39 protein-coding genes and 3 tRNA genes are annotated in these 46,791 nt (G+C 48.3%); 37 read left to right on the forward strand and 5 right to left on the reverse strand.

What is annotated here, in order from left to right:
* Nucleotides 1–27 precede the first annotated feature (27 nt).
* From WKT05_RS06600 to ppsA, 21 genes are all read left to right on the forward strand, one after another.
* Nucleotides 28–113, forward strand: a tRNA-Tyr gene (locus tag WKT05_RS06600).
* 3 nt (nt 114–116) lie between these two features.
* A tRNA-Gly gene (locus tag WKT05_RS06605) sits at nt 117–191 on the forward strand.
* Nucleotides 192–194: 3 nt separating this feature from the next.
* Nucleotides 195–271 (forward strand) — tRNA-Arg (locus WKT05_RS06610).
* A gap of 123 nt (nt 272–394) precedes the next feature.
* The gene (locus tag WKT05_RS06615) at nt 395–1,351 is read left to right on the forward strand and encodes a tyrosine-type recombinase/integrase (RefSeq protein WP_340413451.1); all 957 of its coding nucleotides are present in this window, start codon (nt 395–397) and stop codon (nt 1,349–1,351) included.
* Nucleotides 1,352–1,492: 141 nt separating this feature from the next.
* Entirely contained in the window at nt 1,493–1,861 is a 369-nt protein-coding gene (locus WKT05_RS06620; protein WP_340413452.1) for a hypothetical protein, read from the forward strand.
* A 591-nt stretch (nt 1,862–2,452) separates the two neighbouring features.
* Nucleotides 2,453–2,800, forward strand: a complete 348-nt coding sequence (locus WKT05_RS06625; RefSeq protein WP_340413453.1) for a hypothetical protein — start codon at nt 2,453–2,455, stop codon at nt 2,798–2,800.
* A 23-nt stretch (nt 2,801–2,823) separates the two neighbouring features.
* Complete coding sequence (locus WKT05_RS06630; protein ID WP_340413454.1) at nt 2,824–3,219, forward strand: hypothetical protein; 396 nt, start codon at nt 2,824–2,826, stop codon at nt 3,217–3,219.
* 85 nt (nt 3,220–3,304) lie between these two features.
* On the forward strand, nt 3,305–5,083 hold the full coding sequence (locus WKT05_RS06635; RefSeq protein ID WP_340413455.1) for a DEAD/DEAH box helicase family protein: 1,779 nt from the start codon (nt 3,305–3,307) through the stop codon (nt 5,081–5,083).
* Nucleotides 5,084–6,826: 1,743 nt separating this feature from the next.
* Nucleotides 6,827–7,489, forward strand: coding sequence for a recombinase family protein (locus WKT05_RS06640; RefSeq protein ID WP_340413457.1), 663 nt, complete (start codon nt 6,827–6,829; stop codon nt 7,487–7,489).
* A gap of 305 nt (nt 7,490–7,794) precedes the next feature.
* Complete coding sequence (locus WKT05_RS06645; RefSeq protein WP_340413458.1) at nt 7,795–8,685, forward strand: hypothetical protein; 891 nt, start codon at nt 7,795–7,797, stop codon at nt 8,683–8,685.
* Between the two features lie 125 nt (nt 8,686–8,810).
* Nucleotides 8,811–9,368 carry a TetR/AcrR family transcriptional regulator gene (locus tag WKT05_RS06650; RefSeq protein WP_215508915.1) on the forward strand — a complete coding sequence of 186 codons (558 nt, stop codon included), beginning with the start codon at nt 8,811–8,813 and terminating at the stop codon, nt 9,366–9,368.
* Nucleotides 9,355–10,380, forward strand: a complete 1,026-nt coding sequence (locus WKT05_RS06655; protein ID WP_340413460.1) for a DUF2871 family protein — start codon at nt 9,355–9,357, stop codon at nt 10,378–10,380. Before WKT05_RS06650 ends, WKT05_RS06655 begins: the two co-directional genes overlap by 14 nt.
* A 190-nt stretch (nt 10,381–10,570) precedes the next feature.
* Nucleotides 10,571–11,044, forward strand: coding sequence for a Cys-tRNA(Pro) deacylase (gene ybaK, locus WKT05_RS06660; RefSeq protein WP_215507291.1), 474 nt, complete (start codon nt 10,571–10,573; stop codon nt 11,042–11,044).
* 1 nt (nt 11,045) lies between these two features.
* Entirely contained in the window at nt 11,046–12,725 is a 1,680-nt protein-coding gene (locus WKT05_RS06665; RefSeq protein ID WP_340413461.1) for a phospho-sugar mutase, read from the forward strand.
* Nucleotides 12,722–13,627: a PfkB family carbohydrate kinase gene (locus WKT05_RS06670; RefSeq protein ID WP_340413462.1), complete on the forward strand. Its 906-nt coding sequence runs from the start codon at nt 12,722–12,724 to the stop codon at nt 13,625–13,627. Before WKT05_RS06665 ends, WKT05_RS06670 begins: the two co-directional genes overlap by 4 nt.
* Before the next feature lie 2 nt (nt 13,628–13,629).
* On the forward strand, nt 13,630–14,178 hold the full coding sequence (locus WKT05_RS06675) for an isochorismatase family protein (RefSeq protein ID WP_340413463.1): 549 nt from the start codon (nt 13,630–13,632) through the stop codon (nt 14,176–14,178).
* Nucleotides 14,178–15,230: a metallophosphoesterase family protein gene (locus WKT05_RS06680; protein ID WP_340413464.1), complete on the forward strand. Its 1,053-nt coding sequence runs from the start codon at nt 14,178–14,180 to the stop codon at nt 15,228–15,230. Before WKT05_RS06675 ends, WKT05_RS06680 begins: the two co-directional genes overlap by 1 nt.
* Nucleotides 15,220–16,986 (forward strand): ATP-binding protein, encoded by a 1,767-nt coding sequence (locus WKT05_RS06685; RefSeq protein ID WP_340413465.1) that lies wholly within the window; start codon nt 15,220–15,222, stop codon nt 16,984–16,986. The genes WKT05_RS06680 and WKT05_RS06685 overlap by 11 nt, the downstream gene beginning before the upstream one ends.
* A complete protein-coding gene (locus WKT05_RS06690; protein ID WP_215507303.1) occupies nt 16,983–17,684 on the forward strand; it encodes a metallophosphoesterase in 702 nt (233 codons plus the stop codon). The genes WKT05_RS06685 and WKT05_RS06690 overlap by 4 nt, the downstream gene beginning before the upstream one ends.
* Nucleotide 17,685: 1 nt before the next feature.
* The gene (locus tag WKT05_RS06695; RefSeq protein ID WP_340413466.1) at nt 17,686–18,219 is read left to right on the forward strand and encodes a class IV adenylate cyclase; all 534 of its coding nucleotides are present in this window, start codon (nt 17,686–17,688) and stop codon (nt 18,217–18,219) included.
* A 49-nt stretch (nt 18,220–18,268) separates the two neighbouring features.
* On the forward strand, nt 18,269–20,662 hold the full coding sequence (gene ppsA, locus WKT05_RS06700; RefSeq protein ID WP_340413467.1) for a phosphoenolpyruvate synthase: 2,394 nt from the start codon (nt 18,269–18,271) through the stop codon (nt 20,660–20,662).
* Between the two features lie 143 nt (nt 20,663–20,805).
* Here ppsA and WKT05_RS06705 read toward each other — a convergent pair whose 3' ends face one another.
* The 4 genes from WKT05_RS06705 to WKT05_RS06720 are packed head-to-tail and all read right to left on the reverse strand — an operon-like array spanning nt 20,806 to nt 24,152.
* Complete coding sequence (locus WKT05_RS06705; protein WP_340413468.1) at nt 20,806–21,150, reverse strand: DUF6483 family protein; 345 nt, start codon at nt 21,148–21,150, stop codon at nt 20,806–20,808.
* A gap of 54 nt (nt 21,151–21,204) precedes the next feature.
* Entirely contained in the window at nt 21,205–22,692 is a 1,488-nt protein-coding gene (gene cobA / locus WKT05_RS06710; RefSeq protein WP_340413469.1) for a uroporphyrinogen-III C-methyltransferase, read from the reverse strand.
* Complete coding sequence (gene hemC, locus WKT05_RS06715) at nt 22,685–23,566, reverse strand: hydroxymethylbilane synthase (RefSeq protein WP_340413470.1); 882 nt, start codon at nt 23,564–23,566, stop codon at nt 22,685–22,687. Before hemC ends, cobA begins: the two co-directional genes overlap by 8 nt.
* Nucleotides 23,490–24,152 carry a precorrin-2 dehydrogenase/sirohydrochlorin ferrochelatase family protein gene (locus WKT05_RS06720; RefSeq protein ID WP_340413471.1) on the reverse strand — a complete coding sequence of 221 codons (663 nt, stop codon included), beginning with the start codon at nt 24,150–24,152 and terminating at the stop codon, nt 23,490–23,492. Before WKT05_RS06720 ends, hemC begins: the two co-directional genes overlap by 77 nt.
* A 154-nt stretch (nt 24,153–24,306) precedes the next feature.
* Here WKT05_RS06720 and WKT05_RS06725 point away from each other — a divergent pair, with 154 nt between their 5' ends.
* The 15 genes from WKT05_RS06725 (at nt 24,307) to WKT05_RS06795 (ending at nt 43,808) form a co-directional block, all read left to right on the forward strand.
* Nucleotides 24,307–26,301, forward strand: coding sequence for an S-layer homology domain-containing protein (locus WKT05_RS06725; protein WP_340413472.1), 1,995 nt, complete (start codon nt 24,307–24,309; stop codon nt 26,299–26,301).
* A 92-nt stretch (nt 26,302–26,393) separates the two neighbouring features.
* Nucleotides 26,394–27,113, forward strand: coding sequence for a tRNA threonylcarbamoyladenosine dehydratase (locus tag WKT05_RS06730; RefSeq protein WP_340413473.1), 720 nt, complete (start codon nt 26,394–26,396; stop codon nt 27,111–27,113).
* On the forward strand, nt 27,097–29,256 hold the full coding sequence (locus tag WKT05_RS06735) for an ATP-dependent helicase (RefSeq protein WP_340413474.1): 2,160 nt from the start codon (nt 27,097–27,099) through the stop codon (nt 29,254–29,256). The genes WKT05_RS06730 and WKT05_RS06735 overlap by 17 nt, the downstream gene beginning before the upstream one ends.
* A 1-nt stretch (nt 29,257) precedes the next feature.
* Entirely contained in the window at nt 29,258–31,201 is a 1,944-nt protein-coding gene (gene ligA / locus WKT05_RS06740; protein WP_340413475.1) for an NAD-dependent DNA ligase LigA, read from the forward strand.
* Complete coding sequence (gene gatC / locus WKT05_RS06745; protein ID WP_215507325.1) at nt 31,198–31,476, forward strand: Asp-tRNA(Asn)/Glu-tRNA(Gln) amidotransferase subunit GatC; 279 nt, start codon at nt 31,198–31,200, stop codon at nt 31,474–31,476. Before ligA ends, gatC begins: the two co-directional genes overlap by 4 nt.
* Before the next feature lie 9 nt (nt 31,477–31,485).
* Nucleotides 31,486–32,916, forward strand: coding sequence for an Asp-tRNA(Asn)/Glu-tRNA(Gln) amidotransferase subunit GatA (gatA, locus tag WKT05_RS06750; RefSeq protein WP_340413476.1), 1,431 nt, complete (start codon nt 31,486–31,488; stop codon nt 32,914–32,916).
* A complete protein-coding gene (gene gatB / locus WKT05_RS06755) occupies nt 32,916–34,343 on the forward strand; it encodes an Asp-tRNA(Asn)/Glu-tRNA(Gln) amidotransferase subunit GatB (RefSeq protein ID WP_340413477.1) in 1,428 nt (475 codons plus the stop codon). Before gatA ends, gatB begins: the two co-directional genes overlap by 1 nt.
* 15 nt (nt 34,344–34,358) lie before the next feature.
* Entirely contained in the window at nt 34,359–34,970 is a 612-nt protein-coding gene (locus tag WKT05_RS06760) for a DedA family protein (protein WP_340413478.1), read from the forward strand.
* Nucleotides 34,967–36,166, forward strand: coding sequence for a DNA/RNA nuclease SfsA (gene sfsA, locus WKT05_RS06765; protein ID WP_340413479.1), 1,200 nt, complete (start codon nt 34,967–34,969; stop codon nt 36,164–36,166). The genes WKT05_RS06760 and sfsA overlap by 4 nt, the downstream gene beginning before the upstream one ends.
* Complete coding sequence (locus WKT05_RS06770) at nt 36,163–37,485, forward strand: cobyrinate a,c-diamide synthase (RefSeq protein ID WP_340413480.1); 1,323 nt, start codon at nt 36,163–36,165, stop codon at nt 37,483–37,485. Before sfsA ends, WKT05_RS06770 begins: the two co-directional genes overlap by 4 nt.
* A complete protein-coding gene (locus tag WKT05_RS06775; RefSeq protein ID WP_340413481.1) occupies nt 37,473–38,945 on the forward strand; it encodes a cobyric acid synthase in 1,473 nt (490 codons plus the stop codon). Before WKT05_RS06770 ends, WKT05_RS06775 begins: the two co-directional genes overlap by 13 nt.
* Before the next feature lie 13 nt (nt 38,946–38,958).
* A complete protein-coding gene (locus WKT05_RS06780) occupies nt 38,959–39,621 on the forward strand; it encodes a response regulator transcription factor (protein WP_340413482.1) in 663 nt (220 codons plus the stop codon).
* Complete coding sequence (locus tag WKT05_RS06785; protein ID WP_340413483.1) at nt 39,614–40,579, forward strand: sensor histidine kinase; 966 nt, start codon at nt 39,614–39,616, stop codon at nt 40,577–40,579. Before WKT05_RS06780 ends, WKT05_RS06785 begins: the two co-directional genes overlap by 8 nt.
* A gap of 73 nt (nt 40,580–40,652) precedes the next feature.
* Nucleotides 40,653–41,324: an ABC transporter ATP-binding protein gene (locus WKT05_RS06790; protein ID WP_340413484.1), complete on the forward strand. Its 672-nt coding sequence runs from the start codon at nt 40,653–40,655 to the stop codon at nt 41,322–41,324.
* Nucleotides 41,325–41,327: 3 nt separating this feature from the next.
* Nucleotides 41,328–43,808, forward strand: a complete 2,481-nt coding sequence (locus WKT05_RS06795; protein ID WP_340413485.1) for an ABC transporter permease — start codon at nt 41,328–41,330, stop codon at nt 43,806–43,808.
* An 88-nt stretch (nt 43,809–43,896) separates the two neighbouring features.
* Here WKT05_RS06795 and glmS read toward each other — a convergent pair whose 3' ends face one another.
* On the reverse strand, nt 43,897–45,717 hold the full coding sequence (gene glmS / locus WKT05_RS06800) for a glutamine--fructose-6-phosphate transaminase (isomerizing) (protein WP_340413486.1): 1,821 nt from the start codon (nt 45,715–45,717) through the stop codon (nt 43,897–43,899).
* A gap of 304 nt (nt 45,718–46,021) precedes the next feature.
* Here glmS and WKT05_RS06805 point away from each other — a divergent pair, with 304 nt between their 5' ends.
* A complete protein-coding gene (locus tag WKT05_RS06805; RefSeq protein WP_340413487.1) occupies nt 46,022–46,771 on the forward strand; it encodes a peptidylprolyl isomerase in 750 nt (249 codons plus the stop codon).
* Nucleotides 46,772–46,791 lie beyond the last annotated feature (20 nt).

Raw genomic sequence — 46,791 nt, forward strand, 5'->3', positions numbered from 1 at the left:
TTTTCTAAAATGGATGCAATTACATATGGAGGAGTTCCCGAGTTGGCCAAAGGGGACGGACTGTAAATCCGTTAGCTCAGCTTTCAGTGGTTCGAATCCACTCTCCTCCACCATATGCGGAAGTGGCTCAGTGGTAGAGCATCGCCTTGCCAAGGCGAGGGTCGCGAGTTCGAATCTCGTCTTCCGCTCCATTTGTACCGCTAGCTCAGCTGGATAGAGCGTCTGGCTACGGACCAGAAGGTCGAGGGTTCGAATCCTTTGCGGTACGCCAAGCAAGTTTACTTAGGTAAGCTTAGCAGAAATACGCATTTGTTGCGTGTTTAGATTTTAAATAACTTACTTTATATCCGAATTCTTTTAACCTCTAACTATTGGAGTATGAAAAGAGGGTGATATGAAGAAAAGTCAATTTAAACTAGACACGTTGCAAATGCGTTTTTTGTTGTCTAAAAAAGTGAATGGCATTAAAGAAATTACCTTAGAAAGCTATCGCAAAATATTCATGAACTTTGAACACCAAACTGAAAAGCCGATGGATTATGACAATCTCCTAGAGCAAACAGCGGACTTCTTCTACAAGATCAATTGGTATTCTGATATGGCGTTCAATAATCAACGGGCACATTTGAATTGCTATTTTAATTTTCTTATTGAAGAAGAGATACTGAAAGCAAATCCAATCAAGGAACTAAAGATCACAAGGCGAAAAGAAGATGACCAGCCGAAGCCTACCTGTATTGAAGAACTGGAAGCCTTGTTGGCGGTTATACCTTCATACAGTTATGTGGGTAAGCGAGATAGAACAATGATTCTGCTAATGGCAGATACCGGCATAAGACCAGCGGAAGTGGTACGCCTTAAGGTGAGTCATGTAGACTTGCAGAAGGGATATATCTTCCTCACAAAAGACATTACAAAAACGAAAAAAGATCGTATTACGCCTATATCTAATGAAGTGAAGAACAGCCTTGTCGATCTTCGGGAAATCGTCTTAAGTCAATGGGAGAACAAGGACCATCTATTCTTAACGGAAGACGGCGAAGAAATGGAAACACACGTCCTAAGAAATAACATGAAGCGTTATTCAAAGTTAGCAGGCGTAAAGGTAACACCTTATCAACTACGCCACTTCTTCGGAACAGAATACCTTCGCCATGAAGGGAATCTTCTTTATCTTCAAAAGGTCATGGGGCATAGCAATCTGAACACGACAAAAAAATATATTCAGATCGATGAAAATGACCTGTTACGTTCGCACAAGACCGCTTCGCCTATAAAAGGGCTTATACGGAAGAAGAACAGAGATAATCAACGCTTTAGAATTAGAAACAAGGATAATATCACCATATAAGGCTACACAATCAAATATAAGACATTATAGATAAATAGGAATATAATTCCATCTATAAAAGATTAAAACGCCTTAAAATGGACGTGAGAGCCTCAAATAAGAAGAAGTAACAAAAAAGAAGCATGAAAGGTAGGAATTGGAATGAATTATAGAGAATTTGAAGAGTGTATGGAATTTTGCGGCTGTGAAACAACCTTCGAAGAGGACACCATTACCGTTAGCGAAGGTGGAGATGTAAGTATTTTAGCAGAGATTGATACGTCGTCGGGTTCACCGGCACAAGTACAATTCAACATTGATAACCTTCGGGATTATTACTGTTCACAAGTCAATACAGTTGGCGAGCGGAAACAAGATTGGCATATACCCGTTCACCAATTCGCAAATTTAGTATTTACCTTTGTTCTTACGAATCAAGAAGCTAAATACGATCCGCCAATTGATTGTGAAGAAGAACCGTTCTTTGATTATGAAGATATTGATTTAGAAGATTTCCTAACGGACTATTAAGAAAGAAGCCCTAACGCTTATGTTAGGGCTTTTAATTTAGATCATGATAGCGAGCGGGAAAAATGGGAAAACAAGCATAAAAAACGAATCAATGTTCTTATATTACGATTCAATTACAAATATAAACGGCTTAACCATGCGGGTTATAGAAGATAAAAAATTTGAAGAAAGGTTGTTAACGCTTGCCTAAATGGGTATAATATAAGTGAAAAGAGAATAAGAGATAGTGATGTTCACAAAAATAGATCAAATTAGGAAGGTGATGTTACTAAAGTTACTTAGAAAATCGTGCGAGCCATAAGCAACCCAACTGATTCATAAAGGCGAAGCCTACATATTGTTCCACTACAAGGCAAGCCAATAGACGAAACATAAAGCAGAAAAGAAACTGCTAAGGCGATGAGCATCATTCGATACTCAACTTCTCTTTTCGATGAACCATAACAAATTCATAAGGCTATTGTGCTAAACAGCAATAGCCTTTTTCTATTTTCAGGCAAGTGTAAGTATCAAGATAAAATTAAAACGCTTTAAATTAGAACCTAGAGCCTTGAAATAGAAGCTAAAATAATCTGATAAGGAGAAAAATAATTGGAAATTCAAAATGTTACAAGCTATAAAGCACTAATGGAAAACATGAACCGTATAGGACTTCGAAGCAAGGTAGAAGATAGAGGAAGAAAAGTCGTTATTTACTACTTCGATAAGGAAATGAACGAAAGTAAAGTTGTTGTTCTTATCTATTTAGCAAGTGAAAAATACTATCCGATGTGTTTTAACATTGATTCCTATGTGGCGTATAGAAAACGATATGCCGAAGCGAAGCCGAAGAAATTTAAAAACAGAACAGTACAAGATGATGTGGAAACACTTTATAGAAGCATAGCCACTTATTACCTTAACGCTAAAAAGCTTGTAGATAATCAAAAGGAGCAATAAAAATAGATAAGGAACAAAAGAAAATGAATAGCGGAATTGATTTTGAATATGTGAATGTATTCGTGGATCAGTACTTAAAACTATACGATCAGATGAACCGAATCGGACTGGACATAAAGACAGAAAATAACGGAAATCGTGTAGTGATCTATCAGAAAAGCAAGAGCAAGAAAACAGATATAGCCATAGCTACCATTTACTTAGATGATACGGAACGAGACATAGAATTTCATTTCACGCCTTGCCTTCATCGTATGGGCAAGAAACCGAACCATAAGCGAAACACAAAAAAAGATTGGCGATTCAATATTCAAACCTTAGTAGATAGTGCCTATTATTTTTATGCCAGTATTAAGGATATGAACCGGCGAAAAGAATTAGGTTCGAATCCAATTGTGAGACGATACGAAAGTAAGTAAACTATAAGAGAGAAGCAGAAAATTATACGAACGGGGGAAGGGAACTTCCCCTTAGTAGTATGACATATAGAAGAAAAGGGAAGTTATGACTGATCAAGAAATCTACGTCAATTCAAAAGAACTATATCAGGACATCTTAAAACTTGAAGAACAGGGCAAAAAGAACATATTGATTTCATCACCTGTAGAAACAGGCAAGACAAATTTTTTATTTGAATATCTTGTAAAGCAGAAACCAAAAAGCAAGATAGCCATTTTTTCGAATCGTGCATTACTAAAGGGACAAACGAGGGATAAAATCTATAGAAACCAATTCATGAAGATTTCAAACATTCAGATTCCAAGCTATTGTTATCAGATCATAGATAAAGCCTTAGATGATTCAAAATCTGCCAAAGAAAAAGCATTGGTATTCATAGAAGAATTAAATACCAAAGATAAAAACAGGATGTTAGACGAAGAGGAAGAGGAAACAATCATTGAAGCATTTGAAAAAACAGAGCGTTTCATCAGGGAAGAGATCCAGGATTTGGATTATCTTATTTTAGATGAAGCCCACTACTTCACAACGGATAGCACATTCAACAATAAAACCGCCGAACACTTTAGTTATATTTTTAACAAGAATAAAGTTACCAAACTGTATTTGACGGCAACACCTGAAACTCTGATAGAAGCAATTAGGGAATTTGAGGTGTTGAATGATGTAGAAGAGAATCAAAAGATCGTGATATTGAAACCATTGCCTCAAGATATAACAGTGGAACTCGAGTACGCAGGGAAGGATGAAAGTCCAATACTCAATTACTGGCAAACAGATATACTGGAACACACTGCAAGCAGCTACACATTTGAATTTATTCATGAGCGAAACAAAGAAAAGCGACTGGAACAAGAACTAAGTAAATCTAACCCAAAAGATAAGCTAATTTATTTCACAAACAACAAAATGAAGGGGTTTCATCTCTTTGGAAAAGCAGAAGGACGAAAAATGATAGACAAATCCTTGAAAGGTGGTTTGTTTATATGTAGTCGTTACGACTCGAATGGATTTAACGAATTTATTAACGATAGAGAAAGAGAAAACATTATCAAGAACGAGCGATTCAACGCCGATGTTTTAGTAACAACGAAAGCGTTAGATAACGGGGTGAATATTAAGGATGCGAACGTTAAGCGAATATTCATAGAAGAAGTTAGCTACGATGAAGCAATCCAAATGCTGGGTAGAATCAGAACGAAAGATAGGCGTACAAACAACCCGATTCATGTTATGATTGCCGTGCCGGACTATTCAAGCATACAAAACAACATAACATCACTAAAAAGAAATAGAAGCTTAACGGATAACATTTTTAAGAGAGCGCAACTGACGGCGCAAATACAAGCATACGAAGATCTGAAAGAATTTCGAATTGGCGTTTATAAGAAACTTACCTTTAGTTACTTTGAATGCTTATATTCCTATTTCACACAAAGTGATGAACAATTAGTGATTAGCGAAGTTTATGGTATAGAAGAACTGTATCAGGAATTTGAAAAAGACAAAGCAGAGATTGAACGCATAAAACAAAAAAAGCAGAAACGAAAAATAAAAGAAGAGAAAAAGCAAAAGGCACAAGCAATAGAACGTACGTTCTCGAAGTATGGGAATAGGGAATTGTTAAAAGATGAATTTGATATATTGGCGAAAGAATTGAATTTTAAGAATAAGAATAGGAAGCCGTTAAAAAGTTATATGAAAATCAATGAACAGTTGATTGAATATGGTTACGAGATAGAATCATTCAAGCCTACAAAAGGAGAATCACGAAACAAGACAATTTATAAATTTATCGAAAGAACTGGATATGGTAGAGAATGAATGTTCTTAAATTGACGCAAATTTACTACTATATATAGAAAGTGCGTCAATCTTAGAACAACACATATTTGAAACGCATTCTTAAATTAAATTAGATTAAAGATTAAGGCGATAGGGGGCAGAAAAGCCTCTATTCGCCGTCTTGATTTTAAAAAAGCATACAAAGATTGAGGTTTTCGCTTCTCTTGACGAGTAGCAAGATTCCATAACAGGATAACTTTCATTCTCTGAATTGGGCGAATACCTGGCGAGGAACGACGAAGGTATCTGAAAGTCCACACTCTTGACGTAGGGTGACAAGATGACGAGTAACAACAATCCTCCATGAGAAAATTAGAAAAAATTTTCGAATGATTAAATTGTCTTTATTAAGTTTAGTCTATTTCCAAAGTATGTAGGTTCATCATAGAGTTGATAAGACAAGAAGAATGATGGATTCGTTCTTATATTCTGACGGGTTCTTCCGGCTTGGGACTTCCTAAGTTGTGATGGTTCATCTTGTTAAGTTTCTTTTTTTAGAATTTATTTTTACAAGAATAGCAGATTAAGAGAGGTTATCCTTAGCCATATATAGAGAACCTATTTACTTGATAAGTTATTAACAATCATTCAGTGCTAAACTTTAAAAGATCAAGTCAAACAAATGGCATGAAGTAGGCGTATAGGTTAGGTAATACAGAAAAAGAAATAGAGAAAATACTTGACAAAAATATAACATAGGAAAAGTGAATGTTTAAAAGATCAGTCCATGATTGATAGGCATTGAATATGAAGTGAACAATTAGAACACATGTTCTTAAGGCGTTTATTTTTTCTTAACCATAACCCTTTTATGATTGCTTAACTTAGAAGATTCATGTTCATTTGTGCTAAACGTAGAAGTTAGGTCATAGATGATGGAACCATATTTAGTGAAGTACCGGCGAAGGGTAGTAGCGTTGAATCAGTATATTTAATAGCATACACCGAAACGGTGTAGGATTTTCATCGTAAATTCATAATGGGAACGAATAACACGACAGTATGAGCATTGAAATTTCTAGGTTCACCAAAGGGGGATCAAAATGATCCTACTTATTCAAACGTTGAAAGCAAGCCATTATATAGCAACTGAAATAGAATAGTACGTTACAGAGCCGTCTCTCCATGTCAAAGTTTCGGAAAACGGGCATAAAAAAAGTTAGTGTATAGGCGACTGTGGCGGAGATGAGGAGACAACCCTATTCTTTTTTCTTCGCCAATTTTATGGAAGGGGTTAGGGGGCATATTATCAACCGATAAAACTTTTTAAAGATTAGTTAACTACCCCCCTTCTAATTCGTTTAGGTGCTAATGGTATGAATCAGATATGAAAGTAGGGGATAATATACTACGACAAATCATAGAGCGTATGAATAGAGAGTGTATAGCCTTCCCCGCCTATTATTTTCTTGTTGCTGATGATTTAAAGCGAATAGAATGATTCATGAATCATAGATTCAAAACAGAATGGAAATATGATCCATCTTTTTTTGTTGCTAAAGGTTTATCGACCATACATAGAAGGAACAAACGGAAGATTTCTATTCATGACCATTTAAAAATATCTGTTTATAAAAGTACACAAAAACAAACTAAGCGAAACAAACAGAAACGGCGTTTATAAACATAGCAAAAATAATTTACAAATGTTTATAAAAAAGACTGGACATTTAAAAACACTTCGGCTAAAATAGAATCACCAAATCAAAAGGGGGTTCTATTATGGCAGATAGTTATACTTACGGTTATGCGAGAGTATCGACGAAAGAACAAAATGCGGATAGGCAAGTAAAAGCGATTTATGATTATTGTAATCAAAAAGGAATTTCTATTGACGAACGTCATATGATTGTTGACAAGGCAAGCGGAAAAGACTTCAAGAGAAAAAACTATTCTGCACTTCGGAACACCATGTTACGTTCCGGCGATACGCTTATTGTGAAGGAACTTGACCGCTTAGGACGTAACAAGGAAGAAATCAAAAGGGAACTGGAACACCTCAAAGAGCAAGGCATAAGGGTGAAGATACTTAACATTCCAACAACGCTGGTAGACTTAGAGGGCGAACAATCTTCTCAATGGGTCATGGAGATGGTGAACAACATTCTAATCGAAGTGTTAGGTGCTATAGCCGAAGAAGAACGACTGAAGATAAGGCAACGCCAAAGGGAAGGAATCGACCTTGCCAAAGCGAAAGGGGTAGAGTTGGGTAGACCGAAGATGAACTATTCAACGCTAACGGATCAACAAAGAGAGATTATAGAAGCAAACTATCCAAAGTGGAAGGGTAAAGAAATTACCGCTACAAGGTTTATGGAACTTGTAGGGCTAAAGCGTAACACCTTCTATAAGATCATGAAGGAATACGAGGAAGAAGTGTTGTAATTTGAATAGGCTTATGGTAACTTAAGTTAAGGTTCAAAATGAATTCAGATATAAATAAATACAAGTCAATGGCGACGGGCTATACGATCAAACGAGAGTTGATGAGGCTTCAAAGATTGAATCTTAAGTGCGTTAGGGTTCGAATCCTTTGCGGTACGCCAAAGCAAGTTTACTTAGGTAAGCTTGCTTTTTTATTGCATTCATAGAATAATGGATTTTACGATAATGATTTTTAATCGGAGCAGGTATGCCAACGGATATATTTTTTTGCAAGGGGATGTATTTTTCGTCGAAGGGGTGATTGGATGGACCCATACGTATTGTTTTTCGTGTTTCTGATCGTGGCATTTGGCGCCATGATTATTTCTTATAATGTTAAACGCACTTCGTATCCCGTAGAAAAAGGGGCTCATTTCATTCAACGTCCGACATCAAATCCCTTGGACAGAGAGCGGATCATTCATTCCTTAGGTCTTGAGGATGAGGAAGAGAACCTTGATGAGGTGATCGAATCGGCGCGAACCTTTTATAAGACCGTTTACGACACAATCATTGCCGGTAACATTAGTGAAGAGGTCGCCGGTTTTTTGGCGCGCCTGGCCATTACCGATCCCTATTTGATTCAAGACCGTCAATTTAAAGCTATTTTAGATTTAGAAGTGCTCATGGATAAGGGGGCCGTTTATAACGAGGACGGGTCCTTATGGAATTTGGAAGTTTTAAGAACGATTCTGAACACTTTGGCGGATTTTTTTCTGGAAAAGGTGGAGTCCCCGCTATTTGCCTCTGGAGATTCCTTGAAAAGAGCGAATTTCAGCGTCAAGTTTGACGCCTTGGAGAGATTGGTGAAGGATGCGAGGGGGGAATCTAAATCTCATGGGCCTTCTGAACCGGCGACGGATCTTCGTCGTGAAAGAGCAGAAGAGGAAGAGGCCCGACTTATCGATGAGGAATATTTTGAATGGTGGCTCGTCCATTGGATCATCGAAGAAGAGGAACGCCGCCGGGAGGAGACGCCGGATCGGAGCATCTTCACGCACAAAAATTTCGGCGATGCGTCCTTTAAAGAACAGGATGTCTTCTATGATGAAGACTACGACGGCGAGGGCGACGATGAAGAGGTTTATGACGATTACGACAGTTATTGGGACAGTTACGACGCAGGCGATGTCGATGATTTGGATTTGGACGTGTAGTTTCAGTTTTTCTAAAATGCTTCGATGGGTATCGAGGCATTTTTTTATTTGGAGAAGCGACGTTGACAAAGAGGGGTCAATAGCGTATCATTTAAGAAGTGACAATGTGTCATTAAGGAGGAATTATGGCAAGAGCGACATTTGAAAATTTAGAACCATCTAAAAAAGAACGGCTACAGAAAGAATTGCGAAAATTCTTTGAAGAAACGCCGGTTGAATCCATTAATGTAACGGCTATTGTAAAAACCTTGGGCATTGCCCGCGGTTCGTTTTACCAATATTTCGACGATTTAGACGATTGTTATTTCACCGTGTTGAAGGAAGCCACGGGGCAGGTGCATCATGTTTTTTTTGATTTGCTTGAAAAGAACCATCACGATCCGGAGGCTACCCTATGGGCGTATCAGGACTATTTACTTGAAGCCCTTTACGATCACAATTTAAGAAATCTGTACCGCCCGCAGTTTCTTGCCTTTGAAAAGAGCAGCCTTTCTCATGGGAAGGATTTTGTAAAAAAGCATTACGGCAAGAGCGAAGCCCATATAATTTTATACATGATGGCGGTTTTTCACGAGTTAATCAAGGACAGCATGATCGAGGACTACACGAAAGAAGAATTTAGAGAAGCGTCGAAACAATACATCGAGTATTTGTTGGGAGGGATCGGCGATGAAAGAATTTGAGCTGTTTTTCGACAGCATGTATTTAATCTTTGTCATTTTTCTGGGCATCCGTATGTTGCTTCTGCGAAAGGAAAACAGCGGCCTCGTGGGGGCCATGGCCATGCTCCTGGGCTTTGGCGATGCCTTCCATTTGATTCCAAGGATTATTGCCAATGTACAGGCCAACGGATTTGAGCTCCACGCTGCAGATCTTTTCTTCGGCACCCGCGTCTCGGCCATGACCATGTCTTTGTTCTATCTCCTGTTTTACTATTACATTCGGCGGGAGATGAAAGCATCGAATCGCACGTTGGATGTTCTCATGCCGGGGCTATTTCTTATTCGGATCTGGACAGTGATTTTATCGTTCAACCACGCCCAAACCATGGGCTTGATTTCAAATATTCCCTTTGTGATCATGGGCCTGGTGGATATCGTGCTGCTATACAAAAAACGATATAATACAAACTTCGGGAAGCTATACCTCTATGTATTCTTTAGTTTCCTCTTTTACGTGCCGGTTGTTTTATTTAAAGAAACCATGCCCACCATCGGCATGTTAATGATGCCGAAGACGGTGATGTATGTCCTCATCGTTTGGACGCTTTACGGCAATTTAAAAGGCGAGTTTGACAAAAATGATCTGCTGCAATTTGCCATGGCCTATTTATTTTTCGGCGTATTTGCCGGGGCCTTTTATCGGGAAATCGGAAAGATCTACCCGGTGGTTTCGAAAATGGCATTCCTCCACGTCCACTTAATCGTGTTAGGCTTTGTTCTTTTGACATTAGTCTATTTGCTTCTTCGTGACCGTGCTTTTGAAAACGCCCGCCTGAAAAAAATCCTCACCATTTATAATTTCGGCATGTTCTTTTCTTTCAGCGCCATGTTTTTGCACGGCATGATCGACAGCTACACCGTCGGTGATGTCGCCCGCATCGGCATGGTGGCCGTCTCCGGCGTGGGACACATACTCCTTACTGCAGCATTCATATGGGCGGCGGCATCGGGACTGAAAGTAATCGAAGCTTAAAGGGAATCGGCACAAGGGATTGTGTCGATTTTTTTGTGTTTATTTTCTTATTGCCTGTACCTGAGCGGGAGAATCCGCTGTGTCCCCCGATTTATCCATGTTATAATAATCTTCGGAAATAGGGAGAATCGATTTCAAGCTCTTGTCGCTAGATTTTTGAAAACGGGTATAGATTAAACGAGGTGTTTTTATGAAAAAGACGAATGCACTCAGGCATTTAGATGCTGAAGGTATCCCTTATGAAACCTTCGAATACGATCAAGACGCGGAGGTGGACGGCGTAAAAATCGCCGAGCTAAACCATTTGCCCGTGGAAGCCGTATTTAAGACATTGATTACTGAGGGAAAAGACAAGGAACATTTCGTCTTCGTTATTCCCGTAGCCGAAGAATTGGATTTAAAAAAGGCAGCCAAAGTTTGTGGTGAGAAAAAAATTGAGATGCTTCACGTAAAAGATCTCTTGCCCCTTACCGGCTATGTACGAGGCGGCTGCTCGCCTGTAGGGATGAAAAAATTATTTCCTACCTACATCCACGAGACCGCCATTCTATACGATGCGATTTATGTCAGCGCCGGGAAGAAGGGAATGCAAATGCGCGTCAATCCCGAAGAATTGGGCAGGTTAATTGATGCGACTTTTGAAGATATTACGAAAGAAGGTTGAAATGACGATTCACGATGAATTTATTCAGTGGGGAAAACTGATCACCCTCTGCGACGAAGACCGCCGTGCGCTTTCGACGATGACCGACGACGAAATAGCGGACAGTTTTTACCAAGAGCTGGCCTTCGGAACGGCAGGCCTTCGAGGAAAAATCGGTCCGGGCATGAACCGCATGAACGAACAGGTCATCGCCCGCGCCACGCGGGGGCTGGCCGGCGTCATCGAGAAGCGGGGGCAAAAAGCCATGAACCGCGGCGTCGCCATTGCCTGGGATGTGCGTGAAAGAAGTGAGCGATTTATGAAAGTCGCCGCTTCGGTGCTGGCTTCCTGCGGCATTCAGGTGCACATTTTCCCGGATATTCGTCCCACGCCCATGTTGTCCTTTGCCGTAAGGGAATTGGGGACACAAGCGGGCATCGTGGTGACGGCGAGCCACAACCCGAAGGAATACAATGGCTATAAAGTGTATTGGAAGGAAGGCTCCCAAATTCGCGACGACATCGCCGATGAAATCTCCCGGGAAATCGCCAAATTCGACTACACCGTGTGGCCGGAAAAAACCTTCGACGAATACAAAGAGGAAGGCTTCATCCACGTGATCGATGAAGCATTGGAAGAAAAATACTACGCCCTCACCTTGGCCAAGGCCGTGGAAGAGGACATAAAAAAAGATATTTCCATCGTCTACACGCCATTAAACGGCACGGGGAATTTGCCCGTTCGCCGTGTGTTGAAGGCGCGTGGATTTGAGAACATTCATTTGGTTGAAGAACAAATTGCGCCGGATAGCACCTTTAAGTCTGTAGGCTATCCCAATCCCGAGGATATCAAGGCGTTTGAAAAGGCGTTGGCCCTGGGAAAAGAAGTGGATGCGGACATCCTCATCGCCACCGACCCGGATTGCGACCGCGTCGCCATGGTGGCAAAAGATGCCTCCGGGGAGTTTATTCCCTTTACGGGCAATCAAGCGGGAGCCCTTCTTCTCGAATACATTCTGTCCCGCCGCGCAGCGAAAGGCGATCTGCCGGCAAACGGCGCCGTGGTGAAGAGCATCGTCACCGGCGACATCGGCCGCAGAATTTGCGCCCATTACGGCGTGACCATGTTCGACGCCTTGACCGGATTTAAAAACATTTGTGCCCTGGCCAACGAATGGGACGATACCCGCGAGTATGAATTTTTATTCGGTTTTGAAGAAAGCATCGGCTATGTTTACGGCGACCACGTGCGAGACAAAGATGGTGTCGTCACGTCCATGATGGTGGCTGAAATGGCGGCTTACTACCTGAGCTTCGATAAGCGCCTTCCGGAAGTGCTGGACGAAATCTTTAAGACCTACGGCTATCAAGGAGAAAGGCTCCTTTCCGTGGTGAAAGAAGGCAGAGAAGGTCAGGCTTTGATTCAAGGCATTATGAAGGATCTGCGGGCAAATCCCATGGATTCCATCGAAAGCCTGGAAGTGGAAAAAATCGTGGACTACGCCGAGGGCGTCGAGGGCATCGGCACCAGCAATGTATTGGAATACCACATGGACGACGGCAGTCGATTCTATGTGCGTCCTTCCGGTACGGAGCCGAAGATCAAGCTGTATATTTACACCAAGGACAAAGACGAAGAAAAAGCGAAGGAGAAAATCGAATGGATCGAGTCTGCCGTTATCCGTCGATTTAATCAAGCATGATTCTTCTCGTCGATACCAATCCCATCTTGGAAGAGCGCCTGAAAGGCGAAAGCTTCCCGAAAGGCGCCCTATCCCGCGCAAGTGAAAAGCAGACCACACCGGCGGGATACGGCACCCATATGGCGCGGCTTGCAAGAAGCATCAATGAATCGGTGCGGCTCATGACCTTTCTCGGCGGCGACGCCGGGGGGCGCTATAAAAAGCTGATGGAAGCAGAAGGCACCCAGGTGGTGGCGAAAAATCTTCGCGACGAAACCCGGGAGCACGTTATTCTGGAGGAAAAGAATAAAAAGACCACGATCGAAACCGCTGAGCCTCGGCGCACGCGGGAAGATATGGTGGATTTCTACGATCTTTTTTTAAGGGAAGCGGAAAAATCGGATGCCGTGGTTCTCTGCGAATCCACGGGAACGGGAGAAGCCGACGGGATGAAACTTCCCTTGGTACGCTACGCGCGGAAACTGTCGAAGCCGGTGATTATCCTAGCTTCTGAAGCGGATGATGAGGAAGCTGTGAAAGAAGCGAAGCCCTTCGGCCTCGTCGTGAACCGCCATGTGTTGGCGGCAAAAATAAACAAGCCCATTCACTTTTTAGGCGAGATTGTCTCGGCCTTAGATACGCTTTACGGCGGCGAAATTCCCCTGATTCTGGTCACGGGAAGCGAGCGGGGATCCATTCTCCGAGCTCGCGGAAGCTACTACTTTGCGAAAAATGAAGACAAAAAAGGAAGTTTCGATGCCCATTATGCCGCATTGGCACTGGCCGCGGGCATCGTCAGAAAATACGACGCCCCCACGGTATTGAAGCTGGCTCACGGGGCGGCAACCACCGAAGGCGAAGCGGACTTCGCTGATTTAAAAGGACGCATGAATCAAATCGATGTACAACGAATGGAGGTATAAACATGAAATTTTGCTTAGATAGAGAGAAGGTACTGTTTTTATTTGTAGATTTTCAGGATTCCCTGGCATCGGCCATTTACAATATCGACGGCGTGAAGAAATATGCCGGCATTTTGGCTGAAACCGCTGAAATCATGAACATTCCCACCGTGTTTACCACACAATACAAACGGGGCCTCGGCGAATTCAACGAAGCCATTCGAAGCAAAGTTTCCGGCGGCGCGGATTTCGACAAAAAAGCCTTCTCCTGTATGTTGGATGAAGACATAGCCGCCTACATCGACGAAAAGAAACCGGAGCAAGTGGTGGTATGCGGCATTGAAGCTCATATTTGCGTGCTCATGACCGTGCGCGATTTAATCGCCAAGGGCATCGACGTTTACGTCGCCCACGACGCCGTCAGCTCCAGAGAAAAAGAAAACGTCCGCTTCGCCCTCGACGAAATGCGTCAAATGGGCGCAACCGTTCGCGCCACGGAAACCATTCTGTTTGATTTAAACAGCGTCTCCGGTACCGATGAATTTAAAGCGGTACAGAAATTAATCAAATAATGCGTTTTCTGCACACAGCGGATCTGCATTTAGGACGAAGTTTTCCTTACGAAAGAGAAGACGACCGCATCATCGGCCGAAAGGATCGCTTTCGCACCTTTGAGCGCGTGTTAAAACTAGGGATTCAGGAGCAGGTAGACTACCTTTTTCTCGTCGGCGACATTTTTGAGCAGGAGAAGGTGAGCTCTGCCGAGGTGGACTACGTCTTGAACTGCTTGGCCCACGCTCCTTTTACCACCTTGCTTCTCTTAGGCAATCACGACTACAAGATCTACGATGACGTGGCGGCTCGTTTGCCGGAGAACGTGTATTTATTTTCCAACGAAATCATGGATCGCTATGAAGACAGGGATCGTGGCGTGGTCTTTTACGGCACCAGCTGGACACGGGCAAGTTACAATAAAATCCTACAATTTGAAGGCACAATCGGCGACGAGGGTCTTCACCGCGTGCTCCTGCATCACGGCAATTGGAGCGGCGGCGACGGGTATTTCCCGGTGGATGCCAATCTGCTTCATGCCTTCGACTATGTGGCTTTGGGCCATGTGCACAAGCCCATTATGTACGAAAACAAGCTGCAGATGTGCGGCACGCCGGAGCCTTTGGATCGAACGGATCGCGGAAAACTCGGCGTGGTATTAGGGGAGCTGGACGAGGTGCTCACCACCCGCTACGTGCCTTTGGCGGCCCGTTTGCTGAAACAGAAAAATTACCTGCGAAGAGACAGGGCCGACGACGAGGCCATTGTGGCTGATGCCAAGGCCTTGGGCCATTCGAAAGACTTTATCTACAGCTTTCATCTGTCCGGTGCCTACAGCGGCATCTTGGACCGGGAGCTCCGAGGGATTTTCGACGAAAAGGGCCTTTTGTATGAGCTCAATTGGGAAAAGGATCTGCCGAAGATCATTGAGCGCATGGAAAGAGAACACCAAGGCGATCTTCTCGGCGCCTTTCTGGCGCGGGCGAAGGCCTACGACGGCGATGAAGAGACGCGCCTCGCCCTCTGTGATTTAGGTTTGCGTGCCCTTTTGGGGGAAGACTATGATTCATAAACTCTATATGCGGGATTTCGGCTGCTTCCACGACACGACGGTTGCCTTTCAAGAAGGCTATCAATGCCTTCCGGGGCCTAATGAATCGGGAAAAACCACGACGACGGCCTGTATTCAGGCGATTTTATACGGCTTTTCCAAAGACAGCCCGACGCGTAAGCTTTATTCCTCGGCCTACGACGATTACTTTCCCTTGGAGGGGCGGGATTTTTCTGCCGCCATGGAATTGGAGGTAGGAGGCAAACCCTACGTCATCGAGCGGAATTTTATTAAGGAAAAGGAAACGCTTAAAATTTACGATGTGGAGGCCAATCGCTTTCTGTCCGATGAAGACGCCCTCTACACCTTTTCCGGCATTCCACAGCCCGGGGCACTGTTTTGGCAGCTGTCCCAAGGGGATTTTCTACGCTTCTTCGCCATGGACGATTTGCAATCTACGGGAGCGGAGGCGATTTTTAAGCGCGTTCAGGAGATGAAAAATTTTCTGCGCACCAACAGCACCGCCCTGAATGTGGAAGGAGCCCTGGACTATCTGGCCAAGGAGAAAAAGGCCTTGGGCACGGAGAGAGCGAAGAAATCGCCCATCGGCGACAATCGGGAAAAGCTCAAAGGAATGGAAGCGAATTTAGCGGATTTTCGCGCCCGGTCCCGCCATTTGGAAGATGAGGAAGAAAAGCGTGAGGCGTTACTCAAAGAACTTCGCGCATTGAAACTCCGTCAAAAACAGGCGAGAGACAAAGAACTGCTTCTGCCGCAACTGGCCGTGGCCGCGGAAGAAGTGGCACAATGGGATCGGGCTTTGGATGAAAACGAAGCGAAGATCGAGCGCTACGAAAGAAAGCGGGGCAAAGGCTTCTCCAGAGGCATCTATTATAAACTCGCTTTGCTCTTCGGTTGTGTCGCTGCGGCAATTGCCGTGGTTTTCATGACGAGAGATCGGGCAGATTTCGCCTCCCTTTCAGCCCTTGCGGCAGGGGGCTTATTTGTCGTCGCCCTGATTCTGTTTGTTTTGCGGCGGCTCACCCTTCGTAACATTCAGCGCTACCATCGGGCATTTTACGAACGGGATCAATTGCTGGAAAAAAAGAACGCCCGCTTTCATTGGTTTGACAACTTGGTGGAAGAAGACATTACCATAGAAGAGCTGCTGGACGCCATGAAACGACGCATGAAGGCGCTGGAGCATGCGCCCCTTGAAACAGGCTTGGACGAAAAAATTGAAGCCCTGCAACGGCAAGTGGGTCAGGTCGATGCTCGGCGGGAAGAAAAAGATGCCATTGAGAAAAAAATGGAAAAGGCGACGAAAGCCTATGAAGACGAGCAGGCCCGCGGGGCGCAGCTGAGCAAAAAGCTGGCCCTGGTGGAGGCTTGCGAAAGCATACTCAGAGCATTGGACGAAGGGGGAAGAGAGGATTTTAATCGGGCCATGTTAGAAGACGGCACCCGTTATCTGTGCGATCTTTCCCGGGGGCGCTACAAAACTATCGCCCTTTCGGAAGACGGCTTCGTCCTTCAAAAAGATGACGGCCATTGGCTGAAGGAAACCCAGCTGAGCAGATCCACGGCGGATCTATTGGTTCTTTCTCTGCGCCTGGCCGCCGTAGAAAAAATGGATCCCTCGATTCCCATGATCTTCGACGACGGATTCGTCTATTTAGATGAAGGGAGACGAGGGCGATTGAAAGACGTATTGAAGAAATTGAACCGGCAGGTAATCGAATTTACCACGCCGAAAAGAGAAAGGAGTGCCGATTGATTTGGGCGATTGGCGATTTACATTTAGATCATAAAAAAGAAAAGCCCATGGATGTATTCGGAAAGAAATGGGAAAATCACGAGGAGAAAATTTTCTCTTCGTGGGAAAATACCGTCGCCGAGGGCGACCGCGTCTTGGTTGTCGGCGACATTTCATGGGCCCTGAAATTGGAAGAAGGAGAGGTGGACCTTCGGCGAATCGACGCGTTGCCCGGGAAAAAATACCTGATTAAGGGCAATCACGATTACTGGTGGTCCTCCATGAATAAATTAAACAGCTTGGATTTAAAGACCGTGGAATTCCTACACAATACCGGCGCCGTAGATGATACGGTGGCCTTTTGCGGCAGTCGCGGTTGGACCGATATCGACGCCACGGGATTCGACGAGCAGGACGAAAAAATCTACAAACGGGAATTAAATCGCTTGCAGCTGAGCATCGACGATATGGAGAAAAAAGCGAAAGGGCACGCCATCGAAACCAAAATCGCCCTCTTGCACTACCCGCCCTTTAACGCCAAGGGCGAACCCAACGACTTCGCCGATCTCTTGAGCACTGCAGGCATCGATATTTGCATCTACGGCCATCTCCACAGCTTCGGCCATAAATTTATCGTGGAGGGAGAAATCAACGGCGTTCGCTACTACTGCGTCTCGTCGGATTATATTAATTTCGAACCGAGAAAGATCGAGGTCTAGGATGGAGCGAGAGATCGAAGTTAAAATCCTTCACGTGGATTTAGAGGCCATGGAAGAAAAATTAATTTCCATGGGCGCCGAAAAAATCGGCGAGGAACAACAGGCAAATTACCTCATCGATTCCGCGGCCCATCCCATTGCAGCTGAGCGGGGCTACTTGCGCATCCGCCGCATCAAACAAGGCGGCAAAGAGGAGATTCAGTGCACCTTTAAGGAAAAAAAGAGCCAAGAGGGCGTTCGTGTCTATGACGAGCACACGGCAATCGTCGACAGTGCGGAAGAGATGATCGCCATCTTTGGCCTTTTAGGCTACGACAAGGTGGAAGTGGCGAAAAAGCATCGCATCAGTTATGCCTATAAAAACTGCCGCCTGGATCTGGACCGGTGGGACCCCGAGAGCTTTCCCGAGCCCTATATGGAAATCGAAGGGATGACGAGAAGGGCCATCGAAGCGGTGATCGAAGACTTGAACATTAGCAGAGAGCAGGTCAGCACGAAATCCATTGCCGAGTTAAAAAAATCTTGGAATAAATAGTACAACACATATGCCGACTGTGCTATAATAAATCCCGAGGAGGAATTCTATGACAGGTTTTAAGTACATTCGTTTTTTTCATGAAATCCGCAAAGATGATGTAGACATCGTCGGCGGCAAGGGCGCCAATCTCGGTGAGATGACCAATTTCGGTTTAGACGTTCCCCCGGGATTTTGCGTCACATCGAAAGGCTACGACGCCTTTATCGAATACGCCGGATTAGATGAAAAAGTTCGTTTTTTAATGCAAGATTTAGACGTGGACGACGTGGATATGCTCACAGCGGCATCCAACGACATTCGCAGAAACATTGAACAGGGCGAAATCGACCCGGCTTTGGAAGAAGAAATTATTTTAGCTTACAAAGAATTCAGTCGTTCCATCGATTTGAGAGACCCCCAAGTGGCCGTACGTTCTTCGGCTACGGCGGAAGACTTGCCCGATGCATCCTTCGCCGGTCAACAAGACACCTATCTGCACATCGCAGGGGAAGAAGAATTAGTACAACACGTTCGCAAATGCTGGGCATCTCTTTGGACCCCGCGGGCCATTTACTACAGAGAAAAACAAAAATACGACCACTTTGCCGTTTCTTTGGCCGTCGTCGTACAAAAAATGGTCAATTCGGAAAAATCCGGCGTCATGTTTACGGCCAACCCCATCAACAACAGCCGCGACGAAATGATGATTAACGCCAGCTACGGTTTAGGTGAAGCCGTGGTCAGCGGTACCGTCACCCCCGACGAATACGTCATTAAGAAAAGCGACAAATCGGTTTTGGAAAAAGTCATCGCCGACAAGAAGAAAATTGTCGTACAAAATGATTCCGGCATCGGTACCCACGAAGCCGATGTGGAAGACATTTTAGGTGCCGGCGCCGTGAAGGAAGAATGCTTGACGAAAGAAGAGCTGAACACCTTAATCGACGCGGGCTTAAAGATCGAAAGCCTCTACGGCAGCGTACAAGACATCGAATGGGGCATGGACAGAGATACCAAGGGCCTCTACATTTTGCAATCCAGACCCATTACCACACTGGGCGATGCACCGAGTGCATCGGACAATTCGAAAGAGGAAGGCATGAATCAAGCACCTGAAAAATTAAATCCCCTGGTTCGCGGCTTGGCTGCATCGCCGGGTATCGGACGCGGCAAAGTTAAAAAGATCAAAGACGTCAGCGAAATCAACTTGGTAAAAGAAGGGGATATCCTCGTCACGGCCATGACCAATCCGGACATGGTACCTGCCATGCGTACCGCCGCCGCCGTCGTCACCGACGAAGGGGGCAGAACCTGTCACGCCGCCATCGTCAGTCGGGAATTGGGTATTCCCTGTGTCGTCGGCAGTAACGACGCCACCGAAGTCCTTCAAGAAGGCCAATTCATCACCGTCGATGCCACCCGCGGCGTCGTCTACGAAGGCGATGTCTTGAAAGACAAGGAAAAGAAAAAAGACGATAGCGCAGCCGGTGCAGGCGCAGGCCTTGGCATTTCCGCCGAAGAACTTCGCCAAATCGTGGCACCTACCACGGCGACAAAGATCTACATGAACTTAGGCGAGCCGGCCCTCATCGAAAAATACAAAAACCTGCCCTTCGACGGCATCGGCCTCATGCGCACGGAATTTATTTTCACCAATAAAATCGGCGCGCACCCCATGTACTTGGCAAAAACCGACCAAGGCGACATCCTTATCGACCAATTGGCCGAAGGCATTGCCGAAGTCGCCGGGGCCATCTATCCGAAGCAAGTCGTCGTTCGCATGAGCGACTTCCGTACCAACGAATTCCGCGGCCTCAAGGGCGGCGACGAAGTGGAACCCCACGAAGAAAACCCCATGATCGGATGGCGTGGCGTCAGCCGCTACATTTCGCCGGAATACGAAAAGGGCTTCCGTTTGGAATGTAAGGCCATGCGTAAAGTGCGGGAAGACTTCGGTCTGACCAATGTGGTCGCCATGTTGCCCTTCGTTCGCACGCCGGAAGAATTGATTACCGTCAAAGAAATCATGGCGTCGGAAGGCCTGAAGCAATCGAAAAACTTCAAGATTTGGATCATGGCGGAAGTTCCCTCCGTTGTTTTCCAAGCGGAAGAATTTGCGAAGTTGGTCGACGGCTTCTCCATCGGCTCCAACGACTTGACCCAACTTACCATGGGCGCCGACCGCGACAGCGGCATCTTAAACCGCATGGGCTACTTCGACGAACGCAACGAAGCAGTGAAGCGCGCCATTAAGATCCTGGTGGACGCTGCCAACAAAGAAGGCATCACCTGCTCCATCTGCGGTCAAGGCCCGAGCCAATACCCTGAATTTGCAGAATTCCTCGTAGAATGCGGCATTACCTCCATGTCCGTTAACCCGGATACCGTCGACTACACCCGTCGTTTAGTCGCCGGCGTAGAACAAAAAATGATTCTGCGTAAATTAAGAGAACAAAAATAACAACATTCTGAAAAATCCGCCCCTTGCAGGCGGATTTTTTGGTGCAATGAAAGAGGGTACGGCTGAAAAAGGCAAATAAAAAAGCTCGAGTGGCGGCTCGAACTTTTCGATTTTATAATGAAATTTAGGGATGGAATTTGAAATCAAAGATCCACGTGAAACAGCTTCGCGTAGTCCCTGAGGCCGGTTTCGATTTCCTTCAGGGAAAAATTTCCTCGCCGCAATTCTTTTTCGTCGATTCTGAGCAGGGATTCGTAGAAGAGAATGCCCGTGGCGAGATCCGCTTCGCCTTCGTCGAATGCATCGAAGAGGGCGTCTTCCCCTTCGCCGTACTTGCCCTCGGCGGCGAGGGCATAAAGTTTCTGCGACAGCGCGGAAGACGCTGTCTCGGCTTTTTTCTCGTCGCTGAAGCCCATGGGGTAGGCCAGGCCCAAGAGAAATTGAATCAGCTCCTTGATTTGCTGCATAAGAAAGTCGTTTTTAATCATAAAATGCCCCTTTATCTTAGCCGGTCCTGAAATTTAAAAAGGTGGGACCGGTTTTTATCGTTCGTTCGGCGAACATCTATCCTGCGAAGATAGCTTGTCGATTACCGCCTCGCAGAGGGATTCTTGCGTCGCCTTTTCTCCTGAAATTATATTTTCCTCTTTTACGCCCATTTTGACAAGGCATTGTTTTGTCGTATCGCCGATGGCGAAGCAGCATGGAGGAAGAGAGGATAGACCGTAGGCGGCAATGAAATTTTTCACCGCCGAAGGGGATAAGAAGATCGCCCCATCGAAAAGGGCGGGTAGGGGAAGGCATCGCTTCGGCAAAACGGCGCGGTAGATGATTCGATCCGTAGTCGCTGCCATGTTTTTAAGCGCCTCGCCTAAAAAGGGATCGCTTCCCGCACCATGGGGGTAGTAGATGCGATTGGAGGCATTTACAAGGCCTTTCAAATAATCCGCCAAGTGGCGGCCGTCGTAGATCGCCGGATGGCCGTCGGCACGAAGGCCGTAGCGGGCCAAGGCGTGGGCGGTTTTTTCGCCGACGACGTAGATGGAAACACCTGTAAGACTTCGAATGTCGCGATCGTTCAAATAAGCGCGGAAGAAGAGGTCCACGGCGTTTTTCGACGTGAAAATTAAGGTGTCGTAAGAAAAATCTGCCAGATCTTTTTCAAACTGCACCGGATTCACGGCTTCGATTTCGATCATGGGCCGCATAAAAACCTCGGCGCCGTGGGCACGAAGGGATTCGGCCATGGCATCCTGATTGGTTCCGGTTAAAATTATTTTTCGGCCGGTCAGGGGCAGGTGATTCAGCGGCTTCAACATTTGATGAAGATCCACCACCTCGCCTACGACGATAAGGCCGGGGCTTGCGATGTGTTCGGGAAGGCCCTCATCGGCGACAGTTTTCAGGCTGCTGTAAAAAGAGGCCACGTCGCCGTCGTCGGAGGCCTTGAGTACGGCGAGGGGCGTCTCGGGATCCTTTCCCCCGGCCAGAAGATCCTTGGCGATGGACGACACATTTTTCAACCCCATATAGAAGACCAGCGTCCCGGGAATTTTTCCGTAGATGGCAAAGTCTTCGTCGCCATCTGCCCGGTGACCGGTAATAAAGGATACGGAAGTGGCCGTCTCCCGTTGCGTCACGGGAATGCCTGCCATGGCCGGTACGGCGACGCCGGAGGTGATCCCGGAGATCACCTGAAAGGGAATGGCCCGCTCGGAAAGATAAAGAGCCTCTTCACCGCCGCGACCGAAGACGAAAGGATCGCCGCCTTTTAAGCGAAGGACGCGCTTGCCGGCGCGGTAATATTTTTCCAAGAGGCCGTGAATAGCCTCTTGCTTCATGCTGTGTTTGCCGGCCGCCTTTCCCACGTAGATTTTTTCCGCATCGGGGGCAAAATCCAAAATCGACGGATCCATCAAGCGGTCGTAAAGGATAATGTCTGTGCGGGAGAGGGCCTTATAGAGGGCGAGGGTGATGTTGTCGCCGCCGCCGATGCCCGCCCCGGCCAAAATCACGGGATAATTAGTCATCGCCCTTCACCTTTCGCACCAATTCATAGACAACTTCCATGGCCCTCTCTTTGTTCGTCGTGACCGTGGCGTAATTTAAAGCCTCATCCGCAGTTTTTGCAAAGCAGCCGTGGAGAATAATTTCATTCCCATTCTCCTCTATGTGAATGCCGATAGGCGAGGCGCAAGAGGCATTTAACGCCTGTTGATAAGCGCGTTCCACCTTCATGCGAAAGGCGGCGTAAGGATCGGAGGCTTGGGAGAAAATTTTCAAAAGATCCCGCCGATCGTCGGCGAGTTCGATGCCCAAGAGGCCTTGGGAGGGCGAGGGAATAAAGCGCGTGGGATCCAAAACTGCGGTCACTTTTTGAGAAAGCCCTGCCCGCAACAGACCGGCGTAGGCGAGGAGGGTGCCGTCGGCCAAGCCACTCTCCACCTTTTGGATGCGGGTCTCCACATTGCCGCGAATGGGCACAAGGGTGATTTCGGGATAGAAATGCTTCAGCTGGGCAATGCGCCGATTGCTACCCGTGGCGACGACCATGTGGGCCAAATCCGCTTCCTTGAAAGGATCGCCCTTTCCCACGAACACATCCACGTCATCGGGGGCCGTCGGCGGCGGGGCTAAGGTAAAGCCGGGGGGAATTTTCGAAGGCATGTCCTTCAGAGAGTGGACGGCAATATCTATTACACCTTCTCGAAGGGCCCCCTCCAATTCGCCGACAAAGACGCCGTTTTTTCCCACCTGATGGATGGGCAGGTGTTGGACGCGGTCGCCTTTTGTCGAAATAATGACGAGTTCCGCATCGAGGCCCGCCTCATTCAGAATCTCTACGACCTGCTTCGCCTGAATCTTCGCCAGATGGCTTCCTCTCGTTCCTACTTTCAGGGTCATCCCATGCCTCCACATAATTCTTGCTGATTTTCTCTTCGTTCCATAATTCTTCCATAATTTGTGAAATGTGCGCGCTCTTTCGCTCCACCAAAAGCTTTCGTATGCGGTTCATTTCATAAAGCTTTTCTTCGTCGTATTGCGAAAGAAAACCGTCCATATCCGCCTTCACATACTTGCTCACCGTGGGATTGTCCGCGGAAATACTCACCGTGAGGGGGCCGCGGCAAACCACCGATGCCATGTTGAAATCGGACGCTTCGGGATCCGACGTCGAAAGCACGGGCACAGATGCAAGCTTTGCTCGCCGCGTCAGGGCTGCGTTTAGCGCCTCGTCGTCGGTAGCCACAATAAAAAAGTCGTAGGCGAAAAAGCGGAAATCGTCATCGACGGCCTTTTCCTTTAAGAAGATTCGATCGGGATGTGCCGCTGCCAACTCCCTGAGCGCTTCGGAGAAGTTGGGAGAGAGGCAGTAGAAGGTAAAGGACGAAGAAAAAAGCCCTTTGATCTTTGTCGTGGCCGCCTTTCCGCCGCCGACGACGAGTAACTTTTTATCCTTTGTGTCCATCATGAGAGGAAAATATCGCATAGGCCCTCCTTTTTATTTATTCATACTTTCTCTATTATAACAAAGGCGCGGCAGAAAACCCCCAAGACTTGAAACGAAAACGTAACAGCGAAGGGCATTCGTCGTGTTATAATAAGGACAGGTAGGATTTTACAAAGAATACCAGGAGGAAATCATGAAAAAAAACAGAGCAAAAACAGTGGCTACACTGGCCTTGGCCGGCGCATTATTGACGGCACCTTTTGCGGCCGAAGCTGCAAGCTATAAAGATGTCAGCGCCAATAACTGGGCTTATAGTCATATTTCGAAATTAAGCGACTTAAGAATCATTAAAGGCTACGACGACGGCACATTTAAACCGAAACGCAACGTCAGCTATTTGGAAATCTTAGAGCTCCTTAAAGGCATTCAAAATCCCACGAGCACTGAAATGACTCAAGCCATTTCGACGTACGGCTATATCGCCAATACCTACAAGGTACCGACGTGGGCAAAACCTGCCGTGTGTATTGCCCTTCAAAACAAGGTCATCACCGAAGGCAATTTAAAAGCGGCGTATAATCGGCACTACATTAACGACTTAAAGAACGACGATCAATTCCCCGGACGGGAACTGGCCATGGTATATTATGCCAAAGCCTTGGGCGTTCAACCGAAAAAAGATACGTCCAATATTAAAGTGACCGACGCCAACGCCATCGGAAAAACACCGAAAGAACTTATCGGCGATGTAGACGTCAAAGGACTCTTGGCATCCATGATCGATGCGGGCATTTTCCATGCCCTGGGCTCCGACGGACAATTCCAACCCCAGTCTCCGCTGCAAAGAGAACAAATGGCGAAGATTACGGACATTAGCTACGACTATAAAACCGGCGAAACCTTTGAAGGTGAAGTGTTAGCTGTTGTCAAATACAACGATGTTCCCACCTTGTCCATTAAAAATAAAGACGGAAAAAATTTGTCCTTCGTTCTGTCGAAAGATACTACCGTCACCATTAACGGTAAGAGCGCCAAGGTTGATGACCTTAGTTCCGGCAGCAAGGTAAAAGTAAAAGCCTTCGCGCAAACCGGCGGCATCGCTCCCTATCAAGCGGTATCAGTCGACGTGGTTAGCACCGAGTTAAGAGGCGTGGGGCTGATCGACGGTTTCAAATACGATGAAATGCAAATCGCTTATTCCACGAATAAAGATGCCACCGTGGACGGAACCTTTAAGGCGGAAAAGACCGACAGCTTTAAATTAAATAAGGACACGGCCATTACCGTCTTAGGCAAAAAGTCCGAATTGCGATTCCTCAACACGAGAGACATGGTCGTATTCAAGGCACAAGACGGCGTGTTGAAGGAAGTGGAAGTCTTCCCCTACAAAGGAACTGTCAGCGGCGAATTCGTCAATTACGAATACAATCGCTTCGGTAGTACACCTCGCATTATCTTGAAGCTGGAAAACAAAAAAGAACAGGCATTTATCGTCAAGGAAGATAAAACCGCGAAAGACTTGTTTGAACTCACAAACAAGCTGAGCAAGGGCGCCCCCTTAACGCTTAACACCAAATACATGGAAGTAATCAGCGGAAAAGAGACAGAAGGCAAGCTGACCGGTTACTATTTGAGCTCCGATCCCTATACCTTCGGTTCAGGCACATTGGACATCCAGGCGCTTAATGGCGAAAAGAAGAGTGTGCTCATGGACGCCACTATGGACTATACCGGATTTAAGGAAGCAAAGAAGTCTATTACTCCCTTCGATGTTTCCGGCTTATTGAAAAATAACCGGGCATTGATTGAATTAGATTTAGTCGGTGGTAAGATAAAAGCCATTACCGTCAAGGCTATATTAAAAGAACAAAAAGATCTGACTGTGGATGTCAAATATTTCAAAGAGATTGACCATTTGAAACAAAACGGGTATGTTATTGGTTCGGTTAATGATCCGAATAGAATGTATACCGGCTATACATTTACCCTAGATCCATCGAACAACCACTTTAAAGAAAACGAAATGGAAGGTTATGTCGAAACCGCTAAATTTGAAAACATCCTTAGACGGAGAGGGAATCTAAAAATCATCTACAATTTGTATGATGATGGGGGAAATGGGTTGATTGCAAATATTCGCGTGACTGACGGAATCGACACCGTCCCGATTTTAAACAAATCCAAGTAAACCTCAATAAACATTTTCAAAAGGCCCTATGGTTTGTCCCCATAGGGTCTTTTTTGATATAATGAGACGTTAGTATGGGACGGGAGGTAGTTATGGATCCATTTTTGCGAACGCGTTGGCTGATCGGCACAGATGCCGTGGATCGGCTGCAAAACAAGCGGGTGATTGTCTTCGGCGTCGGCGGCGTCGGCGGCTATTGCATCGAGGCCTTGGCACGGACCGGCGTCGGCCGATTGGACATCGTGGATTACGACCGAGTGGATGTTACGAACATCAATCGACAAATTATCGCCACCACGGAAACTGTAGGCGCGCTGAAGGTGGATGTCATGAAAGCGCGCATCGCATCCATCGTGTCCGAGACAGAGGTGCGTACCTATCCCATGATGTTTAATGAAGCCACTGCCGATGAAATAGACTTCAGTGATTACGATTACGTGGTGGATGCCGTGGACCAGGTGACGGCGAAACTTTTAATCATCGAAAAGGCACAAGCCGCCGGGGTGTCTGTCTTATCGGCCATGGGCGCCGGAAATAAATTGCATCCCGAGGCATTGGAGCTGGCCATGCTTTCGGAAACGCAAGTCTGCCCCCTGGCCCGCGTCATGCGCCGAGAAGTGAAGAAGCGAGGCCTCGGTGATTTCCCCGTGGTCTATTCCAAAGAAGCGCCCAAGAAAGTCGAGGGCATGGATGCCCGTTCGCCGGCAAGTATTTCCTTCGTGCCATCTGCGGCGGGGCTGATTGCGGCATCGAAGGTGATTCGAGATTTAGTTCAAAGTGAGAAAGAGGAGCGTCTTGTTAGAGAATTATAATGATCGTCAGAAAGAAGCCATATGCCACACAGAGGGCCCGCTCTTGGTACTCGCCGGGGCAGGCAGCGGAAAGACCCGCGTGGTCACGGGAAAGATCGCCTATTTGATCGAAGAGATGGGCATCTCCCCCTACCGCATCCTCGCCATTACCTTTACGAACAAGGCGGCGAAGGAAATGAAGGAGCGGGTGGCCAAGCAATTGGGCCGCACCGTGGAAGGCATGTGGATCAGCACCTTTCACGCCATGTGTGTGCGCATTCTGCGCGGCGATATCCATCACTTGGGCTACGACAAAAACTTCGCCATTTACGACAGTGGTGATCAAAAGACCCTAATAAAGGACTGCATGAAGGAATTAAACATCAGCAAGGAAATGTTTAAGCCCTACGGCCTCTTGAGCCAAATTTCCACATGGAAAAACGAAGGCACGGATGCGGATGCCGCCATGAAGGAAAATTTCGGCGATTTTTACGGGCGGCAAACGGCGGAGGTCTACCGCCTTTACGAAAAGAAGAAGCGGGAGAACAACGCCCTGGATTTCGACGATCTTTTGGTAAAGACCGTGGAACTTTTTCAACAGAAAAGTGACGTTCTCGCCTATTATCAACAGAAATTCGAATACATTTTTGTCGACGAGTATCAGGATACGAACCACATTCAATACTTACTGGTCAAAATGCTCTCGTCCAAGGCGAAAAACCTTACTGTAGTCGGCGACAACGATCAATCCATCTATCGCTGGCGGGGTGCGGATATCGGCAACATCCTTTCCTTCGAGAAGGATTTTCCCGGTGCGAAGACCATTTTACTGGAGCAAAATTACCGCTCCACCACGCCCATATTGGATTGCGCCAACGCCCTTATCGCCAACAATCCCAAATTGAAGGAAAAGAATTTGTGGACGGCGAAAAGCGGCGGCGATTCCGTGGTCTATCGGGAGTTTTACCACAACACGGAAGAAGAAATGGCCGTGGTGCAAAAGATGCAGCATTTAAATTACAAGGGCACGGCCTTTGGTGACATGGCGATTTTATACCGCACCAATGCCCAGTCCCGTGGCTTTGAAGAGGCCCTCATGCGTGAGGGGATTCCCTACCGCGTCGTGGGCGGGCTGCGTTTTTACGACCGCAGGGAAATCAAGGATGTCATCGCCTATTTGTCGGCAATAAACAATCCGAAAGACGATATCAGCATCAGCCGCATTGTGAATGTGCCGAAAAGGGGTATAGGTGATACGACCTTAGAAAAGCTCGGCAGTTTTGCAGGGGCACGTGGCATGAGCCTCTTCGCCCTGATGGAAGAGTTGGAAAACTATCCGGAGCTGAAAATTCGCGCACAGAAAAACATTCGCGAGTTTGTGAATTTGATTCATCTTCTGCAAAACAAGGCGGCGGAGCTCAGCCTGGCGGAACTGGTGGAGGCGATTCTCTTCGAAAGTGGCTACGCCGACGAACTGAAGCGGGAGGACACGGTGGAATCCCGCACACGCCTGGAAAATGTGGAGGAATTCATTTCCGCTGCGGCGGAATTTGAAGAGGCCAATCCGGACATGAGCCTCACCGACTACCTGGGCAATCTCAGTTTAATATCCGATAAAAATGAATTAGACGACGAATCTCACGCCGTGAAACTCATGACCATTCACGGCGCCAAGGGGCTTGAATTTCCCGTTGTCTTCGTGGTAGGTCTTGAGGAGCGATTATTCCCAACCTCGAGAAGCTACGACGACGAGGAAAGCATGGAAGAGGAGCGCAGGCTCATGTATGTGGCGGTCACGCGGGCGGAAGAAAAGCTCTTTCTCTCCTCGGCCAAATCCCGCACCCTTTACGGCAAGCGCAACAGCGCCATGAAGAGCCGCTTTGTGGAAGAGATTCAAGACAAAATCACCGTCCACGAAGAAGCACCGCGGAAGAAGGATTTAAAAAGCCGCCACGACATTTACACCGGCGCGCCGGTCGAGCAAAAGCCCGTGAAAAAAGCGGAGTCCCTGCCTGAATTGAAGGTAGGCGATACGATTATTCACAAGAAATGGGGCGAAGGGATGCTCGTGCAGTTAAAAGGAGACGAAGGCGTTATTTCTTTTGAAGGCAAGGGGCTGAAGACCCTGAACTTGAAGGTGGCGCCCATTCGAAAGAAGGAATAAAATGGAGAAGATGCGGGAGATCATCGATCAATTAAATACCTGGGCCCATGCCTATTACACCTTGGATGCGCCTCTGGTGGACGACAAGACCTACGACGCCCTTTACGACAAGCTCGTCGCCATGGAAAAGGAGACGGGGGAGGTGGCGGCGGATTCGCCTACCCGTCGCGTCGGCGGCGATCTCTTGGAAGGCTTTGAAAAGTTTACCCACGAAAAGCCCCTTTATTCCCTGGACAAGGTTCAGAGTTACGAGCAGCTCAAGGCATGGTGCGATCGCATGCACGCAGCCGGTGCCGACGATGAGGGCTACATGGCGGAGCTGAAATTCGACGGCCTCACGATTTCCTTTACCTACGACGACGGCAAGCTCACCCGCGCCGTCACCCGGGGCAACGGCACCGTGGGCGAAGTGATTACGGCGCAGGCGGTGACCATTTCCACCGTGCCCTTAAGCATTCCCTTTACGGGCCACCTGGTGGTGCAGGGCGAAGGGCTTATGCCCTACAAGAGCCTTAAAAAATACAACGAGACGGCGGCGGAGCCTTTGAAAAATCCGAGAAACGGTGCCGCCGGCGCCTTGAGAAATCTCGATCCCAAGGAAACCAGACGGCGCAGACTTACGGCCTATTTATATAATCTCACCGATGCCGAGGGCATGGTTTTTGAGACCGACGAGGAAATAAAGACCTTTTTAAGAGAACAGGGTTTTCTCGTGCATCCCATGACCCGTCGCTGCAAGGATTTCCTCGAAATTTTAGACTACATCAAAGAAGTGGAACGCATCCGTGGCGATTTAGATGTCATGATCGACGGCATCGTCCTTAAAATCAACGACGTCGCCAAGCGCGACGCATTGGGCTACACGGTGAAATTTCCTCGCTGGGCCATTGCCTACAAATTCGAGGCGAAAGAAGTGGTCACGAAACTTCTCGATGTGGAATGGAATGTGGGACGCACGGGGAAAGTGACGCCGACGGCCATCTTGGCGCCGGTGGACATCGACGGCGTAACCATTCAGCGGGCCACTTTAAATAATTACGACGACATTTTACGAAAAGGCGTGCGCATCGGCGGCGAGGTCCTTTTAAGGCGAAGCAATGACGTGATTCCTGAAATTTTAGAGGGAATCGGCGAAGAAGGTGATAGAATAGAGATGATCACCAAATGTCCTGCCTGCGCCACGGAATTGGTGCAAGACGGCGTACACAGCTTCTGCCCCAATACCATCGGCTGCGAGCCCCAGCTCGTGGCGCGAATCGATCACTTCGCCTCTCGCGACGGTATGGACATTACGGGGCTCAGCGAGAAGACGGCGGAAAAATTAATCGCCGCCGGCCTTTTACACGAAATCCCGGATATATACGCGTTGAAGCGTGACGACCTCATGGTTCTCGAGGGCTTCGGCGAAAAGAAGGCGGACAACCTTTTAAGCGCCATCGAGAAATCGAAAGAAGTCAGCTTCAAGCGCTTTATCTACGCCTTGGGCATCGGTCAGGTGGGCATCAAAACCGCCGGCGATTTGGCGGATCACTTCGCCGATTTCGACGCCCTTTCAAAGGCGGATGCGGCACAGCTTGAGACTATCGAAGACATCGGCCCTGAGACGGCGAAGGAGATTCAGCTCTTCTTTACCGATCCTGTCATCGGCGGCTACGTCCACGATTTAATGGATGCGGGGATCAAACTGGTCTACGAAGCACAGAAAAAATCCGGCGTCCTCGACGGCATGACCGTGGTGCTTACGGGCACGTTGTCGAAGCCGAGAAACGAAGTGAAAGCGGCCCTGGAAGCGGAAGGGGCGAAGGTTACGGGCTCCGTCTCGAAAAAGACCGATCTGGTTCTCGCCGGAGAAGCGGCGGGCTCGAAAGCGGAAAAAGCGGAAGAATTAGGCGTAGCCGTCTTATCGGAAGAAGCCTTTATAAGAAAGTGGGGAGACCTCCTATGAAAAAAGACGAAATCAGACATATTGCGGAAATTTCCAAACTTTATTTCACCGATGAAGAATTGGAAGGCATGGTAAAAGAATTTTCCGACACCATGGATTTGGTGGATACGATTAAGCAGGCCAATGTGCACTGTTCGCCCACCTTCCATACGAATGTGTTGCCCAATCGCCTGCGGGACGACGAAATTCGCCCGTCTCTGGATCGGGAAGACGCCACAGGCAATGCCGTGGCCGTGAAGTACGGCTACTTCGAAATCATTAAATTTGTGGAATAAGGAGGCCTCATGAATCTGACCCAATTAAGCGGCTTAGAAACCAGACAACTTTTCCTCGACGGGAAAATCACCTGTACGGAATTGGTGGAAGCCTATTTAGAAAACATTAAGCGGGACGACGAGGATTTAAACGTCTTTATTACCGTCACCGATGAGATGGCCCTTGAAAAGGCCAAGGAACTGGACGAAAAGCGTTCGAAAGGCGAAGAGCTCGGCAAAATGGCCGGCATGGTCGTCACCATAAAAGACAATATCGCCGTGAAAGACGTGCGCATGACCTGTGCATCGAAAATGCTCGCCGATTTCATCTCCCCCTACGACGCCGTGGTTACCACGAAATTAAAGGCGGCAGATGCCATTATTATCGGCAAGGTCAATTTAGATGAATTTGCCATGGGCTCCTCCACGAAGACATCCTATTTCGGCACCACGAAAAATCCCGTGGACAGGACCCGCGTCTCCGGCGGCTCTTCCGGCGGAAGCGCAGCAGCTGTAGCGGCCAATTACTGTTCCATCAGTCTCGGCACCGACACCGGCGGCTCCGTGCGTCAACCGGCCTCCTTCTGCGGCGTCGTGGGCATGAAGCCTTCCCACGGGAGCATTTCCCGCTACGGCGTGACCTCCATGGCCAATACCTTCGATCAAGTGGGCGTTTTGGCCCACACCGTCGACGATGTGGCGTATGTTTTGGAAATCCTGGAAGGATCCGACCTTCGAGACGCCACCTGCATCGGCAACGATTCGCTGAAGGCCGAAGCCATAAAAGGGGCGAAGCCTTTGAGCCAATTAAAGGTCGCCATTCCCGACACCTTTAAGACTTTCGAAGTGGAAGATTCCGTGCGAGATGCCTTCCAACGCACCGTAGACTATATGCGAGATGCGGGGGCACAAATTGAATACGTCCACATCGCCAGCTTGGATCTGGCCATCGCCGTGTACCATATTTTGGTTAACGGGGAAATCGCGCCGAATATGAGCCGCTTCGACGGCATTTTATACGGCTTTATCGCCGAGGATTACGGCAACATCGACGAGCTCTACATCAGGACCCGCAGCGAAGGCTTTGGCGACGAAGTGAAGCGGCGGATCATGATCGGCTCGTATATTATGAGCATGGATCACTCCAAGGAATATTTCGAACATTCTCTGGAAATGCGCCATACCATGATGAGCGAATTTAATGAAGTATTCGAAACACACGACGTGATCCTCTGTCCTACCTCGCCGACGGTGGCACTGCCTATCGACAAAAACATGACGCCGGTACAAATCTACATGCTGGATTTGTTTACCGTCCCCGTCAACCTTATCGGTACCGGCGGCATCAGCGTGCCCGCATCGACGAAAGACGGTCTTCCCGTAGGGATTCAAATTATTCCGAAGAAGAGCCACGACAATCAAGCCATTGCCACGGCGAAAGAATTGGAGGGAAATATCTAATGGGTTACAAGACAATTGTTGGATTGGAAATCCACGTCGAATTATCCACGAAGACCAAGGCCTTCTGCGGTTGCGAAAATGCCTATGGCAGAGAGCCCAACACCTGCACCTGCCCGGTGTGCTTGGGTCTTCCCGGCGCCACCCCCGTGTTAAACAAAGGTGCCGTAGAGCGGGCCATTGAAATCGCTACGGCATTTCATATGCGCATCAATCATAAATCCACTTTCTCCAGAAAAAATTATTTTTATCCCGACCTAACCAAGGGCTATCAAATCACGCAAACAGACGAAGCGGTGGCCAACGACGGTTACATTGAAATTGAAACGGAAGAGGGCTCGAAGAAAATCGGCATCCACCAAATTCAATTGGAAGAAGACACGGGCAAGAGCCTGCACACGGAAAAAGGCACCACCCTCATGGACTACAATCGCTGCGGCGTGCCCTTGGTGGAAATCGTCTCCGAGCCGGACATGGCATCGGGTTTAGAAGCGCGCCTCTTTTTGGAAAAACTGAGAAACACCCTGCGCTATTTGGAAGTCAGCGACGTGAAGATGGAAGAAGGCTCCCTGCGTTGCGACGTCAATGTCAATATTAAGAACACGGAAACCGGGGAGCGAAGTGCCATTTCCGAAGTGAAGAATCTGAACTCCTTCCGCGCCGTTGAAAAGGCCATCGACTACGAAGTGGCCCGCCAAATCGAGCTCATGGAAAAGGGCGAGACGGAACTTCGCGCCACCCGCCGCTGGGACGATGCGGAAAATAAAACCGTGATTATGCGCGTGAAATACACGGCAAGCGACTATCGTTTCGCCCCGGAAGGGGACTTGGGCCCGCTCTTTATCGACGACGAATGGATCGAAAAGGTACGTGCCGGCATGGCGGAACTTCCCGATGTGAAGATCGCCCGCTTTATGGACACCTACGGCCTGAAGGCATACGATGCGAAAGTTATTTGCGGTTCGAAAAAAGTGGCCAACTATTTTGAAGAAGTGGCCAAACACTTTACGGACTACGACATGCTTTCCAATTGGTTTATGACGGAATTTTTGCGTCGTATTGAAGTCTCCGACGACGGTGAAATGAACGTCCCCTTCGAAGGCAAAGACTTCGCTTACCTTCTGGAGCAAATCAAGTCCGGAAAGATCAACAACAATGCCGGAAAGAAAGTCTTCCGCAAAATGTGCGAAGAAGGCAAAAAGCCTGAAGCCATTATCGAAGAAGAAGGCCTGGTGCAAATTGGCGACGCCTCCGAAATCGAAGCCATGGTGAAGGAAGTCTTGGCGGATAATCCCGAGTCCGTTGAACAATACAAGGCGGGCAAAGACCGCGTCGTGGGCTTCCTCGTAGGCCAAGTCATGAAGAAAAGTCGCGGCAAGGCCAATCCTCAAATGGCCAACGAAATGCTCGTGAAGTTTCTTAATCAATAAGAGAGGGCATGTGCAGTGGAAAGTGTGATTACTTCGGCCATTACCCAATACGGTTACTTGGCCGTCTTCGCATTGATTTTTATTGAAAATGTGTTTCCGCCCATTCCCTCGGAAGTGATTTTGCTTCTCGGCGGCTTCTTTGTCGGGCGGGGCAATCTGTCCTTTCTTCCCACCACCTTGTCGGCTACGGCGGGCTCTCTTTTAGGGGCCTATATCCTTTACGGCATCGGTCGTTTGGTGCCCACGGTAAAAATATACGACTCTGCCGAGCACGGTTGGATGGGAAAGCTGGGCTTTAAGAAAAAAGAAATCATGGGCGTGGTGAATACGTTCGAGGACAAGGGAAAGATCCTCGTTCTCGTCGGCCGCTGCGTGCCCGTGGTTCGCAGCTTGATTTCCATTCCCGCCGGCATGGTATCCATGCGGCTTTCCGTGTTTTCTTTACTCACGGCGGCGGGTTCTTTCGTATGGAATTGCGTGCTTACCTTTCTCGGCTACAAGACCGGCGAAAATTGGCACGTGATCCTTACCTATTTGGATTACTACAAATATGCCATCGTGGCCATATTGGCGGTTATCGCCGTCTGCTACTTGATTTGGCATTTTAAGCAAAAGGAAGCAGAATGAAATATAAACGCATGGAAGAAGCGGTTTTTCTTAACAGGGAAAATCGCTTTATTGCTATGGTAGAAAAAGACAATCAACCGATTCGGGTTCACGTACCCAATACCGGCCGATGCCGGGAGCTTTTCGTCCCCGGCGTAAAGGTGCTTTTAGAAGGGGCGGACCCCGCGAAAAAACGAAAGACCCCTTATAGCCTGGTCACGGTTTACAAGGGGGAAAATCCCATAAACATCGACTCCCAGGCCCCCAATCAATTGGCGGCGGAATATTTTGACGGTGGGCCCTATTTAAAGGGCTTCGGAAAAATTCTCTCCTACAAACGGGAGGTCACCGAGGGAGACAGCCGCTTCGACTTTTACCTCAAGGGCACAGAGGGCGAGGGCTTTTTGGAAGTGAAGGGCGTCACCTTGGAAGAAGACGGGCTGGCGAAATTTCCCGACGCTCCCACCGTGCGGGGCGCGAAGCATCTCCGCGAATTAGGCGACATGGCTGCTGAAGGAAAATGCTGCGGCGTGTTATTTGTGGTGCAGATGAAAGGCGTGTGGGGCTTTACGCCCAATGAAGGGATGGATCCGGACTTCGCCTCGGCACTGAGGGAGGCGGAAGTGAAGGGGATGAATGTCTTCGTCGCGGACACTTCCGTGAACGGCCCGATCATGGCCGTGGACAAGCCCGTGGTCTATTTCAGCAAAGCACCATTGGATCTCGTGAAGGCGAAAGAAGGGGATTTACATCGCGTCGTAAACTTTATCGATTCAGCCCGGGCGGCACTAAAGGCCGATGGCGTGGATCAATGGCAGGGAAAGGACCCCACGCCGGAGGATCTCTTGGAAAACATCAAGGCCGGCTGTTGCTACTTTTTTAAAGACGATGCCGTCGCGGGCATGGCCGTATTAAAAGAAGGGGCGGATGCGACGTACGATGTTATCGACGGAAAGTGGCTTACCGATGGGGACTACCTTACGATTCACCAATTCGTTGTCGATCGTGAAAGAAAAGGCGAGGGCATGAGCCGGCGCATGATGGAGCGGATCTTCGCCTATGCAAGGTTTAAGGACATTCCCGCCATTCGCATCGACACCCACGCCGACAATTTCCGTATGCGAGGATTAATCGAGTCGTCGGGCTTTACCTACTGCGGTATCATTACCGTGGCCGACGGCACCGAGCGGGTGGCTTATGAGCAGGTGATTTTATGAAGCGACTACTTTTATCTGCCGGCCATTCCGGCGCGGGCAAGACATCCATTACCATGGGAATCATCGGTGCCCTCATTCGCCGGAAAATGACGGTGGCCTCGGCGAAAATAGGCCCCGATTACATCGATCCCATGTATCACCGCGCCCTCGGGGCGTACGGTGTGAATCTGGATCGCCATTTGATGGATGACGAATACATTCTTCACCTCATGGCCCGATTGGAGAAAAAGGACGTCATCGTCATGGAAGGGGCCATGGGTTATTACGACGGCATGGCCACCACGACGACGTGTTCGGCGGCGGAGATGGCGAATTTCACGAAGACGCCGACGATCTTCATTGCATCGGGGCGGGGAAAAGGCGCGAGCCTTGGCGCGGAGCTGCAGGGCTTTTTAAATTACGGGAAAAATACCATTTCAGGTGTGATCTTGAACCACACGAAGCCCGCCATGGCGTCCTACTACGAAAAAATCATCAAAGAAGCCACGGGCCTTCCTCTTTTCGGCTGCATTCCCGATTTGGATCAGGATTTGCCCGAGCGGTATTTGGGTCTAGAGCGGCCGGAGGAGATCAAAAATTTTCGTGCCTTCGCCGATCAATGGGCGGATGTCGTGGAAAACTACGTGGACTTAGACAAGCTCCTCGCTGCCTGCGAAACAAAATCCGTCGGTCGTGAAATGACGATGACTCCTTTGCCGAAAAAAACTCCCGTGGCCATTGCGAAGGACGAAGCCTTTTTCTTTTATTATGAAGACGTCCTCGAGGATCTTTCCGAGCGCGGCGTGGAATGGATTCCCTTCTCGCCCCTCGCGGATCCTCTGCCCAAAGGGATCTGCGGCGCATACCTTGGCGGCGGCTATCCGGAGCTATACAAAGAGGCTCTTGGGAAAAATAAAGCCCTCGGGCGGGATTTAAAATCCTTTGCGGAAAAGGGCGGCGTCCTCATCGCTGAAGGTGGCGGATTTATGAGTCTTTTGGAAAAAATCGACGGAAGCACGGCCTTCGGGCTCTTTCCCGGCGAGGCGATAATGACCGATCGCCTGCAACACTTTGGCTATCAGGTAATAGCGGCGGAAGAAGACGGGCTCCTTTTAAAGGCAGGCGAATCGGCGCCCGTCCACGAATTTCACTACAGTTTTGCCCATGAGGAGGGGCAGGACCTTCTCATCCAAAAGCCGGGCGGCAGAGTGAAGAGACGCACGGCACATCACGAAAAAAATGTTTATGCCGGCTATCCCGAACTTCACATAAGCGGCAACGAGAAACTGAGAGAAAATATTCTGAAGGCATTAAAGGAGGCGACACCGTGGCAGGGTTAATGGTATTGGGCACGGCATCCAACGCGGGGAAGAGCGCCATGGTGGCGGCGCTTCTGCGCATTTATGCCAACAGAGGCTACCGGGTGGCGCCCTTTAAGGCGCAGAACATGGCATTAAACAGCGGCATCACCGCCGACGGCTCGGAAATCGGGCGGGCGCAAATCGTACAGGCGGAAGCGGCGCGGATCCCCGCCGACGTGCGCATGAACCCCATTCTCTTAAAGCCCACGGCGCCGGGGGTGAGCCAGGTCATCGTCGGTGGCCGCGTCTATAAAAATCTCGAGACCCGCGCCTATTACGCCGAGAAGAAAAAGCTCTTTCCGAAAGCCCTGGCGGCCTACGAATCCTTGGCCGAGGAATTCGACTTTGTCTTGTGCGAAGGGGCGGGGAGCGCCTCGGAGATCAATTTAAAGAGCGTGGACATGGTGAACATGGGCTTTGCCAAGGCGGCGGATATTCCCGCCATCTTGATCGCCGACATCGATCGCGGTGGCATGTTCGCCTCCGTGGTAGGCACATGGGAGCTCTTCGATGAGGACGAGCGAAGAAGGCTCAAGGGCATCGTCGTGAATCGCTTCCGCGGCGATGTGTCGATTTTAGAGCCGGGCCTCAAAATTTTAGAAGAGCGCACCGGCGTGCCCGTCCTCGGCGTCGTGCCCTATGCCGACGTGCGACTGGAGGCGGAAGATTCCCTGGCCATGGAGTTTCGCGAAACGGATCACGGGGCCGTGGACATCGCCGTGATTCGCCTGCCCCACATTTCCAATGTCACCGACGTGGCGCCCTTTCAAATGATGGCCGATGTTTCCGTCCGCGCCATTACCCGGGTGGAAGAATTCGGCGAGCCGGATCTCTTGATTATCCCCGGGACGAAAAACACCATGGCTGATTTAAAGTGGCTGAAGGAAACGGGGATCTATGCCCGCGTCCTGCGCCACGCCGAAAGAGGCGGCGCCATCTTCTCCATTTGCGGCGGCTTTCAAATGATGGGAGACACTCTTTCCGATCCGGATTCCGTGGAAAGCGGCGGCACCATGGAAGGGCTCAAGCTCTTTCCCATGGACACCGTCTTTTCAAAAGAAAAGAAGCAATGCCGCGTGGAAACGACGATTACCGCATCCGTAGGTCTGCTGAAAAATTTGGCCGGAGAAAAAGTGGCGGGTTATGAAATCCATATGGGTGAGAGCAAAATAAAAGAGGCGGGCGGAATGGATATGCTGACGGCATCCGGCGGCGTCGCAAGAAAAGGCCGCCTCTACGGCACCTACATCCACGGCTTTTTCGACGCTCCTCATATCGCCGAAGGAATCGTGGCCGCCCTGAAGAAAGAAAAAAATCTGCCGGTGCAAGAGACTATGGACTACACCGCCTTTAAAGACAGCCAGATCGAAAAACTGGCCGCTGTGGTGGAAGAGGCGCTGGATATGGAGAAGCTGGATGAAATTTTGGGCCTGTTGTAAAGGGAGGCGACCATTGAAGATACTGATGATCGAAGACGACGAGACCATCGTCTATGGCGTGAAAACTTATCTGGCCCGGTATGACATGGATGTGGTAGCGGCGAGTCGATTGTGTGATGTAGGCGAAGAGCAAATTCGCTCCGCCGATCTGCTCATTCTCGACGTGAATCTTCCCGACGGATCGGGTTTCGATTTTTTAAATTGGGTCCGTTCTTTTTCTAAACTGCCCATTCTCATGCTTACGGTAAAAGGCGACGAAGACTATGTCGTGAAGGGCTTGTCTCAAGGGGCCGATGAATACGTGGCGAAGCCATTTTCCCTTCCCGTACTGAAGGCGCGAATTGACAATCTTTTTAAGCGTCGCGGACCGGAAGAAGAGTTGTTGGAATTTAAAGAGTTGATCTTGGACAGGCAATCGAAGATGGCGATTTTGCGGGACGATGCAGTGGACTTAAACAGGCAGGAATTTGATCTACTGGCCATGCTATTGGCACATCGGGGCAGAAAATTGTTGCGAAGCCAATTAATCGACGAGGTATGGGGCTTTGGCGGCGAAGTGAACGATAATACACTCACCGTCGCCGTGAAGCGCCTTCGCAAGAAGCTGGGACCTTACGGCCATTTTATAAAAACTGTGCGGGGCATGGGCTATTTTTGGGAGGATGGCGATGACTAAAAGACAGACCCTATTGATCCTATCGCTGAATCTCATCCTTTCCATGGTTGTAGTTGCTTTCTTTCCGCGCTTCGATTGGTTGACCGTCGCGCTATTTTTCATGATTAACGCAGGGCTTTACTTTGCCATCGATCGTTTTGAAGGGAAAGCTTCCATGGAAATGGGAGAGAAGATCGACGGCATGATCGATCTTTTACATAAAGCGGATCCCCAGTCCCGTGTCGATGAGGCCGCAGAAGACGATTTTTCTAAGCTGAGAGATGAAATTGTGAAGATTACTTCAGAAAACAGGCGTATCGCTCAAGAGGCTGAGAGGCGTCGCGTTCAACTGACGGAGTATACGGAAGATATCGCCCATCAAATCAAGACGCCCATTACAGGAACCTTGCTTATGCTGGATCTCATCGACGATGCATCGGACAAAGAGGCCCTTGAACGTATGGGCCGATCCATGGAGCGCCTCTTGGGCCTTTCCGATGCGCTACTTAAATTGGCGGCGGTGGATAGTGACGTGGTGGCGATGAAAAAAGAAGCGGTTGACGGTATGGAGCTGGCGACAACCGTAGCGGAAGGATTGGAAAGTGCCTTCGGGAGAGAAAAGATCCCTTGCACTATTTATGGCGAATCAGTGGTTCTCTATTGCGATAAGAAATGGACCTATGAAGCCCTGTTTAATCTGGCAAAGAATGGCATGGAAGCGTCCAAAGAAAGAGGCATCGCCATGACTTTCATAAAAACCAATGTCTACAAATCCATTGTCGTCGAAGATTTCGGCGAAGGCATGGATCGGGACACCTTGGAACAAGCATTTCGGCGCTTTTATAAAAAAGATCCCAACACACCTGGCTTTGGCGTCGGCCTCCCCATGGCAAGGGCGATTATGAAAAGACAAGGCGGCGATCTCCTCTATACAAAAGGCAAGGAATCAAATCGATTTGAGCTGCGCTTTTACGAATAAACGAGGCATCGGTACTCGGTCACCGACCGGTCACTTTCACTTGATATCGTAGGCTCAGAAAAGGAGGAAGGTTATGCCTATTGTAAAAACAGTGAATCTTACGAAGACCTACGGTCGGTCGGTGGAAGTCCGCGCTCTTGACGGCGTGAATTTTCAATTGGAAAAAGGAGACTTGGTGGCGATCATCGGCGACAGCGGATCGGGAAAGTCCACCTTACTCCACCTTTTGGCGGGTATCGACAGACCCACCGGCGGCGAAATTTATATTCAAGATAAAAACATTACCACCCTCAGTAACGAGGAAATGACCATTTTCCGCCGACGAAACATCGGAGTCATCTATCAATTTTTCAATCTGATCCCGAATATTACGGCACGGAAAAATATCTTGCTCCCCCTGCTACTCGACGGAAGGAGGGAAGATGAGGCTTATTTTAAAGAGATTATTTCGATTCTCGGGATCAAAGATAAATTGGATCGCTATCCGAAACAACTTTCCGGTGGCGAGCAACAGCGGGTAGCCATCGCCCGAAGCTTAATCACGAGACCCGCCCTGATTTTAGCGGACGAGCCCACGGGAAACTTGGATCGCCGCAATTCCGAAGAAATCACCGCCCTTTTCCGATTGGTCAACGAGCGCACCGGCTCCACCATGGTCGTCGTGACCCACGATGAAAAGGTGGCCAACAGCTGCCAAAAAATTTTTCGCATGATCGATGGAAAACTCTTCCCTTCGGAGGTGTAGACGATGAAAATCATCGGTGAATTAGCTGCTTCCGTGGTCAATGCCGGCAAAAAAGACGCCTTGGCGGTAAAAACAAGCATACTGCTTGCCGTGATTATGATGGGAAGCATTGTATTTGACGTCACTTCTTTTAGAAAAGCGGAAGCTGAATACTTTATTGCTAATCAAGGCGATTACCACGCGTCCATTGCCGAGGTCGACGGTTCTTTTTACGATGAGCTAAAAAAGAATCCGGGCATCGAAAAAATGGCCTTCGATCGCATTGTAAAAACGGACCGAAACGCCGTGATTTACGAACGGGAGGATTGCTTCAATCATTTAAAAGGCTTCGAACCCGTCGAGGGCAGGCGGCCGGAAAAAGACGACGAATTGTTGGTGCCCGATTCGTTTTTGATGCGCAATCGAGACCTGCATTTGAACAGCACATTGGAGGCGGAAGGGAAGACTTATCGGATCGTAGGCGTTTACGAGAACCCCGAAATATCGTTTGATGAGTCTTATCTGATCGGACGCTTGGGAGATGTGTCGAAAGACGAGCTGTTCGAAGGATCAAGCGGAATCGAAGCCTATATTTGGTACAAAAATCCGCGAGATACTTACACCCTGACGCGGGAGATTTTACAGAAGCGAGGCATCGATCCGAAGACGGCGGAAAGTCAGGGGCGATTGGGTTACAACACCTCTCTCTTGAATTATAAAATGATCTATCCCAATGGAATTATCCCTCCGAGAAGTGTAATATCTCAGGCGTTGGACTCGTATATTCCCATAAGTCTGTTGGCGCTCTTGTTTGCCTTTATTATTTACGGCGCTTTTAACGTGTGGAACAGTCGGGATCAGCGGGAGATCGCTCTGTTAAAAAGCGTGGGCATGACGGAGAAACAAGTAAAGAAAATGATTCGCAGGCGTGCTTTTCTTTTGGCGAGGGGGCCGATTCTGCTGGGCACGGCTCTGGCCTATGGTGTGGCCAACGGACTCTTGTATTTAATGTGGCGCAACAATGCCAAGAGCATTTATGCTATGTCCGACATATTAAGCGAGCGAATTAAGGCGCCGGATTTTCAGCCGGTGGGCCTTTCGCCCTATGTGGTTTTGGCCATTTTAATTTTATCTGCGGCGACGGTTTATCTATCCGCCATGATGCCGGCGAAGCGCTGCGGGAAATTAAATATTATCGAGGGATTAAACGGCCTGTCGGAAAAAGACGGGCGGCTGGGTCCGTCGAAAGTAAGGGGAAAAATCGAAAGGACCTTGGCCAAGGATTATTACCTTTCTTACAAGAGAACTTACCGTACGATCCTTTTGTCCACGGCGCTTTCGGCCGTCATTCTCACCGTGGTCATGGTGTCCGGCGCCTATGGCGAGCTCACTGATACCTACGATAAATTTCGCAGTCCCTATTCTTTTTCATCGACTATCTTTACGCCGGGATCGATGGATCCCCAAATGACCGAGGACCTAAAGGCTCTAAAAGGTGCGGATGAATGGCATTTCTATCGCAAGCAAGACTTTAAGTGCTTTGTCGGAGACAACGGTGCGTTTTTTTCGGCACCCATGAAAAAGGCGTTAAAAGATGGAAAGAAGTCAAAGGAATTGTATGCCAGGATGTACGGACTTACCGACGAGGATTACGAGAAGCTTTTAGAGGTGAATGGATACGATAACGACACGGCGTATTTACTCTTAAATAAAACCGCCGCCGACGACAGCAGTCCCTATGCCTTTCGGAAATACATTCCCGTCACTGATAAAAGCGGGGCCGTGAAGCTGCGCTACGCCGCGGAGGGCAAAGTGATGGCCATCGGCATCGGCGGCGTGATCGACGAGATGCCATACGCCATCGAGCCCATGACGGCCCGAGAAGTGTCCTTGTTTACGCGACAGTCCACCATGGAGGCGTTTTTCCAAAAGGAAGGACACGATCCGTCGGATCCGGTCAACTACTACAATATAAAAATGCGAGCGGACAAAAACGTGGACAAAGTATCCGAAGATTTCGAGAAAGTCATCGCCTCTTATATTCCGAAGACCGACCACTCCACCTTAACTCAAGCCATGAGTCGGGCTTTGGATAATGAGGCGGAGAGGAATGTACGCGTACTGAACGGAGGCATTCAAGGGATTCTCATCCTCATTGCTTTGACCAATGCTTACAATAGTTTCATTGGCAACCTGCGGGCGAGAAAGAGGGAGTTTCAACTGCTTATGACGGCGGGCATGACTCAAAGGCAAATGAAATCCATGGTTTACAGAGAAGGCGGCATGCTCTTTTTGCGGCTACTTGTCCTTTACGGTATCTTGCTTCCCGTGGTCATCTTAGGGCGATCGGCGAGGAGCAAATTCGCCATTGCTTTCGCCGCGAAAAATCTTTTCCTCACGACGAACTATCTGCCTATTGCTTTGGTCTTCGTCGTCATGGGCATCGGGATCAGCTTTTCCATAAGAAAGGGTTTAAAGCAAGTATTCGTTGAAGATTTAAATTGAATTGCGCTCAAAAAAGGACTTCTCAGGTTGGGAAGTCCTTTTTCCATGAAAAAATCGGCACAAGGAGCCTTATGCCGATTGGTTATTTTTATTCGACGGTGACGGATTTCGCCAGGTTTCTCGGCTTATCCACGTCGTTGCCCAAAAGGACGCTCACTTTGTAGGCGAGGATTTGTTGGGGCAAGACGGCGAGAATGGGGGCGTAGAGATCGGAAATGGCGGGGATGCGAATCAAGTCGTCGGCCACTTCGTCGATGTGGGCGCTCACATCGTCGGTGATGACGATGTTGTAGGCGCCTCTGGCTTTCACTTCTTTAATATTGGAAATGCTTTTTTCCACGAGAAGGGATTGGGTGATAATGGTGACGATGGGAATTCCCTCTTCCACCAAAGCGATACTGCCGTGTTTTAATTCGCCGGCGGGCATGGATTGGGCGTGGATGTAGGAGATTTCCTTGAGTTTCAAGGCGCCTTCCTTGGCGCTTAAATAGTCGATGCCGCGGCCCAAGTAGAAGATGGCCCGGTGCGAGGCGAGGCGATTGGCAATGGGATCCAAATCATCTACATGCTCTAAAATGGATTCGATTTTTTCCGGAACGCCGGAGAGCTCTTCGATGGCAACCTTCACCGCTTCTTCGTCGTAGGTACCCAGCTTGTAGCCGAAGTCCAGAGCCAAAAGATAGAGACTCAAGAGCTGAGTGGAGTAGGCCTTGGTGCTGGCCACGGAAATTTCCGGGCCGGCGTCGCAGTAAATGACCTTGTCGCTTTCACGGTCGATGGAAGAGCCCAGCACATTGGTAATGGCGAGGACCTTCGCGCCCCGTTGTTTCGCTTCACGAAGCACGGCCAAGGTGTCGCCGGTTTCGCCGGATTGGCTCACGACGATGAGCAAACTGTTTTCGTTTAAGAAAGGCATGTTGTAGCGGAATTCCGATGCGATTTCCGCCGTAATTTCTTTTTGCATGGCATCTTCCAAGGCGCGTTTGCCCACTTCGGAGGCGTGGAAGGCCGTGCCGCAGGCGATCATAAAAACGTGGTCGAAGGCTTCGATTTCATCTTTCGTAAAGGATTGGTCGCCGAAGCTTACGAAGCCGTCTTTTACTTTGCGAAGCAAACAGTCGCGAATGGCCTTGGGCTGTTCGAAGATTTCTTTCATCATGTAGTGGTCGAAACCTTCTTTGCCGGCGCTTTCCATGCTCCATTCCACGGTTTTGATTTCCTTGTCGATGACCTTGCCGTTGTTGTAGATGGTGTACTTGCCATTTTCGATGACTACAAGGTCGTCGTTGTCTAAATAGATGACGTCCCGCGTGTAGGCCAAGAGGGCGGGGATATCCGATGCGGCGAAAATGCCGTCGTCGGCGATACCCAAAATCAAGGGCGATTCTCTGCGGGTAACGATTAACGTTTCAGGATCGTCGGGGGAGAGGACGGCCAGGCTGAAAGTGCCGCGAAGTTCTTTCGTGGCTTCTTCCACAGCGGCTTTTAAATCGCCGTGAAGCTTCGATGCGATTAAATTGGCCACCACTTCCGTATCCGTTTCGGAATAGAAGGTAAAGCCTTCTTCCATGAGGCGGTTTTTAATGGCCTGGAAGTTTTCGATGATGCCGTTGTGTACCACGGCCACTTTGTGGTCGCAGGACACGTGGGGGTGGGCATTGGTCTCGCTGGGCACGCCGTGGGTGGCCCAACGGGTATGGCCGATGCCGTTGTGCCCCTCCAGGGGATGGGCGCGAAGCTTTTCTTCTAGCGCTTCCAAACGGCCGGCGGCCTTTGTTACTTTTAATAAACCGTGGTCGATCATGGCGATGCCGGCGCTGTCGTAGCCGCGGTATTCTAATTTTTCAAGTCCCTGAAGAATGCGCTCTTCAGCATTTTCCTTGCCGTTAAAGGCAACAATTCCACACATAATATCCTCCTAATCTCGGGAGCTGCCGTATTGATTTTGTGCCGAGATTGCTCCGGGTTTTGTACAATACTCAGGTTGCAGACCTATGAAGCATCCGCCGAAAATTCGATCACTTCATCCCTCGTCCACCTAAAAGGTGCTGGCGCTTAGTTTCTTCTCCCGTTCAAATAAATTGCGTACGTATTTCATTATACCATAGCTTTCGCATTTAAGAGAACCGCGACAATCTTGACGGAAACACAGGGGATTGTTATGATAAAGAGCAGTAAAAGGCAAATAGCCACGATCATTAGGAGGTAATTTAATGACAGAAGCAAATAAAGTATTGGCGTCCATCGGCAATGTAGATATTCACGAATCCGATGTCGATGCCTATTTAAAGAGCATGAATCCCCAAATGGCCATCCAATTCCAGGGGGACGAAGGCAAAAAACACATTTTAGACGAATTGGTACGCCAAGAGCTTTTGCTGTTGGATGCATTGGACAAGAAGATGGACGAAGACGAAGAGTTTAAAAAGGTCTTTGCGGACACGAAGAAGTCCCTTTTAAAATCCTATAACTTCAGCAAGACCATCGAAGGCGTGGAAGCCACGGAAGAAGACATGAAGAAATTCTACGAAGAAAACAAGCAATTCTTCAAGAAGCCTGAATCCGTTCACGCCGCACACATTTTAGTCGACGAGGAAGCCAATGCCGCCGATCTCGCCAAGCAAGCCCGCGAAGGCGCTGACTTCGGTGAACTGGCGAAAGAACACTCCACTTGCCCCTCCAATCAAAACGGCGGGGACTTAGGCTCCTTCGCTCGCGGACAAATGGTGCCGGAATTCGACGAAAAAGTCTTCGGCATGAAAGACGGCGAAATTTCCGATCCCGTGAAGACTCAATTCGGCTACCACATCATTAAGCGCATCGAAGGCAATCCGGAAGAAGAAAAGAGCTTCGACGAAGTGCGCGGTGAAATTCAAATGGAACTGACCCGCCAAAAACAACAAGAACGCTACCTGGAAAAAGTGGCCGAACTGGAAAAGAAATACAAAGTTGAATACAAATAAAATGAGCGGCTTCGGCCGCT

It is taken from the genome of Peptoniphilus sp. HCN-40583 (genome assembly GCF_037892835.1).
Taxonomy (GTDB): domain Bacteria; phylum Bacillota; class Clostridia; order Tissierellales; family Peptoniphilaceae; genus Aedoeadaptatus; species Aedoeadaptatus rachelemmaiella.

Bases quoted from the DNA above. Each gene is read 5' to 3' on its own strand.
- WKT05_RS06615 (WP_340413451.1), top strand. From the start codon at position 395: ATGAAGAAAAGTCAATTTAAACTAGACACGTTGCAAATGCGTTTTTTG.
- WKT05_RS06620 (WP_340413452.1), top strand. From the start codon at position 1,493: ATGAATTATAGAGAATTTGAAGAGTGTATGGAATTTTGCGGCTGTGAA.
- WKT05_RS06630 (WP_340413454.1), top strand. From the start codon at position 2,824: ATGAATAGCGGAATTGATTTTGAATATGTGAATGTATTCGTGGATCAG.
- WKT05_RS06635 (WP_340413455.1), top strand. From the start codon at position 3,305: ATGACTGATCAAGAAATCTACGTCAATTCAAAAGAACTATATCAGGAC.
- WKT05_RS06640 (WP_340413457.1), top strand. From the start codon at position 6,827: ATGGCAGATAGTTATACTTACGGTTATGCGAGAGTATCGACGAAAGAA.
- WKT05_RS06645 (WP_340413458.1), top strand. From the start codon at position 7,795: ATGGACCCATACGTATTGTTTTTCGTGTTTCTGATCGTGGCATTTGGC.
- WKT05_RS06650 (WP_215508915.1), top strand. From the start codon at position 8,811: ATGGCAAGAGCGACATTTGAAAATTTAGAACCATCTAAAAAAGAACGG.
- WKT05_RS06655 (WP_340413460.1), top strand. From the start codon at position 9,355: ATGAAAGAATTTGAGCTGTTTTTCGACAGCATGTATTTAATCTTTGTC.
- ybaK (WP_215507291.1), top strand. From the start codon at position 10,571: ATGAAAAAGACGAATGCACTCAGGCATTTAGATGCTGAAGGTATCCCT.
- WKT05_RS06665 (WP_340413461.1), top strand. From the start codon at position 11,046: ATGACGATTCACGATGAATTTATTCAGTGGGGAAAACTGATCACCCTC.
- WKT05_RS06670 (WP_340413462.1), top strand. From the start codon at position 12,722: ATGATTCTTCTCGTCGATACCAATCCCATCTTGGAAGAGCGCCTGAAA.
- WKT05_RS06675 (WP_340413463.1), top strand. From the start codon at position 13,630: ATGAAATTTTGCTTAGATAGAGAGAAGGTACTGTTTTTATTTGTAGAT.
- WKT05_RS06680 (WP_340413464.1), top strand. From the start codon at position 14,178: ATGCGTTTTCTGCACACAGCGGATCTGCATTTAGGACGAAGTTTTCCT.
- WKT05_RS06685 (WP_340413465.1), top strand. From the start codon at position 15,220: ATGATTCATAAACTCTATATGCGGGATTTCGGCTGCTTCCACGACACG.
- WKT05_RS06695 (WP_340413466.1), top strand. From the start codon at position 17,686: ATGGAGCGAGAGATCGAAGTTAAAATCCTTCACGTGGATTTAGAGGCC.
- ppsA (WP_340413467.1), top strand. From the start codon at position 18,269: ATGACAGGTTTTAAGTACATTCGTTTTTTTCATGAAATCCGCAAAGAT.
- WKT05_RS06705 (WP_340413468.1), bottom strand. From the start codon at position 21,150: ATGATTAAAAACGACTTTCTTATGCAGCAAATCAAGGAGCTGATTCAA.
- cobA (WP_340413469.1), bottom strand. From the start codon at position 22,692: ATGACTAATTATCCCGTGATTTTGGCCGGGGCGGGCATCGGCGGCGGC.
- hemC (WP_340413470.1), bottom strand. From the start codon at position 23,566: ATGACCCTGAAAGTAGGAACGAGAGGAAGCCATCTGGCGAAGATTCAG.
- WKT05_RS06720 (WP_340413471.1), bottom strand. From the start codon at position 24,152: ATGCGATATTTTCCTCTCATGATGGACACAAAGGATAAAAAGTTACTC.
- WKT05_RS06725 (WP_340413472.1), top strand. From the start codon at position 24,307: ATGAAAAAAAACAGAGCAAAAACAGTGGCTACACTGGCCTTGGCCGGC.
- WKT05_RS06730 (WP_340413473.1), top strand. From the start codon at position 26,394: ATGGATCCATTTTTGCGAACGCGTTGGCTGATCGGCACAGATGCCGTG.
- ligA (WP_340413475.1), top strand. From the start codon at position 29,258: ATGGAGAAGATGCGGGAGATCATCGATCAATTAAATACCTGGGCCCAT.
- gatC (WP_215507325.1), top strand. From the start codon at position 31,198: ATGAAAAAAGACGAAATCAGACATATTGCGGAAATTTCCAAACTTTAT.
- gatA (WP_340413476.1), top strand. From the start codon at position 31,486: ATGAATCTGACCCAATTAAGCGGCTTAGAAACCAGACAACTTTTCCTC.
- gatB (WP_340413477.1), top strand. From the start codon at position 32,916: ATGGGTTACAAGACAATTGTTGGATTGGAAATCCACGTCGAATTATCC.
- sfsA (WP_340413479.1), top strand. From the start codon at position 34,967: ATGAAATATAAACGCATGGAAGAAGCGGTTTTTCTTAACAGGGAAAAT.
- WKT05_RS06770 (WP_340413480.1), top strand. From the start codon at position 36,163: ATGAAGCGACTACTTTTATCTGCCGGCCATTCCGGCGCGGGCAAGACA.
- WKT05_RS06785 (WP_340413483.1), top strand. From the start codon at position 39,614: ATGACTAAAAGACAGACCCTATTGATCCTATCGCTGAATCTCATCCTT.
- WKT05_RS06790 (WP_340413484.1), top strand. From the start codon at position 40,653: ATGCCTATTGTAAAAACAGTGAATCTTACGAAGACCTACGGTCGGTCG.
- WKT05_RS06795 (WP_340413485.1), top strand. From the start codon at position 41,328: ATGAAAATCATCGGTGAATTAGCTGCTTCCGTGGTCAATGCCGGCAAA.
- glmS (WP_340413486.1), bottom strand. From the start codon at position 45,717: ATGTGTGGAATTGTTGCCTTTAACGGCAAGGAAAATGCTGAAGAGCGC.
- WKT05_RS06805 (WP_340413487.1), top strand. From the start codon at position 46,022: ATGACAGAAGCAAATAAAGTATTGGCGTCCATCGGCAATGTAGATATT.